Here is a 56,225-nt window from a genome sequence, read left to right as displayed (position 1 = left end):
CGAGGATGTGCGCGATTACCCTGGTTGTGGCGCGGCCGGTGGCATGGGCTTCGCTGCCCGGGCATTCATGGATGCGCAGTTCCGTCCAGGGGTGGAAGTCGTGGCTGAGCTGGCTGGCCTTGCCGCCCTGGTGCAGGGGGCAGATCTGGTGGTGACTGGCGAGGGGCGTTTCGATGCCCAGACATTGCGTGGCAAGACGCCTATGGGTGTGGCACGGGTTGCCAAGCGCCATGGCGTGCCGGTGGTGGTGCTGGCCGGTACCTTGGGGGAGGGGTATCAACAGTTGTATGCCCATGGGGTCGATGCTGCGTTTGCACTGGCCAGTGGGCCGATGACCCTGGAGCAGGCATGTGCAAATGCTGCCGAGCTGTTGCAGGCCAGGGCTTGTGATATTGGTCGGTTGTGGCGCTGCGCGAAGCGAGGCTGAACACCACTGTTCAAGTGGCCTTAGGGCTGCGTCTGGAACATGGCAATGAAGTTGGCCAGCGCTGGCGAAGCATTCTGGGCGCTCCATTTCATGTACAACCCAAGCCCTGGGGCAGGCTGGTCATCGATAGGCTGGATCGGGCAAAACTGCACGCGTTCGCGCGGGGTCGAGCGGACGAACGACTCCGGCACCAGGGCCACGCCAAAGCCGCAGGCCACCAGGCCAAGCAGGGTGTGGATCTGCGCCGCCTCCTGCACGATCCTGGGGTAGAACCCGGCCGATTCGCACAGCGCAACCAACTGCGCGTGGTAGCCCCCGCCCAGCGCTTGCGGGGTGAACACGAAGTCCTCATCGGCAAACTCGCGCAAGTCGACAACTTCGTGCCGTGCCTTGGGATGGCTGGCGGGCAACGCCATGACGATCTGCTCGTCAAGCAGCAAGCGTGCCTCCAGGGTGCCGACTGGTAGCGGAAGCCTGCGCATGAAGCCAATATCCGCCTCACCGGCCAGCAAGGCCTTGGCCTGAGCGGCGGATGGCATCTCGCGGATGGTCAGTTGCACGTTCGGATAGGTTTCCCGAAAGCGGCGCAAGCGGTTGAGCAGCGAGTCGTAATAGGCGATGGAAATGGCCGTGATGGTCAATTTGCCGCTGACCCCCGCAGAAACGTTGCGCGCGTACTCGATCCCTTGTTCCAGTTCGGCAAGCGTGCGGTAAGCGGTGTCGAGAAACGCTGCACCCGCTGCGGTCAGACGCACCTCGCGCTTGTTACGCAGAAACAGGCCAAAGCCGAGCTTTTCTTCAAGCCGGTTGATCGCCTGGCTCAGCGGTGGCTGCGCCATGTGCAGGCGCTGGGCGGCCTTGTGAAAGTGCAGCTCTTCGGCCACGGCGATGAATTGCCTGAGCAAACGTGTTTCGATCATCCAGCATTCCTGCAGCGTGGCGACACGGCGGTGATATCCATGGGATATCAAAGTTGCATGCTTTTAATATTAAGTCATTGATTTTTTTGTTGATATCGTAAAAAAGGAGAATTGAAGGTAGCCAGAAATGCCCGTTACTCACCTGGCCGGTGCGCTGTGCCATCACACTCATGACAGCGATGGCCAGTACACCGCCACGCGCTTCAACAAAGACAGCGGCGTCAGCTATCGTCTTGACCTCGGCCGTGTGCAGGCCAGCGACCTGGCACAGGTGGCCGAGCGTAGGAGACGCATCAAGGAATGCAACTACGTGCCAGTCAAAGTTGCCAACGCACGCGCGGACCTTGGTGAAAGCCTGGTCTGGGATGAAGGCAGTGGCGTGCTGTACTTTGTCGATATCTCTGGCGGGCGCATCAACTGCCTGGCACCTGATGGCGAAGTCGATTGCCTTTACGAGTCTGCCGCGCGCATTGGCGCCCTGGCGCTGACCGACCGAGGCAACCTGATTTTCACCGAGGATGCCAGCGTGGCCATCTTCGATGTGCCAACGCGCAAGGTGCGCCAGCATTCGGCATCGGTTCATCCGCGCTCGACTTTCCGCTTCAACGATGGCGCCTGCGACCCGCAGGGACGCTTCGTCACCGGCCTGATGGACGAGGCCCCCAGTGGCAATACCGGGGCGCTTTTTCGCTTTGACTGGCAATTGAGCGACCAGGTGATTCACGATGACATGGCCTTGCCCACCGGCCTTGCCTGGTCGCAGGACGGCCACACGGTGTATTTCGTCGATTCGGCGGCGCGTGCGATCTACCGCGCCGAGTACCTCATCGAAGGCCGGCTGGGCGCTGTTACGCTGTTTGCCGAAACTCCCGCCGAACTGGGCCGGCCGGATGGCCTGGCGCTGGACCGCGAAGGCGGGCTGTGGGTGTGCCAGTACCATGGCAGTTGCCTGCTGCGCTACGACCGCCACGGGCACCTGACCGACCAGGTGTTGATGCCAGTACCGTGCCCCACCAGCTGCTGCTTTGGCGGGCCCGGGATGAACACCTTGTACATCAGCACCGCGCGTTACGACATGATGCCAGAAGACCTGCACCATTATCCGGACGCTGGCGACCTGTATGCCATCCGCCCGGAAACGGGCGGCGTCGCCAGGCACAGCTTCAAGGAATAAGCGGTTGCACCTGACTGGCCGGTAGCACGGCCAGTTCGCCAAAGCGTTGCGCCGAGTCGATGTAGCGCAGCGCCGACTTGGCATCTTTCCAGCCCACATAGCTCATCAGCGATTTCAGTTCCCAACCATTGGCGGTTGCCCAGGTGGCGAAGCCACGCCGTAGCGAGTGGCCGGTATACAGCGCCGCCGGCACCCCGGCGCGTTCCAGCATGCGCCGCAGCAGGCCGACCAGGCTGTTGCTGTTGAGCGCGCTGTCGCCAAGGTTGCCCCAGCGGTCGAGTTTGCGGAACACCGGCCCGTGGGCAATACCCGCGACTTCAAGCCATTGCAGGTAGGCAGTGACAGGGCACAAGGCCTTGAGGGCTGGGGTGCGGTGCTGCACGCCCAAGGCTTCGCGGTCGCCCTTGCTGCGTGGCAGGAAAAGCGTAATGCCGACACCGGCTTCGGCCTGGATGTGTTCGATGCGCAGGCGTGCCAACTCATCGCCGCGAAAACCACGCCAGAAACCCAGCAACAGCAAGGCGCTGTCACGGCGAGCCCGGCGCAGGGCTGCCAAATCATGGTGCTCGCGGGCTTGTCGGGCTTCTTCTTCAAAACACGTCACAGCAGTTTGCAGGTGTTGCAGCAACAGCGGGGCGGCCTGTTTGGGTGGCGTCGGGTGCAGGGTGCGGATGCCGCGCAGCACCTGACGCACCAAGGGTGCCTTGGTCGGGTCGGGGAAACCTTGGGCGACGTGCCATTGGCTGAGCGCGGCCAGGCGTTGACGCAGGGTGCTGACGGCATGCTGGTCGGCATGATCGGCCAGGTAGCGGGCGATACTCTCGGCAGTGGCCGGGAGAAAACCGCCCCAGTGGCTTTCGAAATGTTCGATGGCGGCCTGGTAGCTGCGCCGGGTGTTGTCACGGGTGGCGGCGCGAAGGTAGCGCTCGATATCGGTCATGGTGCGGGTGTCGGTGTGTGATCGGTACACGATAAACCGAAATGCGTTGCCTGTCCTTGCCCAACGCCATCGGCAAGCCTGCCGTTGCGCTCAGTACACGCATGCCTTGTCCTCGATACCGTTGAAGGGCGGGTAAACCCACAGCTGCGGCAGCGACAGTGGCCGGCTGAAGTGGTAGCCCTGGGCGATATCGCAGCCGGCAAGCTTCAGATACACCACCTGTTCACGGGTTTCCACCCCCTCGGCCACCACTTCCAGGCCCAGGCGCTTGGCCAGGATGATGGTGGAGGACACGATAGGGCTGTCGTCATGGCTGTTGGACAGCGCCGCGATCAGCGAACGATCGATCTTCAGCTTGCTCAGGGGCAGTGAATGCAGGTGGGCAAAGCCGGCGTAGCCACGGCCAAAATCGTCCAGACTGATACCCAGACCTGCGCCGCGCAACGTATGCAGGTGCGCCACCGCCGTGCCTTCGGGGTCGAGAATGGTGGTTTCGGTAATTTCCAGCTCCAGCTGCTGGGGCGCGATGCCATGATGCTGCAACTTGCTCAGCAGCCGGTCAGCGAAGTCGGCTTGACGCAGTTGCAGGGCGGAGACATTGACGGCCAGCCGTGTCTTGCGGCCTTGGGCATTCCAGCTCGACAAGGCTTCACAGGCCAGCTGCAGTACTTCCCAACCCAGCTCGACAATGAAACCACTGCGCTCGGCCAGGCCGATGAAGCGGTCCGGGTACAGCAGGCCGAACTCGGGGTGGTCCCAGCGCACCAGCGCCTCGTAGCCCAGCACCTGGTGGGTGTCAAGGCGCATCTGCGGCTGGTAGTGCAGCACGAACTGGCGTTCGGCCAAGGCACTGCCGAACGCCTGTTCAAGGGTAAACGCCTGGATATCGGCCAGGTTCAGCGAGGGGTCGAAAAAGCGATACTGCGCGCGCCCTGCCTGCTTGGCCGAGTACATTGCCGCATCGGCGCTGCGTATCAGGCTGTCGATGTCCTGGCCATCACGCGGACAGATGCTCACCCCTACGCTGGGGCTGGTGTTGACCTCTTGGCCATCCAGGGCGTAGGTGGCCGACAGTTTCTGCACCAGTTCGTGGACCCAGGCGTTGATCTGCTCCTCGCTGCGCTCGCCGGCCAGCAGCACCACGAATTCGTCGCCGCCAAAGCGCGAAGCCTCGTCGCCGGGCTCCAGCAGGCGCTGGATACGCCCGGCCACGGCCTGTAGCAGCAGGTCACCAATCTTGTGTCCAAGCGAATCGTTGATCGACTTGAAACGGTCCATGTCGATGAACAGGATCGCCATCAGTCGGCGCTTGCCACGTTGCCGAGTCAGCACCTGGCTGGCCACTTCGACGAACTGGCGACGGTTGTGCAGGCCGCTGAGGTGGTCGGTGGCGGCGGCGTGGCTGCTGCGCCGGTGTTCGTCCTCCAGGCGCACGATCAGCTGCTGATTGACCTGCTGGGCATGTTCCAGCGCATCGAATGCCTCCTGGCGCTTGCGTAGCAGGCGCAAGGTCCATAGCAGGCTGGCCAGGATCATCAGGGTCATGCTCAGGTTCAACCAGAATTGCCGGGAATAGGCCAGCGTCGAGGGTGTGAGGATTTCTGCCTGGCGCTGGCTGACCACCACGCTGAAGCCTTGCTCGGGTACATGGCGGTACACGCTTTGGTAGGCATCACCCGCTACGTACTGGGTCAGCATGCCCGCTTCGGTGTTTAGCGCCGGCAGCGGGGGCTGCAATAGGTCGCCGGCAGTCACCGTGCCGCTGTTGTCGATGCGCAGCCGCTCCAGGCCGTCATCCTGCAGCAGACGCACCAGGCCACTGTTGCCCAGGTCGATAGGCTGGAACAGCACCGCCAGGTAGCCGACGTCCAGTTGCACCATCAAAATGTTGTCGATTTCCCGGCCGGTCGAATTGGTCAACGGCAGCAGGAAGGGCAGGCGCCAAGTGGGCAGGGTAGCGGTTTGGTTGACAGGCTGAATGCTTGGCAGGAAAGGTTTGAAACCGTAGCGGTCAATGTGCCGTTGCAGTTGGCGCAACCAGTCTGCCGGCAACTCGGCGGCCTCATCGGTATGGCTGGCCGACAGCAGCCGGCCTTGTCGGTCGTACAGGCTCAAGCGCTTGAAAACTGGGTCTGCTACCAGGCTGGGTGCCGGGCGGAAGTTGCCCTGACGCAGCGCTTTCATATCGTCCTGGGTAACACGACCCACCGCCTGGGCGCGGTCGACAAGCTGTCGCAGGCTTTCGCCCAAGATGTTGGCCAGGTTCAGGTGCTCGATGGCCTTGGCCGACAGTGCATCCTGTCGGGCGGCGGCTTTTTGCGTGACGTGCAGCCCCCAGAGAAAGGCCAGGGTCGCTGCACAGAGTATCAGGATCAGCAGTCGCAGAAGGCTGGATGAGGAAAGCGAACGGCGAATCACTGCTGATAGTTCCCGACCCTGGGTGATGCTCGAAAAATACGACAGCGAGATGACAGCCTGATGACTGATGGCTAATCGCCTTTAGGGGATTCCCTTATTTGCAACGGGTGTCTGCAGGCGTGCCGTTTCTTCTTCGAGGTAGCTTATCAATGCGCTGACTTCGGCATCGCCCAGGCGCATGTTGGGCATGGCCAGGCGGTTGTATTGTTCGAACAGCAGCATGGCCAAGGGGTCTTTTTCGGCCAGCATCTGGTCGGGCACCTTCAGCCAGCGGACCAGCCAGTTGGCGTCACGCTGGCGGGTCACGCCCAGCAGGTCGGGACCTATGCCTGGTTGGCCTGGCTCGGTGTTGCCCACGGTGTGGCAGGAAGAGCAACGGGTGCGGAAGATCTGCTCGCCGCTGCTGGGTGTGCGCATCTGCGGCGCTTGAGCGTAGTCATTGGTCATGGCGCTGGCCTGCTTCCAGTTGTGCAAGCTGTTGCCGAGGCGGTCGGCGAGGATGTACGGGCTTTCGAAAGGCGAGGCTTTCATCCAGCGGCCGGTGGCCTGGTTGCCGATGATGAGGCTCAGGTTGTGGTCTTTGGAGCGGCCGTTTTCCAGGCCATCGATCCACAGCCCCAGGCTGCGGCGTAGTTGCTCGATATCGTCAGGTTCGCCGGTCAGCAAGGTCCAGCCTGGGCCGATGCTGAACTTTTCGGCATAGCGCTTGAGGGTGGCGGGGGTGTCGTTATAGGGGTCGATGCTGATGGAGTAGAGGAAGATATCCTTGCCGACCCGGTCACCGAGGATTTTCTGTACCTGGCGCAGGCGTGCGGTTTCCACTGGGCAGGAATCGGAGCAGCCGGTAAAGATGAAGTTGATGGCAACCACCTTGTCCTTGATAAGGTCGTCGAAGAAATGCACTTCTTCGCCATCCTGGGTGAGCAGGGGGATGTTGGGGAAGTAGTTGGCCCCCCAGGGAGTGGCAGCTGCTTCGGCCACCGTTTGTTGCGGGTGCAGTGGCCAGAACGGAATGCTGGCGGCGAACAACGCAAGTACCAGCAGGAAACGCCATGAGCCGGGCATGATGCGGTCCTCGTGGGTTGGCTGAGCGGGGCCGCATAGGGGTCCCCGCTTTGCACTCACTTGTATTTGACTGGCGCTGTCACCGTCTGGCCCAGTGCCGATTTCACCGTGACCGTCGCTGGCGTGGCCGGGCCAAAGCCGGTGGTGGTCACCGCTACCCGCCAACGGGCCCCCGTAGTCGTGGCAGTCAGCGTCGCGTTCCCCAGGCTTACCGGACCACCGGTGGTTGCTGCAGTCACACTGATGCTGTTGCCCGTGGCCACCGTGGTAGTCCCCTGCACATCCCAGGTGAAACGGTTGCCGCTGCGTTCCTGCACCGTGGCACTGGTGACCTTGAGTTCGTCGGCCGCTGCTGCTGCGGTTACGGCGATGCTGACCGTGGCCGGGGCCACCGACTCGGCACCCTTGGTATCACGCGCCGTGTAATTGAAGCTGGCCGTGAATGGCGTGGCGACCGTAGCGGGCGGGCTGTACGTTACGGTGGTGCCGTCAGTGCTGACGGCACCCTGGCCGGAGTCCGGCTGGCTGAGGCCGGTTACCGTGAGCGGTACATTGCCGTCCGGGTCACTGTCGTTGGCCAGCACGTTCAGGGTGATCGGTGTGCCAGCCGTCGTTGCGGCACTGTCATTGGCCGCGACGGGTGGTTTGTTGGCCGGGTCGTCATTGTCGTCGTGGGTTTTGGTGCGGAACGTTGGCAGGCCCACCGAGGCCATGTAATGCACGCCATCCCATCCCGGCAGCGGGGTCGGCATCACCTGGAACTGCCCCGGGTGTTCAATGTCCCAGCGCAGCAGCATCGAAGAGTCCTCGTGCTGTGTGTTGTGGCAGTGCTCCATGTAGGTGCCGGCAAACTCGCGGAAGCGGATGGCCATTTCCACCTCGATGGACGAATCAGTATCCGGCCCGATTCGGTACACATCCTTGCGCGCCCATTTTTCCCATTCTGGCGGGGCCTTGCCGTCGCGGCTAAGAATCACGCCTTCCTCGAAGTGCACGTGTACCGGGTGGCTCCAGCCATTGCCGGCGTTGACGATATTCCACACTTCCAGGGTGCCGTCGCCGCTGAAACCAGCGTCGGTAGACTGGTTGGCCAGTTGCGGTGCGGCACTGATGCGGCGTGGGTCCATGCTGTAGCCAAAGCCGCCGTCGGTCTTGATGGTCCACGGGGTGGTGTCCGTACCGTCAGAGCGGCCAAAGATGAACTCGCGGTGGCGGGCATCCTTGAGTTTGGCCTGGTCGGCTGCGGCGTCGCGGTCAATTGGCAGGGGCAGCATTTTCAGGCCGGCAGCCTTGCCTGGCTTGGCCGGCTCATAGGCTACCGGGTCCATGCTCAGGTCCTGGCCGGTGTACGGTTGCACCCACAGTTGCAGAAACTTGCCGACTGCCGGATCGCCCTTGTCCCACTGCGGGCCTTTGCTGGTCTGCTTTATCACCGCCTTGTATTTTTCCGACAGCACGTCGGCCAACGGGATAGCTTGCTTCGGACCTTTGCCGGAGTCGTGCTCCATCAGGTTGACGAAGTACAGCTTGTCGCCTGCCTTGATGCCATTCCTGGCGAAGTTGATGATGTCGTAGCGCTCGGCAATGCCCTGCAGTGGCAGGATGCCGTTGTTGTCTTGCAGGTTGCCGTCACCATTGAGGTCCATCGTGCCGTCGAATGGCACCGCGTGTTCCATGATGTTGCCGTCGTTGGCGATCATGTGGAACGGCACCCGCGCATACGACACGTTGGAGCCGGACGGGCCTTTGAACTCGCCACTGTTACCGGCAATTTCCCGCACCACGGCGAACTTGAAGTAGCGTGAAACCGAACCGTTGAGGATACGGAAACGGTAACTGCGCGCACGCACCTTGAGCCTGGGCTGGTACTGCCAGTTGACCAGGATCTGGTCACCGAGGAAGCCGTCAGTGTTGAACGGGTTGAACCACAGCTGGCCGTTTGCATCCCAGGCCTTGTCGGCTATCACCAGGTTGACGTCATAGTCACGGTTACCCCAAGGCATGGCTGAGCCACTTGGGAAGCGCAGGTTGACACCGTCCTGCAGGGCCTCGTTGCCGCGGTCCAGGGCGCTGTAGTAGTTCATCATCACGGCGTTGCCTTTGTAGACGTTCTGCGCCGTGAAATCCATCATGTGGCCGTGGAACCAGTGGGTACTCATGGTTTCGCGCCAGTCACCACGAATCTTGATGCTGCCGTTCTCGCAGGTTTTCAGGCCCGGTGTGCCATCGTTGACGAACAAGGTTTCACCCGGCGAGCAGGGGAAAGCTGCTCGCGGGTCCTGGGCACGGGTGTTGATGGTGTCGTAGCCGGCCAGCTGCACCGGCCAGCGGTAGTCGTAGTACTGGCCGGGGAAGAAGTACGCGTTGGCAAAGCCGTCGCTTTCGGCCGGGGAGTGGCCGTTGTGCTCGTGGGTCGAGATGGTATGCAGGCCAAAGCCGCCGTTGGCCGACGGGTCAATCGGCAGGGCGTTGTAATGGCGCATCAGGATTGGCTGGCCGTAGCGCACCATCAGCAGCTTGGGCGGGAAAGTGCCGTCGAAGGTCCACAACGATTTGTGGTTTTGCAGCGGCATGTTTGGGTGGAAGCGTATGTCGATACCCTTGGTGGTGCCCAGCGTGGTCGGAATGTCCGACGTCTGGTAGTACAGGCCTCCTGGGGCAAATTCACCGACGGCATAGTTGTGCAGTTGCTTGCGGTCGCGCAGGCCGAGGTTGATGCGCGCACCGGCCTGGGCGGTCTTGAACGCTGCCTGCGGGTAGAACTCGTTCCAGCGCTGGTGCGACCAGCCTTTTCCTGGTGGCCGGCCTTCAGCGGGCGAGCCGACCGGCTGGCGGTTGAGGAACATCTCGATCTGCGCCTTCCATGGGTTGCGGTCCAGCACGTTGGCGTACTGGGTCGGGAACGGGTACAGGCCGGGTTGCTTGAGGAACGCTTCCAGTGCGCTGCCACTGGGTCCGCTGCGTGCCACCACGTTGGGGTCTTGCGCGGGGGCCGCGCCGAGGGTGGGGACCGGAAAGGTCAGATCGGGCGCCGGCGTGGTCGGGTCGAGCTTCTCTGGCCCGAACTCTTCGAACAGCAACAGTTGCTGGGTGAAAGGTTGCGCACCGAACAACGGGCTGGGTTTGCCGTTGGTAGGGTACTTGTCCGACGTTTGCAGGGCAGGCGGCAGCACGTTGTCGGTGCGTACCGTGCTGCGGTCGCCATATACGCCATCGGTCAGCTCCAGCGCGCCCTCGTTGGCCTCGGGCAAGGTTTTCAGCTCAAGCAAGGCAGCGGTCGGGTCGTCCGGCTGGTCAGTGTAGGCCGACGGGTCGGTCGGCGGTGGCGGGCTGTTGTCGTCGAGGGGGGCTGCCATGGCCGTGATCAACCCCAGGCTGATCATCAGCGCAGTGACGGAGGACAGATGGAACGCGCGCCTGGACGCGTGGCTCATGGCGGATGTTTTCATTGGCTTAAGCCTCTGTTGCGGCCTTACGGCCTTAAGCCATCAATGGCGTTTTGCCCGTTAAATGGCCATGAGCAACAGCTATGCCAACAGATATTTCAGTAATGCTTTGACATACAAAACCTTGCAGCGCCTGGCGTGCACTAAACGATGGCGCGTCAAGAATGGGGGCAGATACCCATTAGCGGGTCACCATTGCCCACAGTTCGGGGAGTTGGAGAGTAGTGACAGGCGCGGCGCCCTCGGGTATACCTGAACGCCACCAAGGGGAGCCCGGCAATGGGCTGAGAAACCGCTGAACGCTACAGCGCGGTGACCCTTCGAACCTGATCCGGATCATGCCGGCGAAGGGATGGGGCTTGTAACCTGCCTTTTTGCCGGCCTCACTGCGAGGCCAGTCCATGCCAACTTTCAAGGTCTCGCTGTCACCCTCATCAAGGACAGCAACATGACCGAACGTTTCAGCCAGTCCCTGCGCCGCCAGTGCGAGCCGACCTGGTCGGCGGCCGTTGGCCACCGTTTCGTGACCCAATTGTGCGACGGCAGCCTGCCTGACCCGATCATGGTCAGCTACCTGGTTCAGGACCACCGTTTTCTCGACAGCTTCCTGACCCTGCTGGGCGCGGCGATCGCCACCGCTGACACGTTTGAAGCCCGCCTGCGCTTCGGCCGCTTTGCCGGGATGATCTCCAGTGACGAGAACACCTATTTCCTGCGTGCCTTCGAGGCCCTGGGTGTCAGCCCGGCGCAACGCAGTGAACCGGCCGATACCGCGCCTACCGCAGGTTTCAAGGCGATCATGCGCGAAGCGGCAGCCACCCGTTCCTACGCAGCGGCACTGGCGGTGCTCAACGTCGCCGAAGGGCTGTATCTGGATTGGGCGCTCAAGGCGCCGAAACCGATGCCGGACAACTTCGTCCATGCCGAGTGGATCACCCTGCACGACAACCCGGCGTTCCAGGCATTCGTCGCTTTCCTGCAGGCCGAACTGGACCGCGTCGGCCCGCAGGAGGCCGCATTGGCCAGTGACTTCTACCAGCGCACCGTGGCGCTGGAGCTGGCTTTCTTCGATGCAGTGTACCCGGAGGGCAAATGAGCATGGATATCTTCGAGCGCCTCAAGGCCGCCGCCACGCCACAATGGAACAGCTACGTAGACCATGACTTCGTGCGTCAGATGGGCGAGGGCACGCTGAGCGAGGAAGCGTTCCGAACCTACCTTGTGCAGGATTACCTGTTCCTGATCCAGTTCGCCCGCGCCTGGGCGCTGGCCGCCTACAAGAGCCGTCGCCCGACCGACATTCGCGCGGCGCAGGCCGGGCTGGCGGCGATCCTGGATGAAACAGAGCTGCACTTGCGCCTGTGCGCGCGCTGGGGCTTGACCCAGGCAGACATCGAAGCCGCGCCAGAGCACCAGGCCACGGTGGCATACACCCGTTACGTGCTGGACTGCGGCGCTGCCGGCGACCTGCTGGAGCTGCATGTGGCACTGGCACCTTGCGTGATCGGCTATGCCGAAATCGGCCGGACCCTGGCCGAGCGCATTGGCGACTTGAGCAATCACCCCTACCGCGAGTTGATTGGCGAGTATGCCGGGGAGGGCTACCAAGGGGTGGCCGCAGCAGCGCGCAAGCACCTGGACGAACTGGCAGCGCGCAGCATGACCGAACAGCGGTTCGCCGAACTGGCAGGGATTTTTGGCCAGGCCTCCAGCCTGGAGGCTGATTTCTGGCAGATGGGGCTGGACGGGATCGTGTAAACCGCCGTGGGCTGGGTGATTACTACCCAGCCTGAGCCCGCTTTGGTGCATGAACGCCTCAAAATAAGTCGTCCCGCACACTTCAAATCGTCAGATCGCGGCTTTAATGTGCACAGTGCATATGGATTTCTGGGCGACCAGCCCGATTTTTCCGGGTGGCGGCGCAGTAAAAAAAGCGGCCCGCATATTGCTCTTTCTGCTCCCGACTACACACCCGGAGCCCCCGTGCAATGAGCTCACCCAACGAATTCCCCCTCAGCGAAGCCCCGCAGTCCGCCCGTAGGGGCCTGCTGCCGATCGCGATGGTCTTGTTCAGCTTCACCTTCTTTACCGGCACGATGTTCGCCGGCGGCAAGCTGGGCATGGCATTCAGTTTTGTCGACATGCTGTGGGTGGCTACCCTTGGCAACAGCCTACTGGCCTTGTATGCCGCAGTGCTGGCCTTCATCGCCTCGCGCAGCGGGCTGAACACCGTGCTGATGGGGCGCTTCTGTTTCGGTGAAGCGGGGAGCCGGCTCTCGGATTTTCTGCTGGGTTTTGCCGAACTGGGCTGGTATGCCTGGGGCACGGCTACGGTGGCCATCGTGCTGGTCAAGCTGCTGGGGCTGGCGGATGGCTTCGGCATGCCTTTGATGGTGCTGTTCGGGCTGGGTTTCAGCATTACGGCCATCATCGGTTTCAAGGGGCTGGATGTGTTGTCGCGGGTGTCGGTGCCATTGATGTTCGTGCTGCTGTTGGTGTCCATGTACATCGCCACCCGTGATGCCGGTGGCTTTGCCGGCCTGGCTGCAGTCGTCCCGCATGAAACCATGACCTTTTCGGCGGCAGTCACCATGGTTTTCGGCACCTTCGCCAGTGGCGCCACCCAGGCCACCAACTGGACACGGCTGGCACGCAGTGGCCGGGTAGCGGTGACCGCCAGCGTGGTGGCATTCCTCCTTGGCAACGGCCTGATGGTGGTGGCCGGCGCGTGGTGCGCGATGGTTTACCAGCAGGCCGATATCGTCGACGTGATGATGCTGCAGGGTCTGTCGTTCGCGGCGGTGGTGATGCTGTGCCTGAACCTGTGGACCATTCAGGGGCCGACCATCTACAACGTGTCGGCCGCCGCCTGCCATTTGTTGCGCAGTGAGCGCCGGCGCACGGCAACCCTGGTGGCGGCCGGAGTTGGGATTGTGCTGGCGATGGGTGGCATGTACGAAATGCTGATCCCGTTCCTGGTGCTGCTGGGGTCGATCATTCCGCCGGTGGGTGGGGTGATCATGGCTGACTTCTGGTATCGCCACCGCGGCAAATACCCGGCGCTGGGTGCGGCAAACCTGCCACGCTACAACCTCACCGGGCTGCTTGCCTATGCCGTGGGCGCTGTACTGGCCTATGCCTCACCGTGGGTCGCGCCGCTGGTGGGCATCGCCGCCTCGGCAGTGTGCTACATCGTCATTCTGGAGCTGGGCGCACGCCGCCGGGCGCCACGCCAGGCGGGTGTCGAGCCGTGAGCCTGGCGCTGGACGAGATCCTGCGTTTGCCCGGCCTGCACGAAATGCATGTGCGGGCCGGGGCGCGCAACCTGCAACGGCGGGTACGCTGGCCTTACGTGGCGGAGAACGAGGGTATCGCCGAATGGGTGATGGGCGGCGAACTGGTGTTCGTCACCGGCATCAACCACCCGCGCGGCGAAGCCAACCTGCTGAGCCTGGTGGAGGATGGCGACGCCGTGGGCATTGCCGGCATGGTGATTCTCACCGGCGGCAGTTTCATCCAGAGCATCCCGGCGCCCGTGATCGCGCGCGCCGAGCAACTGGGCTTGCCGCTGATCGAACAGCCCTACGCGCTGAAGATGGTGGTGGTCACCCACCTGATCGGCACTGCACTGGTGCAGATGAGCCAGGTGCGCCGCTCGCGCAACGACATCCTTGGCCAACTGCTGACGGGCGACTACCCGAGCCTGGCGATTGCCCGGCAGCGTGCAGCGCACCTGCAACTGGCGCTGGACAAGCCGCGGCGCCTGCTGGCGTTGCGCCTGACGGGCGTGGACGCCTTGTTCGAGCGCCAAGGGCTGGCCCACGGCGAGCGTACCTGGCAAGCCACCCGGCAGGCCCTGGAAGACCAGCTGGAAGCCTGGTGCCGCCAGCGGCCTGACAGTGTGACAGCGCAACTGCCGGGCGACCTGTTCGTAGTGCTGCTGGCCGATACGCACGACTTACCCGAGACGTTGGGTGCGCTGTACCGGCAGTTGCAAGCCGCGACAGGTGAACTGGGCCTTTACATGGGCCTGTCGAGCCTCGCTGACGATTGCGCGCATTACCGCCAGGCCCTCAACGAGGCACGCCAGGCGCTGGATGTAGCGCAGCATCTGCGCCCGGTCAACGGCTATTGCAACTTCAGCGAGCTTGGCGTCCTGCGCCTGCTGCAAGGTATTGTCGACCGCTCGCTGATCGACGATTTCGTCAGCCGCACCCTCGGCCCGCTGATCGCCCCCGGGCGCAAACACGCCAATGCCCTGGTGCATACCCTCGACGCCTTGCTAATGGAAAATGGCAACGGGCTCAAGGCCGCACAACGCCTGGGGCTGCACCGCAACACCATCAATCAGCGCATCCAGCGCATCGAACAACTGAGCGGGCAGTCGCTGGACGACCCGCTTTTTCGCATGAATGCTTCGGTCGCCATGCTGGTATGGCGCATGAGCGAAGCCCACGGCAAGGAGTAACAGCATGAACATTATCAACGCACGCCTGCGCGGCAAGCCTGGCCTGTTCCGCGTCGAACTGAACGGCGAGCGCATTGCCGCCATCGTGCCCCAGACCGACGCCGTGGCGCCCGCTACGGTCAATGACCTGGACGCCGGACAAAACCTGGTGGTCGCGCCCTTTGTCGAGCCGCACATTCATCTGGATGCCACGCTGACCGCTGGTGAGCCGAAGTGGAACATGAGCGGCACGTTGTTCGAAGGCATTGAGCGCTGGTCCGAGCGCAAGGAAATCACCACCCACGACGACATCAAGACCCGTGCGAAAAAAACCATCGGCATGCTGGTGGACCACGGTATCCAGCATGTGCGCACCCACGTCGATGTGACCGACCCGAAACTCACCGCGCTCAAGGCCATGGTCGAGGTGCGTGACGAAGTGCGTGAGCTGATCGACCTGCAGATTGTCGCCTTCCCGCAGGAGGGTATCGAGTCGTACGCCAACGGCCGGGCGCTGATGACTGAGGCCGTGGCAATTGGCGCCGACGTCGTCGGCGGCATTCCGCATTTCGAAAATACCCGCGACCAGGGGGTATCGTCGGTGAAGTTCCTGATGGACCTGGCCGAGCGTACCGGCTGCCTGGTGGACGTGCACTGCGACGAGACCGACGACCCGCAATCGCGCTTCCTCGAAGTGTTGGCCGAAGAAGCGCGGGTACGCGGCATGGGGGCCCGGGTCACGGCCAGCCACACCGTGGCCATGGGCTCGTATGACAATGCGTATTGCTACAAGCTGTTCCGCCTGCTCAAGCTGTCGGGCATCAACTTTGTGTCGTGCCCGACCGAGAGCATTCACCTGCAAGGGCGCTTCGACAACTACCCGAAACGTCGTGGCGTTACCCGCGTCGCCGAGATTGACCGCGCCGGCATGAACGTGTGCTTCGGCCAGGATTCCATCGTCGACCCGTGGTACCCGCTGGGCAATGGCAACATCCTGCGCATTCTCGAAGCAGGCCTGCACATCTGCCACATGCTCGGCTATGAAGACCTGCAGCGCTGCCTGGACCTGATTACCGAGAACAGCGCCCGCACCCTGAACCTGGGCGAGCGCTATGGCATCGAGGTGGGGCGGCCGGCGAACCTGTTGCTGCTGTCGGCGCCGGATGATTACGAGATGGTGCGCAGCCAGGGGCACGCTTTGGTATCGGTACGCAATGGCAAGGTACTGATGCAGCGCACGCCAGCGCAGGTGCAACGTTTGCGCTGACGCTGTTGTCGCCTCAGGTGCACAGGGCTGCCAGGGCGTAGCTTGCGACTTGCGCATCCTGCACTGCCACACCGGTCAGGTCCGCCAGGGTAATCTGGCTGTCGTGCTCACGCCCCTTGGCGCGGCCAGCCAGCAGCGTACCCAGCTCGATCAGCTGGTTAGCGTCGATCCGGCCGCTGCCGAGGGCATGGGCCACTTCGCCGTACTGGCTGCACTGGGCGATGGCGTCGACGATGATACGGTCTGCCCTGGCCACCAGTGCCGGATCCAGCTCCTGCTTGCCGGGCGCATCGGCACCGACGGCGGTGATATGCGTACCCGGCTGGACCCAATCGCTGTGCAACAGCGCCTGGCGAGAAGGCGTGGTGCAGACGATCAGGTTTGCAGCGCCCGCAACCTCGGCAGCATCCTGCGTGCTGTGCACTGCGAAGCCCAGCTCGCGGGCAAATGCCGTATAGGCCGCAAGCCCGCGTTCATGCCGGCCCCAGACAATCACCTGGCGGCAGTCGGTCACAGCGCGAAGCTGCTCAAGCTGCATCTGCGCCTGCATGCCGGTGCCGAGGATGCCAATGGCCTTGACCTGGGATGGCGCCAGCAGCCGGGCGGCGATACGCCCGGCCAACGCGGTGCGCATGGCAGTCAGCCAGCCTTGGTCCTGCAGCAGTGCCAGCGGCTGACCGGTGTGTGCAGACAACACAAGCATCAGGCCATCATTGCTCGGCAGGCCCTTGGACGGATTGTCGTAGAAGCCTGTCGAAAGCTTGACGGTGAAGGTCGGGCTGCCTTCGATGTAGGCCGACTTCACGCAACAGTCACCGTTCGCGCCCTTGAATGCGAAGCCCTGCACGGGCGGTACCTGCACCTTGCCTTCGGAGTAGGCGATGAAGCCTTCCTCCAGTTGGCTGACCGCGAGCTCCGGGTTGAAGCGGGCGATGATCTGCGCCTTGCTGAAGACCCTCATTGAACGGCCTCGAGGAACTTCTCCAGCAGGATGTTACGGCCACACAGGATCACCGCGACACGCTTGCCCTGATAGCGCTCGGCGAGCTTCTGCATGCCGGCGACCGCAACCGCTGCAGCGCCTTCGATGATCCAGCGCTCACTGCTGGCGATGTCGCGCATGGCGCAGCGGATTTCGTCCTCGCTGACCAGCACGGTATCGGTGAGCAGCGCCTGGCAAAGCGGGAAGGTGATGGAGCCTGGCTCGACGCCGCCAGCCGTGCCATCCGACAGCGTTTCGCAGGCATCCAATTCGATGATTTCACCGGCCTTGAGTGATTGCTGCAGCGTTGGGTCATTCGCCGGCCAGCAGCCGATGATCTCAGTGCCCGGCTTGAGTACGCGCAGGGCGGCGCCGATGCCGGAAATCATCCCGCCACCGCCCACGGCAACGAACACCGCGTCCAGGTCTGGCGCCTGCTCGAACAACTCCATGCCGATGGTGCCCTGGCCGGCAATGACTTGCAGGTCGTTGTAGGGGGACACGAAAGGTACGCCCTGGGCCTTGGCTTGCCTGGCTGCTTCCAGCTCTGCACTCAGCGGGTCGGTGGGCAGGCAGACCACTTCGGCGCCCAGCGCGCGCATTGCCTCTGTTTTGTATGCCGATGCGCCCGTGGTGGTGTAGACCTTCACTGGCACGCCAGCCATCTTGCCGGCCAGGGCCAGGGCCTGCCCATGGTTACCGGAAGAGGCGGCTATCACCCCCTGCTTGCGCGCCTCGGCCGGCAACAGGCGCACCTTGTTGCTGGCACCGCGAAACTTGAATGAACCGGTGTGCTGCAGGTGTTCGCATTTGAGCAGCACTTCACAGCCGGTCAGTGCCGACAAACGAGGGCTGTGCAAGAGCGGGGTAATGCTGACGGCCGGGCGGAGCGCCGCATGGGCCTCCTGAATGTTTTGGTGCAATGTATCAAGGAACTGGGCATCAACGGACGGGGTGGCTGGCATGACGGGTCCTTGCAGGCATATGGATAATTTGTCCACAATAGAATTATATTCCACCAATAGCAAGAGCGTGTGCCTACAGCCAGGCAATACCGCCTAGGCCCTGACTTCCTTCAGGTATTTGTACACGGTGGCCCGCCCCATGCTGAGGACGTTGGCAACGTAATCGGCGCCGCTGCGCCCCTCGAATGCACCCTCGGCATGCAAGGCCAGGACAAGGTTGCGTTTGTCCTTCATCTTCAAGGTCTGCAGCGACAGGTTATGCGCTTGCAGCCACGCTTGCAGGAAGGTGTTGATGCGCTCCTGCCAATCGTTGCGGAACAACGCATCCGGTTGCGGCTCCAGCCGACTCATCTGGAAGAACGCATCCAATGCCACACGCGCCTGCTCCAGCACCGACACGTTCAGATTGATGCACATCAGATACTCGGCTTCGCCTTGCGGATTGTGCAGCACAGCACTGATCGAGCGGACCTTCTGACCGTTCCAGTTGAGCTTCTCGTAAGGACCAAGGTTGGTACCCTTCAAAAGGTCCCCCAGTTCTGGACCGATTGCCGAATCATCGCCGAGCTTGCGATGTGAGAAATTATTGGCGATATGAACGATTGTCTGGCTGCGTATCTCATGAATGACGACTTCCGCGTGGGGGTACAGCAGCAGGGCAATGCTTTCAGCGATTGCCTGGTAATTTTCCAGTGTCATGCATTAGCCAATGATCTATTGAAGATCGCCTATGGTGGCCCTAGAGAATCCTGGGCACAAGACGGAGCTTTACCGGGTCAGGATCAAGTCCTGGCTGCGAGCCGTTCGCCTCGGCCATTGCTGCGTCAGCAGCATCCCAAGTCCTCCAGTGGGATCCGCAGCCGGCGAGCGACCTCGCCTTGGCCTGGCTCCGCCAATTGCTGGTGGAACAGGCCAAGGCGTTGGCTCAGGGCTGAAGATCGCCGCTGTCGCCGATCAGCCCAAGCGCTTCGATGGCCAGCAGCGCGCACCGCTCATCGTTGTCCGAGGTATCGCCACTGACGCCGATCGCGCCCAGTAGGCGGCCTTCTGCATCGCGCAGAAGAACGCCGCCTGCAACCGGAATCACCTCGCCACCGGTGAGGCTGTTGATGGCATCGAAGAACGCCGGCATGGTCTGGGCGCGGCGCGCCAGTTCGCGGCCGCCGAAGCCCAGGCCCAGGCAGCCGCGGGCCTTGCCGGTGGCGATCTGCGGCCGCAGGTAGCTGGCCTGCTCATCGCGCAGCACCGCCAACGGGTGGCCGGCGCTGTCGAGCACCGCTGCGGCCATAGGCTTCAGGTTCAAAGTGCGTGCCTGGTGCAGGGTCGCGACGGCCAGTTGCACTGCCAGCTCGAAGTTGAGCGTTGTCATGTTCACAGCCTCCATTTGCCGAGTTCGGACACGCGGTCGCGGGTGTAGAGGTCGGTCCATTTCAGCGAATTGAAGTCCGACACCTGCTTGGGGTTGTAGGCGGTGCGTTGCAGCCGTACCGGCTCGCCGGCCTTGTACACCGCTTGCAGGCGATCGCGGTCTTGAAGGATGCGGATGTCGTCCAGGGGCGAACCGTCGAGCACCAGCAGGTCGGCCTGTTTGCCCGGTTCCAGGGTGCCGAGCGTCTCGCCGCGCGGCATCAAGCGTGCGCCGACATGGGTTGCGGCGAATAACGCTTCGGCCGGGGTGAAGTCCAGGTGCCGTACCAGCAGCTCCAGTTCACGCGCGTGCCATTCGCCATAGGGCGTCACTGCAAAGCCGCTGTCGCTGCCGCAGGCGAAGGGTACGCCGGCGGCCTTGGCGCGCTTGAGTACCGGCGCGCCGAGCTCGAGGGTACGGGCGCAATAGGCGGCGTAGCCGGTGCTGACCGCGGGGTCATGGGGCTGGCAGAAGTCCACGGTGTTCTGCGGGAAGGTCATGGTCGGAGCGAGCACGCTGCCAGCCTCAAGCAGCGCTTCGATGCAGGCGTCATCCATGTAGAAGGCGTGGAACACCAGGTCGACGCCAGCCTTGGCCGCGTACATCACCGCTTCTCGGCCATAGGCGTGGGTAGCCACCCGGCAGCCGAGGCGATGAGCTTCGTAGACCATCTCACGGGTCTCGTCGGCGGTGAAAGCGGCGATGATTTCGCCGTTGGGGCGACGGTGAGTGCCGTCCATGGCGATCTTGATCAGGTCCACGCCGTCCTTGGCCTGCTTGCGGATCTGGGCAATGGCATCGTCACGGCTGGTGACCAGCGCGGCGGTGAAGTACTCAGGGGCGCCGACGCGGCTGGGGAACCAGTCGTTCAGGCTCTGTCGATTGGTGATGACTCGGCTGCTTGCAGCGATACGGGGGCCTTCGAACAGTCCGGCGTTGACCGTATTGCGCACGGCAATGCTGAGTTGGCCACTATCGCCAGGGCAGACCATGGACGTCACGCCGGCAGCCAGAACGTGCTGAGCGAAGAACAGCCCCCGCAGGGCGCGAAACTCGTCGCTGGTCCAGATGTCGATGTCTTCCTCGCTCTGGGAATTGCCAAACGCCAGGTGGGTGTGCACGTCCACCAGCCCGGGCATGACGAACTGGCCGTGGGCTTCACGGTCGCCGGGTTGCGGACGGGGTGCCTCGGCGGAAGGCCCGACATGGCGGATCACGCCGCCTTCGATGATCAATGTCTGACGTTGGCGGGTGTGCAGGCCAGTGCCGTCGAACAGGGTGGAGCAGTGCAGGTGCAGGGCACTCATTGGTGAGCTCTCTCATCTAGAGGGGTGGTGCAAGGCTAGGCCGTGGTGACTGCCCGGCACCAACAGATGCTATTGATGGCCAGGTATCGATGGCATCGATACCTAGCGCTCTCTGGCGCAGAAACAAGTACTGCGCCAATCGGCGCCGTCGAAGCCAGGGCCGGCAGCGCCGATCAGGCCGTGTGGCCGCCAAGGGTTTCGGCGATCCAGTCGGCGATGTAGTGCCCGGCATTGATGCTGTTGTCGAAGCTCGAGTGCTGCACGCCGCCTTCACGGCCAGTGAAAATCTTCAGTTCGCGTTTCGGACTGTTGACCAGTTGCTCGTAGGTGCGGTGTGCCCATTTAAGCGGGATCTGCGAGTCTTTCTCGCCGTGGGTGACCAGAAACGGTACGTGGATACGGTCGAGTACACCGTCGAGGTGTACGTTTTCGGCGATGCGCATGAAGTCGTCCAGGTCCTTCGCCCCCCAGACCCATTGCACATGCGCCCAGTAGTGTGGCACCGGGAAGTTGCCTTCCTTCTCCAGGCGACGTTTCTGCACGTCGCGCCAGTCGTGGTTGGCGCCCCACACCACGCCGCAAGCAAAGCGCGGTTCGAACGCCACTGCGCGCGGACAGTAGTAGCCGCCCAGGGAAACGCCTTCCAGGCCGATGCGCTTGGCATCGACATCAGCGCGGGTTTCCAGCCAGTCCACTATGCGGCTGGCCCAGTGTTCGCTGTCATGGCGCGCAGTCATGCCGTGGAGGCGAAGCGCTTCGCCGGTGCCGGGCTGGTCGACAACCAGCGAAGACACGCCTCGCCTGGCCAGCCAAGCAGGCAGGCCGACGCGGTATTTCATTTCCTTGGTCGAATCCAGCCCGTTGACTTGCACCAGCAGCGGTGCCGGGCCACTCACTCCCTCTGCGCGCACCAGCAGTCCCGAGAGGTGCTTGCCTTCATACGGGATCTCTACGCGCTCACAGTTCTCCTTGGCCAAATCGATGCCGCGGGCGAAGGTGTCGAGGAAGCGCTGATACAAGGCTGCACGACCCGGCGCGCCGTGGGCCTGCAAGCGTTCGCAGGTGAGGTAGTAGGTGGCCGCGCGGTTGTATTTTTCGCCGGCGGACAAGCGTCGGCCGGCGGTTTCGTCTTCTTCGGCCAAGCCGCACAGCTTGTCGGCCATGGTCGACCATATTTCCCGGAAGGCCTGGGTGCCGGCGGCGTCGGGCTGTTTGGCGGCTTCCTGCAGCGGTGCGCACATTTCCTCGATTTCACCCATGCGGGCACCCATTTCAATGGCCAGGTCCACCGAGAGGTTCCAGACGTAATTGGTGGGGAAGTAACGGAACATTCTTGTTGTCCTTCTGCGGTCGTGGAGTCCGGCGCCCACTTGAGCGACAGGCAGGGCGCGGTTTGAAGGCAAGGTACGCAGGCAGGGCAGGGTGGGGCCAATCGTGATCAGGGATGCGAGGTATTGCGAAACGCGATGCCCCAGCACCGTCGCGGTGTCTGGGGCGATGGTCACAGCTCAGGCGGTGGCGCGCAGAGCATCTGGCTGCGTGCTGGCGCACTGAATGACATCGCTGATGCGCTCGCGCAGCCATCTGTGCATGGGGTCGCCGTCCATGCTGCGGTGCCACAGCATGAATTCGCGCATAACCGGGATCTTCACTGGCGGTGGCAACAGGCGCAACGGCAGGTAGCCGGCATAGAGTTCGGCCAGTCGGCGGTGCATGGTGGCGATCCGCACGGTGCCCACCAACAACTGGGGCAGGGTGTTGAAGTCGTTGGTGATGACTTCCAGCCGCCGATTGAAGCCGTACTGGTTCATGAACCAGTCCTCGATGCTCAAGTGGCGGTTGCGGCCAAAGCCTACCGAGATGTGGCCCATCTGCATGTACTGCTCAAGTGTCAGATGCTCGCCCACCTCGGGGTTGTCGCGCCACACCACGCAGACATGATCTTCCTCGAACAGCAGCTGCGCCGGATGGCCCTCGATGAGATAGCGCTCGGGCACGATCATCATGTCGACCTCGCCTCGCATCAGCAATTCGGCGCTACTGTCGCCTGGGCCGATCATCTCGAAGGTAATGTGCGGCGCCTCCTGATGGATTTTCTGGATGACCTGAGCGAATACCACACTGATCAGGTAGTCCGAGGCCACCAGGCGGAAGTGTCGCTTGCTGGCGGCCGGATCGAACACCGGCTTGGCCGTTATCGAGGCGCGAATGGTCAGCAGCACCTCGCGTACCGGCTTGGCCAGTTCCAGAGCATAGGGGGTGGGCTGCATCTTGCGGCCGACCTGCACCAGCAACTCATCCTCGAAAAACGTTCGCAAACGCCCCAGCACCCCACTGGTGGCCGATTGAGTCATGTGCAGGCGCTCAGCGGCGCGTGTGATGTTTTGCTCCTCGAGCAGGATGTCCAGGGCAACCAGCAAGTTCAAGTCCAGGTGGTGAAAGCGCATGGTGATAGCTCTCGGTTCTTGTAGTTATTTTCGCGATACCTTCCCGCTGCATTGCCGCTACGTCAAGACCTTCAAGCCACGATACCTAGCCAACGCCACAGTACATGGGCTGTGGCCCAGGTATCGCGATTGCCGATGCCTCGCATTCTGACTCGCGATTGGTCACGCGACCCCGCCACCGAGCAACCTGCACGCCAGTCGTACGGCCGATGTGCCGCCGCGACCCACTACCGGTGACCTGCCTCGCCGAATAACAATTTCAATGGAGTGGTAGCCATGAATATTCTTGGTCTCGACGCGCTGGTGTTTGGCGTCGACGATATCCAGGCCTGTGCCGATTGCCTGCGTGACTATGGCCTCGATGCCGTTCAACTGGACGGCGACGGTGGCCGTTTCGAGGCGCTGGACGGCACCTCGATCATTATCCGTCGCGGCGACGACCCTGGCCTGCCGCCAGCGTTCGGGCCGACCCCATCGCTGCGCGAGACCGTTTACGGCGTCGCGTCGAGCACCGATCTGGCGGCCATCGCCGACGAGCTGGGCCGTGACCGCGAGGTGCGGCGCGACGCCAGCGGCGCGTTGCACACCTTCGACGACCTGGGCTTTGCCATTGCCTTCCAGGTGACCTGCCGTCGCCCCTTCGACGCGCCGGCCGACCTTACCAACGCCCCCGGTAGCGCACCGCAGCGCCCGATCAACCAGCTGGGCATTGCCCCGGACATGCCGGCGTTGCCGCGCACCTTGTCCCACGTGGTGTACTTCGTACCCGATGCGGCCAAGGGCGAAGCGTTCTACCGCGATCGCCTGGGCTTCGTCACCACTGACAGCTTCATAGGCGTCGGCCCGTTCATGCGCACCGCCGCCATGGACGATCACCACTGCCTGTTCATGATCCAGACCCCACCGCACATGCAGGGTTGCGAGCACTTCACCTTCCATATGGGCAGCGGCACCGAGGTCCTGCTGGCCGGTACGCGTTTCCAGCAGCAGGGCTGGACCAGCTTCTGGGGCCCGGGCCGACACCTGCTGGGTTCCAACTGGTTCTGGTACTTCAACAGCCCGCTGGGCTGCCACATCGAGTACGACGCCGACATGGACAAGCACGATGACGCGTGGGCGGCGCGTCAGGCGCCGATGTCGGCCGACAACTCGCAGCTGTTCCTGTTCGCCTCGCGGGAGAAATGGGCACCCAGCGGCCCACCTGCGAAGCAGGGTTGAAACATGGCGTGGGTGGAGCTGTGCCGGCTCGATGAGCTGGGCGAGGGTCACGCGCGCGGTTTCGACCCACAGGGCAGGGGCGCGGACAGCCTGTTCGCCCTGCGGTACCTGGGCCAGGTACGCGTCTACCGCAACCTCTGCCCGCATTTGATGGTGCCCCTGGAGTACCGCAAGAACCGCTTTTTGAGCGCCGATGGCCAGTGGATCGTCTGCTACGCCCACGGTGCGCGCTTCATGCCCGAAGACGGCACTTGCGTTCACGGCCCCTGCCGAGGCGAAGCCTTGGAGGCACTCGATCACAAGGAAGCGGACGGCTGGCTGCTATTGCCGCTGGAGCAGCTCGATCGCTGACCTATCGCGCCGCGCGATAGGTCGCATCCCGCGACGCGATTGGTCATGGACCGGCGCAGGCGGGAAGCTGTGCATAGGCACAGGAAACGGCCGCCCCGCATGACGGGGCGCACAACAAGAACAAAACGTGAGACATGCCATGAATACTGTGAACAACGTGTTGATCGTGGGCGGCGGAATTGGCGGGCTGTGTGCCGCCATCGCCTTGCGCCGCAAGGGCGTCGCCGTCGATCTGGTCGAGCTGAAAACCGAGTGGACCGTCTACGGCGTCGGCATCATTCAACAGAGCAATGTGGTGCGCGAGATGCACCGGCTGGGCCTGCTCGAAGCCTACCTTGATGCGGCCTACGCCTTCGAGGACGTGGCCATCTATACCACCGAAGGGCAGCAACTGGCGCGCATCCCTGGCCAGCGTCTGGCCGGTCCGCAGTATCCGGCCAATGTGGGTATCTCGCGTCGCGCCCTGCACAAGGTGTTGAGCGAAACTGCCATCGAACTGGGCACCCAGGTGCGCCTGGGCACCTCGGTGGAAAGTTTCGAGCAAGACGACAGCGCAGTGGACGTGCTGTTCACCGATGGCAGCCAGGGGCGCTACGGTCTCATGGTCGGCGCCGACGGGTTGTTCTCGAAAGTCCGCAGCCTGCTGTTCGGTGATCGTTATCAGCCGCGTTTCACCGGGCAGTCGGTGTGGCGCTACAACTTCCCGCGTGCGGCAGGTATCGATCACCTTGCCAACTACCAAGGGCCCTCTGGCAACGCGGGTCTGGTGCCGCTGGCCGATGACCTGATGTACCTCTTCACCACTTCCCACGAGCCGGGCAACCCCTGGATGGAACCGGCTGCTTTGGCTGATGGCCTTCGCCAGCGCCTGGCCGGTTTCGGCGGGCTGATCGGCGAATTGCGCGAGCAGATCGTCGACAACGCCGGGGTCGTTTACAAGCCGCTTGAAGCGGTGTTTGTCGACGAACCCTGGTACTGCGGTCGAGTGCTGCTGATCGGGGATGCCGCCCATGCCACCACGCCACACCTGGGGCAGGGTGCAGGCATGGCCATTGAGGACGCCGTGGTGCTCGCCGAGGAGCTCACCGCGGGTGGCAGCCTGGACGCGCAATTGCAGCGTTTCATGGACCGGCGTTTCGAGCGCTGCAAGTTCATCAGCGAAATGTCCCTGCTGGCAGGTGTGAAGGAGATCCAGCGCGATCCTTCCTTCGACCGCATCGGCCTGGTCAAGCGCATGCTGGAGGTCACCGCGCAGCCGATTTGACTCCCCGTACCCGGCACGCCCTGCCTTGTCGGCGCGCCGGCCCTATGCCAACACCGACGCACAATAAAAAGAAAGAGGAAACCCCGATGTTGACTCGCAAAGGTGCATTCACACGGCCGTTACCGGCGCTCAAGCCCCTCAGCCTGGCGCTTGTCGCGCTGGCCGCAAGCCAGGCGCAGGCCTTCGAATTCGATACCGGCAACCCCGACCTGCGGGTGCGCTGGGACAATACCCTGAAATACAGCGCCGCCTGGCGTACACAGGACGCGAGCAGCAAGCTCACCGAAGGGCAGACCGCGCTGAACCTGGACGACGGTGACCGCAACTTCGACAAGGGCCTGATCTCCAACCGCCTCGACCTGCTGTCGGAACTGGACATTACCTACGACAACGTCGGCGCACGGGTCAGCGGCGCGGCCTGGTACGACGATGTCTACAACCAAGGGACTGACAACAACGATCCTGGCCGTGCCAACAGTTATTCGGTCGACTACGACGCGTTCACCGACGACACGCGCAAGCTGCATGGACGCAAGGGCGAGCTGCTCGACGCCTTTATCTTCGGCAAGACCGAGATCGGCGACATGCCTCTGTCCGGCCGTTTGGGTCAATACGCCATGCAGTGGGGCGAGAGCCTGTTCTTTGGCATGAACGGCATTGCCGGCGGCATGGCTCCGGTGGACGTGGTCAAGGGGCTGTCGGTACCCAACACGCAGTTCAAGGAACTGATCCGTCCGGTACAGCAGATTTCCGGACAACTCCAACTGACGCCGGATGTGTCGGTGGGGGCCTATTACCAGTTCGAGTGGGAGGCCAACCGCCTGCCGGCAGCGGGCAGCTATTTCTCCACAGACGACTTCTTCGGTGATGGCGCCGAGCGCATGTTCGTCGGCGCGCCGGTGTTCCCCGGTGGCCAACCTCTGGCGTTCTTCCACGGCAACGACAAGCAAGCCAAGGACTCAGGGCAGGGCGGCGTGCAGGTGCGCTGGCGCACCGAGACTGTCGACTGGGGCCTATACGCCATCCGCTTCCACGACAAGTCGCCGCAACTCAACGTACGCCCGGACTTCGCCAACCTCGACCCGGTCAGCGGCAAGGCCGGCGAGTTCTACTGGGTGTATCCCGAGGGTATCGAGGCGTTCGGTGCGAGCTTCTCCACCACCGTTGGCAACTTCAACCTCGCCGGTGAGTTGTCAACGCGCTGGAACCAGCCGTTGGCCTCGACCAACCAGCATGCGTTGGCCGTGGGCGAGGCGATCGACAATGACGATAACCCGGTTTACGCCACCGGCCGCACGTTGCACGCCAACTTCTCCTGGCTTGCCAGCCTGGAGCCGAACTTCATCGCTGCCGAGTCGAGCTTCCTCGGCGAAATCGCCTGGAACCGGGTGATGAGCGTGAGCAAGAACGCCGATGCCGTTGACCCTAACGCCGACCGTGACGCCACCAGCCTGCGCCTGGTGTTCGAACCGATGTACCGGCAGATCTTACCGGGTCTCGACCTGTCGGTGCCGATCGGCGCGAGCTACACCAACGGCGCGTCCATGGCGCTGGGCACCGGTTTTGGTACCGATCATGGCGGTGACCTGAACATCGGCCTGAAAGGCAACTACCTCAACACCTGGAGTTTGGGTCTGACCTACACGCACTACTACGGCCCGGAGAACACCTTCCTCGACGCCGATAACCACTACACCTTCGAACAGTCGCTCAAAGACCGCGACTTCATCGCCTTCACTGTCAGCCGCACCTTCTGACCGAGGACCACCCGATGAAACACAATAATAAAGTCGTTTCCCTGCTCATTGCCCAGAGTGCCTCGCTGCTATTGGCCCACGGCGCCGTTGCCGCAGTGCCCGCCGAGCAGGCGGCCATGCTCAAGACCAGCCTGACCCCGCTCGGTGGCGAGCGGGCCGGCAATGCGGATGGCAGCATTCCTGCCTGGACCGGTGGCTACATCAAGGCCGACCCGGCCTATAAGGAAGGCGGCAGGCGTGGCGATCCGTTCGCCAACGACAAGCGGCTGTTGAGCATCACCGCGCAGAACATGGCGCAGTATGCCGACAAGCTGACGCCGGGCATCCAGGCCATGCTGAAGAAGTACCCGGACAGCTATCGTCTCGACGTCTACCCGACACGCCGCAGTGCTGCCGCTCCGCAGTCGGTGTACGACGCTACCCTCGCCAACGCCACCAGCGGCAAGCTGGTGGACGGCCCCGCCGGCCCCATGCCCGAAGGCGCATCCGGCGGCATCCCGTTCCCGATCCCGGCCAATGGCGTGGAAGCCATGTGGAACCACCTGCTGCGTTGGCGGGGTGCGTCCTGGCACGCCAGCTTCAATCAGTACCTGACCACCGCCAACGGCAAGCACGTGCTCACCAATGACTCGCGGGCCGATTTGCAGATGCCCTGGTACCTGCCCGGTGGCAGTGGCGACAAGGGTGTGTTCTGGTCCATCCGCATGACCAACGACGGCCCGCCCCTGCGTGCCGGGGAGGCCATTACCGGCCTTGAGAACCTCAACGCCGACAAAGCTGCGGTCTGGACCTACCTGCCTGGTCAGCGCCGTGTGCGTCGCCTGCCCAACGCCTGTTGCGACACGCCGACCCCGGCCACCGCCGGCGTCATGAGCTTCGATGAGCTGTACGTGTTCAACGGTCGTCTCGACCGCTTCGACTGGAAGCTGGTGGGCAAGAAGGAGATGTACATCCCCTACAACGCCAACAAGGTGTTCACCGCCAGCAACGCCGAGGCGCTGCTGGCCCCCCATCACCTGAACGCCGACGCCATCCGATGGGAGCTGCACCGTGTGTGGGTGGTGGAGGCGACGCTGAAGAATGGCCAGCGCCATGTGATGCCGCGTAGCACCTACTACCTCGACGAAGACACCTGGGCTGCCGTGCTGGGCGAGCGCTATGACGCCCGCAACCAGTTGGCCAAGGTGGTCTGGACCTCGCCGGTGGTGCTGCCTGACCTGCCGGGCGTGGTGACCTTGACCAACGGCTTCTACGACATGCTCTCCGGTGCCTGGTTCGCCGGTGACCTGTTCGCTGGCAAGAACGAACAGTACCGCATCGTGCCGCCCTACAAGGACTCGGTGTTCACCGCCGACGCCATGGCCGGCGAGGGTGTGCGCTGAGCAGGCGCGCTGCGCGGGTGCTGTACCGACTCTAAGAACAAAAGGTTGCGTGCGATGAACAAGATGCTCTACGGCTGGCTACTGGCAGCCTGTTGCGGGCTGCCGCCGGCGTTCGCCGGTGACAGCGTGGATGTGCCCGCGCTGCACGGCCCCCAGGCCCTGCGTGCGGTGTTGCAGGATGTGGCCCGGGCCGATGCACGCCTGGTCGCGGTGGGTGAACGTGGCGTGGTACTGCTGTCCGATGACAATGGTGCCACCTGGCGCCAGGCCACTGCCGTGCCGGTGGGTGTCAGCCTGACCGCCGTGCAGTTCATCGACGCCCGCAACGGCTGGGCGGTCGGACATGCCGGCGTGGTCTTGCACAGCCAGGACGGTGGTGAGCACTGGAGCGTGCAGCTCGACGGCAAGCGCGCCGCCGCCCTGGAGGTGCAGGCAGCCGAGGCTGCCTCAGACGAGCGTCGCCTGGCGGCGGCGCAACGGCTGCTGGCCGACGGCGCGGACAAGCCGTTGTTGGCCCTGAATTTCACCGATGCCCGCAACGGCCTGGTCGTGGGTGCCTACGGGGTGGCCATGCGCACCGCCGACGGCGGGCGCAGCTGGCAGTCGGAGATCGGCCGACTGCCGAACGGGCGTGGACTGCACCTGTATGCCCTGGCGCGCCAAGGCAACCAGGTGTACATCGCCGGCGAGCAGGGCCTGCTGCTTCGCTCGCGTGATGGCGGTGAGCATTACGAGGCGCTGCACGGGCCCTACGATGGCAGCTACCTCGCCGCCACCGTGTTGCCTGATGGCCGTCTGCTGCTCGGCGGCCTGCGCGGTTCGCTGTTCGCCTCTGACGACGGTGGCGATAGTTTCCAGGCGCTAGCCAACCCGATCCCGGCATCGATCAACGGCCTGCGCGTCGCCGGTGGCCAGTTGTTGCTCGCCAACCAGGCAGGGATGCTCCTGCGCAGCGGCCTCGGCGCCTTTGTCGCCCAGCCCGTGGCGGTCTCCAATGGCCTGCCACTGACCGCCGCCACCACCGCCGCCGATGGCTCCATCGTCGCCGTCGGCATGGCCGGTGCGCGCCGCCTGGAACCTTCCTCTCTTTCCACCACGACGGACTGAACCATGCACGTCATGAATTCATCTGCGCCTTCCAGCGGCCATCTCGACGACTTCGACAGCGCGTCCGGCTCGCTGCTGGAACGTGCGCTCTTCAACCACCGTGTGCTGGTGTTGCTGCTGTGCCTGGCGGCGACCTTGCTGCTCGGCTGGCAGGCCTCGCGCCTGACCCTCAATGCCAGCTTCGAGAAGATGATCCCGCGCGATCATCCGTTCATTCACAACTACCTGGAGCACCGCCAGGAACTCGACGGCCTGGGCAACGCGGTGCGCATCGCCGTGGCCAATCCGCGCGGTAGCATCTACGACAAGGACTACCTGCACAGCCTGCAGCAGCTCAACGACGCGGTATACCTGCTGCCTGGCGTCGACCGCGCGGCGATGAAGTCGCTGTGGACGCCGTCCACCCGCTGGACCGGAGTCACCGAGGAGGGCCTGGAAGGTGGCCCGGTGGTGCCCGACGGCTACGATGGCGCTGCCGCTAGCCTGGAAGCGCTCAAGCGCAACGTGGAACGCTCCAACGAGATTGGTCAACTGGTGGCTTTCGACCAGCGTTCGAGCATTGTCTACGTGCCGCTGCTGGAGAAGACCCCGGACGGCCAGGCCCTCGACTACACGGCCTTCGCCCATGAGCTGGAAACCCTGCGCGAGCGCTTCCAGGCGCAGGGGGTGGAGATCCACATCACCGGTTTCGCCAAGGTCGTCGGCGACCTCATGGACGGCCTGCGGCAGATCCTGCTGTTCTTTGCCGCCGCCATTGCCATCACCGCCGCCGTGCTGTACTGGTACACCCGCTGTGTGCGCAGCACCGCGCTGGTGGTGGTGTGTTCGCTGGTGGCAGTAATCTGGCAGCTCGGCCTGCTGCCACTGCTGGGTTACGAGCTCGACCCCTATTCGGTGCTGGTACCGTTCCTGGTGTTCGCCATTGGCATGAGCCATGGCGCCCAGAAGATGAACGGCATCATGCAGGACATCGGCCGCGGTATGCATCGCCTTGTGGCAGCGCGGTTCACCTTCCGCCGGTTATTTCTGGCCGGGCTCACCGCGCTGCTATGCGATGCGGTCGGTTTTGCCGTACTCATGATCATTCAGATACAGGTGATCCAGGACCTGGCCGTTATCGCCAGCCTGGGCGTGGCGGTGCTGATCTTCACCAACCTGATTCTGCTGCCGGTGCTGCTCTCCTACGTGGGCGTCAGTGCCCGTGCGGCGCGGCGCAGCCTGCGCGCTGAAGAGGCCGAGGCCCGCGGAGCGGGCAAGCATGCGGTGTGGCGCTTTCTCGACCTGTTCACCCGCCGGCGCTGGGCGGCGGCGTGCATCGCCGTCGCTGCGCTGATGGCTGCCGGGGGCTACGCCGTGAGTCTGCACCTGAAGGTCGGCGACCTCGACGCCGGCGCTCCCGAGCTGCGCGCCGATTCGCGCTACAACCGCGACAATGCCTTCGTCACCCGGCACTACGGCGCCAGCAGCGATGTGTTCGCGGTGATGGTGCGCACCGCCCCCGGTGGCTGTTCGGCCTACGGCACCTTGAAACACGTGGATGACCTCGACTGGCAACTGCGTGGCCTGCAGGGCGTGGACTCGACAAACTCGTTGGCGCTGCTCAACCGCCGGGTGCTGGTCGGCCTCTCCGAAGGCAGCCCGAAGTGGTATGACCTGGTCAACAACCAGGCGACCCTGAACATGGTCACCGCCGGTGCCCCGCGCGGGCTGTACAACGACGACTGCAGCCTGCTGACGCTCTATGCCTACCTGACCGATCACAAGGCCGACACCCTGGCGCGGGTGGTCGACAGCGTCCAGGCGTTTGCCCAGGCCAACGACAGCGAGCAGGCCAGCTTCCTCATGGCTGCCGGCAGTGCAGGCATCGAGGCTGCCACCAACCAGGTGGTCAAGCAGGCCAACCGCGACATGCTCTGGTGGGTCTACGGCGCGGTGATCGTGCTCTGCCTGGTGACCTTCCGCTCCTGGCGCGCGGTGCTCTGCGCGGTGCTGCCACTGGTACTCACCTCGATCCTCTGCGAAGCGCTGATGGTGGCGCTGGGTATTGGCGTGAAGGTGGCGACCCTGCCGGTGATCGCCCTTGGGGTCGGCATCGGCGTGGACTACGCGCTGTATGTGATGAGCATCGTGCTGGCCCAGCTGCGCCAAGGCGCGAGCCTGTCCCAGGCGTACTACCGCGCGCTGCTGTTCACCGGCAAGGTGGTCATGCTCACCGGTATCACCCTGGCCATCGGCGTTGGTACCTGGATCTTCTCGCCGATCAAGTTCCAGGCCGACATGGGCGTGCTGCTGGCATTCATGTTCGTCTGGAACATGGTCGGCGCATTGATCCTGCTGCCGGCGTTGGCCTACTTCCTGTTGCCGCACCGCAAGGCCTGTACCGAGCAGCTGGCATTGCCGGCGCATGAGCACACAAGGCGCGAGCACAGCAGCGGGATGCTGGAGCAGGGCGCCAGTTTTCGCCCACTGGAGGAGGTGAGCCATGGCCGCTGAACGCACCGCCGGAAACGCCCAGGCTGCCTTGTTGCTGTTCGGCAGTTGCCTGCCCGTCCTGGGGGCGGTGCTTATCGCACCGGTGCTACCCCGCATGCACGCGCATTTTGCCGAGACGCCGGGCGTGGCCGTGCTGGTGCCGGTGGCCCTGACGTTGCCGGCACTGATCATAGCCTTGTTGGCGCCGCTGGCCGGGGTAATGGCAGACCGAGTGGGGCGGCGAGCACTGCTGCTGGCGAGCATGTTGCTCTACAGCCTGTGCGGTTTGTTGCCGTTGTGGCTGGATTCGCTGGTGCTGATTGTCGCCAGCCGCGCCGGCATCGGCTTGGCCGAAGCCGGCATCATGACCTGTTGCACCACGCTGATGGGTGACTACTTCGACGGCCAGCGCCGGGCGCGGTTGTTCGCTTTGCAGATGGTGGTCACCTCATTGGCGGCGGCATTGTTCATGGGCGTGGGCGGTGCGCTGGGGGAAAGCGACTGGCGGACACCGTTCACCCTCTATGCGGTGGGTGCGCTGTGCCTGCCCTTGATGGCCCTGCTGTTGTGGGAGCCGCGTGCCTGCCAGACCGCCAGCGAAGCCACCGTCGATTCGCGTTTCCCATGGGCGGCCCTGACGCTGTTATACCTGCTCACCGTGCTGGCTGGCGTCAGCCTGTTCATCGTCCCGGTGCAGGCCGGTTACGTGCTGCAGTTACTGCACATAGATGCGCCCCGTCAGGTCGGCCTGGCCATGGGCGCCAACCAGCTCGGCGTGTTGGCCGGCGCACTGGCTTTTCGCTTACTGGCGCGCTTGCCGGCTGGGCGGTTGCTGGCCTTGGGCTTTGCCACGGCGGGGCTCGGTGGCGGCCTGATGGCGCTGGCGAGCAGCCACGCGCCAGTGGTGCTGGCGGTGCTGATCAACGGCCTGGGTGTTGGGCTGTTGCTGCCGACGCTGATCACTCTGGTGATGCAGCAGGTTGGCTTCGATCAGCGCGGCCGTGCTACGGGTGGGTTCACTTCGGCGATTTTCGCGGGTGAGTTCGTCAGTCCATTGATCGTCCTGGCATTGACCGCTGGTGTGGCTACGCAACTGCCGCATGCACTGCTGCTGGTCGCCATCGGACAACTGCTACTGGCGCCTGTGTGCCTGTCCTTGATGCGCCACCGGCGGCCGGTGATGGTGGCAGGTGCACGATGAACGAAATTTTCCTTGGCGGGCGAGCCAATGCCAGTCGCTCTCTGCGCAGCGCCATGTGGCTGACCAGCACGCAGCTACCGGCCATGGCTAAAGGCGCAGCGTTCATCAGCGAACAGAATCTTATTGTCGACGGTGGCTCGACCATCGGCGACGGCAATTGAAAGGAGACAGCATGCAATCGCTTCCTGCATTCAAACGTGTAGTCACCGGCCACGATGCCGAGGGCCAGGCGGTCGTCGCCAGTTGCGGCCCGACACCGAACAACTTCCCACTCAAGGCGGTGCCTGGCACCCTCTTCTACGAAGTCTGGAACAGTGTCGGCAGCCCGGCGACACTGGACAACGGCAATGATCCGACAGCGCAGCCGCTGCAATTGAGCCCTGGGCCGCTGGGCAGCGTGATTCGCGTGGTGGACATACCGCCCGACAGCGTGCAGAACCAGGTCAGTGCCGAAGATGCTGCCGCTGCCTTCGCCGAGATCGGCGAGGCGAGTGCCGGCACGGGCAAAGCCGATTCGAAGCACAAGCTGATGCACCGCACCGAAACCCTGGACTACGGCATCGTTACCGAGGGCGAGGTCTGGCTGGTGCTGGACGATGGCGAAGTCCACCTCAAACGGGGCGATATCGTGGTCCAGCGCGGTACCAACCACGCCTGGAGCAACCGCAGCGAACAGATGGCCCGGATGGTCTTCATCCTGCTCGATGGGCGGTATGCCGAGACGCTCAAGGAGCTGCTGCCATGAAGCTCGCCACGTTCGACGACGGCAGCCGCGATGGTCGCCTGCTGGTGGTGGCCCGTGACCTCGGGCATGCGGTCGATGCCAGCGACATCGCCACCAGCTTGCAGGTCGCGCTGGAAAACTGGCCCCAGGTCGAAGCCCGCTTGCAGGCGCTGTATCAGCAGCTCAACGACGATGCGGTTGCGGGTGCCTTCGCGCTCGACCTCGCTCGACTGGCTGCGCCCCTGCCGCGTGCCAGCCAATGGCTGGATGGCTCGTGCTTCCTCAGCCATGGCGCGTTGATGCAGAAGGCCTTCAACCTGGACCCGATCGAAGGCGTCGAGCACACACCACTGATTTACCAGGGTGCCAGCGACGACTTTCTCGGGCCACTCGCGGACGTTCCCTTGCCCAGCGAGGCCCACGGCATCGACTTCGAGGGCGAGTTCGCGGTGTTGCTCGACGACGTACCCATGGGATGCCCGGCGGAGCAGGCCTTGCAGCATGTTCGCCTGATCCTGCAACTCAACGATGTCAGCCTGCGGGCCCTGGCACCGCGGGAAATGAAGACCGGCTTCGGCTTTCTCCAGGCCAAGCCCGCCAGCAGTTTCGCGCCCGTCGCGGTCACCCCGGACGAACTCGGCGAGGCCTGGCGCGACGGCCGGGTGCACTTGCCGCTGCACGTGCACTGGAACGGCGAGTGGTTCGGCCATCCCCATGGCGGCGCCATGCACTTCGGTTTCCACCAGTTGATTGCCCATGCGGCGCTGACGCGACGCTTGAGTGCGGGCACGCTACTCGGCTCCGGCACCGTGTCCAACGCCGACCGCAGCGTGGGCTCGGCGTGCATCGCCGAGCGCCGCGCCATCGAAACCATCGCCTGCGGTGCGCCGCGCACGGCCTTCATGCGCTTTGGCGACCGGGTGCGCATGGAGGCTCGCGGGCCCGAGGGCGAGGTGCTGTTCGGGGCCATCGACCAGCGCGTGGTGCGGGGAGGCTGGCCATGCGAGTGATGGTCACCGGGGCCAATGGCTTCGTCGGGCGCCAGTTGGTGCAGCGCCTGCTGGACCTGGGCGAGCTGCGCGGGCGGCGAATCGAGGCACTGCTGGCGCTGGATCAGGCACTGGATGGCCTGCCCGAAGACGCGCGCCTGCGTCGTCATCACGGTAGCGTCACCGACGCGGCCTTGCTGCGTCGGGTGCTGGCTGATGGTGTCGACGTGGTCTTCCATCTCGTCAGCGTGCCTGGCGGCGCTGCCGAGGCGCAGTACGAACGGGGTTACCAGGTAAACCTGCAAGCAAGCCTGGAGTTGCTCGACCAACTGCGTAATCCCCTCTGTCCACCGGTGCTGGTGTACGCCAGCAGCGTCGCGGTGTACGGCGGCAAGTTGCCGACGCGCATGGACGAAGGCCAGCCAGCGTCGCCGCAGCTGTCCTATGCGGCGCACAAACGCATGGTGGAGATCGCGTTGCAGGACCTTGCCCGCCGTGGCGAGGTTGACGGTCGCGCCTTGCGCTTGCCCGGTATCGTTGCTCGCCCGCGCGAGCCGAATGGTCTGCGCTCGGCGTTCATGAGCGACCTGTTGCACGCCTATGTGGCCGGGGAGGCCTACACCTGCCCGGTGTCACCCGAAGCGAGCGCCTGGTGGATGTCGGTCCGTTGTTGCGTGGACAACCTGCTGCACGCCGCCGAGCTGGAAGACCCGGGCAGCCAGCGGGTTTGGCAACTGCCCGTGCTGCATTTGACCATCGCCCAGGTGCTGAACGGGCTGGCGGCTGTTGTTGGCGAGGCCAACCGTGAGCGCATCGCCTTCGCCCCCGATCCCCAGCTCGAAAGCCTGTTTGGCCGCTACCCACCGTTGCGTACCTCGTTTGCCCGCGAACTGGGCTTCTGCCACGACGGTTCAGTGGCCGGGCTGCTGCGTAATGCCCTCGACTTGCCGCCGCGCCACACCCGTCGCGCGGCCATCCGCAAAGGAATCCTCGTATGAGCTTGAACACACGTCGCTTACTGGACCTGTCTGTCACCCTGGACAACAACCCTTACACTGATCCGCCACCTTTGCTGCCGAAGATCGATTATATGGATCATCAGCAGGGTTGGCCGGAGATGGCCGCGATGTTTCCCGGGCTGCGCAAGGAGGACCTGCCGGGCGACGAGTCCTGGGCGGCGGAGCGCCTGCAGATCACCACTCACAGCGGTACTCACATGGACGCGCCCTGGCACTACGCATCCACCACCGACGGTGGCAAGCCGGCCTTCGGCATCGACGAACTGCCGCTGGAGTGGTGCCTGCAGCCGGGGGTGAAGCTGGATTTTCGTCATATGCCGGATGGCCACGTGGTCACTGCGGCGCAGGTCGAGGCGGAGCTTGCGCGTATTGGTCATGAGCTGCAGCCGCTGGAGATCGTGCTTGTCAACACCCGCGCGGGCAGCTTGTTCGGCCAGCCAGGCTATCTCGAAGCCGGAGTGGGGATGGGCCGCGAGGCGACCTTGTACCTGCTGGAGCGCGGGGTGAGGGTGGTCGGTACCGATGCCTGGAGTTGGGATGCGCCATTCAAGTTCACCCGCGAACGCTTCAGCGAAACGGGCGACGCCTCGATCATTTGGGAGGGCCATAAGGCCGGGCGTGATATCGGCTATGGGCAGATGGAGAAGCTGGCCAATCTGGAGCGGCTACCGGCGGATGGGTTTCTGGTAAGTTGCTTTCCTTACAAGATCCGGCATGCCTCAGCCGGCTTCGTCCGGGCGGTAGCGATCTTCGATTAGGGACAAAGCCATGGGCCGAAAGGAGCGGGCGTGCGCAGCTGCCGTCAGCCGTTGGCCCTCGGGCAGCTGCGGGCGATGGTCAAACGTCCAGCACCAACCGGGCGCTGTGGCAGCCCGATACGCAGGGCGTTATCCATTCTCCGCTGTTGCGCTGGGCATCGCTGAGGTACTCGTCGCGGTGATCAGGCGCCCCCTCGATGACCCGGCTGACACAGGCGCCGCAGATACCCATTCCACATGACACGGGTAGCTCCACGCCCGCCCGCGATGCCGCCTGTACCAAACTTTCGCCCGGTTGCACCTCGACCTGAAGACGACTGCGCTGTAGCACCAGCGTGCAGTGACGCTCGACGTGCAAGGTGGGCGCTGCAGCCTGGAAATGTTCGCGGTGAAGCGCCGTGGTTGGCCAGCCGCTTGCCAGCGCGACGTGTTCGACACACGCCATGAAACCGGCAGGGCCACAGCAATAGAGGCTTGCGCTGCCGTCCCAGGCCGGCAAGTGTTCTTCCAGGTACCCGGCGATCATCGGGGTGCGCAAGCCTGCATGAACCTCGGTATTCGCATCGAGGTACTGGACAAAAGGCACCTGTTTGGCATCGCGGGTGAAAAACAGCAAGCGCACCGACCGACCTTGAGCTTGGCATTGCCGGTACATGGCGAGCAGTGGCGTGATTCCTATGCCTGCGGCCACCAAGACGACCTGTCCTGTGCCAGGTTGCAGGCTAAAGAGGTTGCGCGGCACGCCCACCTCCACCCGGGCACCCAGCCGCAGGTGCTCGTGCAGCCATTGCGAGCCGCCGCGGGAGGCTTTTTCGCGCTTGATGCCCAGGTATACATGACCGTCCTCGGGCAGGCTGACCACTGAGTATTGGCGTACCACGCCATTGCCTAGGCGCAGGTCCACATGAGCACCGGGTGCCCAGTCGAAGGGCAGGGGAGCAGGACTCGGCGGGGCCAGTTCCACACCTAGCACGTCGTCGGCTTCAAGGCGCAGGGCCCGCACCTGCAGAGGCGTCCAGCTCATGCGCGTACCCCCGCGGCCTGTTGCAGACGAAGTACAGCTTGGCGTGCCTGGCTGCCCAGTTCGGCGAGGTCCAAGCCAGGAAGCGCATCGTTTTCCACGCTCAGGCGGCCGCCCACCAGCAATGCCCGCAGCGTCGGACGGCCACCGCCAACCACTGGCGCGATGCCCAGATCATGCAGACCGAAGTAGCGGGGTTGATCGAGGCGGTAGATCGCCAAGTCCGCCGCCATGCCGACCTGCAGCGTGCCGATGGCGTCCAGGCCCAGCACCTGGGCGCCACCTGCTGTGCCCCAGCGCACAACGTCCTCCACGCTGGCGACATGGGCACCGCCCTCCAGATCGCCGCCGGCATGGCGGGCCATGGCGCGTTCGCCGGCCTTGGCCCTTTGCATCAGCCAGGCGGCGTGGGTTTCGCTGATCATGTCGCAGGCTTCGTTGGAGGCAGCGCCATCCACGCCGATCGAAACCGACATGCCTGCAGCCTCCATGGCAACGATATCTGCGATACCACTGCCAAGCCGGCCATTGCTTTGTGGGCAGTGGGCGATGCCGGTGCCGGTGGCGCCCAGCAGCTGGATTTCTTCGGCGCTCAGCTTGACCAGGTGCGCGAACCACACGTCAGGCCCGAGCCATTCCTGCTCCGCGCAGAACACCACGGGCGAGAGGCCGTGGCGATCATGGACTTCGTTCTGGTACTCCACGGTTTCGCTCAAATGGCTGTGCAGGCGGATGCCCAGGCGGTGCGCGGCGCGGGCGGTCTCGCGCAGGTGCTCGGGCGGCATGGAGTAGGGCGGACTGGTCGGCGCCATTACCACACGGCGCCAGGCATCGTCGGCGGGATCATGGTAGACCTGTACCAAGCGCTGAACATCGTCCAGGTACTGCGTGAGGGTCTCAGGTCCGGCTGTCGCGGGGCCTTCCGCCTGACGTACCTGGGTTGCGCCGCCCCGGCAAAGGACGAAGCGCAGCCCCAGACGCTCGGCTTCTTCGAAGAGGATCTGTGCGCTGTCGAAGGCCATGCCTGGCAAGTACAGGTAATGATGGTCGGCCACCGTGCTGCAGCCGGAACGGGCCAGTTCCACCAGCCCGACCCGGGCGGCCAAGCGGAAACTGTGCTCATCGAACAGCCCGCGATAGCGATAGGGCACGACCCCCAACCAGGCACCGAGGCTCTGGTCGATGCCAGCGGGAATGCCCTTGAGCAAGGACTGGAACAGATGGTGATGGGTGTTCACCCAGCCTGGATACACCACGCAATCGGTGGCATCGAGCACTTGCTCACCTGGTAACGGTTGCAGCGAGCCCAGGGCGGCGATACGCCCCTGGGTGATACGGATGTCCGGCCCCACATGGCGCGCGGCGCCGCCGCGCAGGCCAGTGAGGATGGCGCTGGCGTTACGGATCAGCCAGCTGTTGGTGTGTTTCATGTTCGTCTCCATAGCCAGTACAGCGTTTCGCAGGGAAGTCAGCCCAGTTCGCTTTCGTGCCAGTGGCGCAGGCTCAACCGAGCCAGCAAAGCCATCAGGCTGAACAGCGCCACGCCGGTCAGGGCGATCAACACCAGGGCGGCGAATAGGCGGGGAATGTTGAGCTGGAATCCCGCTTGCAGGATCTGATACGCCAGGCCCGCGCCCGTGCCACCCGTACCGGCGACGAACTCGGCCACCACCGCGCCGATCAATGCCAAGCCGCTGGCGATGCGCAGGCCAGCGAAAAAGCACGGTAAGGCGCTGGGAATGCGCAGGCGCAACAGCACTTGCCAGCGGCTGGCGCGGTTCAGGTGGAACAGGTTGAGCAGGCCAGGGTTGACGCTGCGCAGGCCCAGGACGGTGTTGGCGATGATCGGGAAGATCGCCACCAGCGTGGCGCAGATCACCAACGCCAAGGTCGTGTCGCTGCACCAGATGATGATCAGCGGCGCGATGGCCACGACCGGCGTGACCTGCAGCAGAATCGCGTAGGGAAACAGACTGGCCTCCACGACGCGGCTCTGCACGAACACGAACGCCGCCAGCGTGCCGATGACCACGGCGAGGGCGAATGACAGGAAGGTGATCTTCAGGGTCATCCACAGTGCCCCCAGCAGCATCGGGCCATCGGCGATCAGGGTGCGGCCGATATCGGCCGGTGACGGTACCAGGTACACCGGGACTTTCCAGGCGATGCATGCCAGTTGCCAGACGCCGAGCAGCAAGGCGCCAACCAGTAGCGGTGAAGCGATGCGTAGTACAGAAGGGTGGCGTAGCCAGGGAGTAGAGGGTCGGCTCATGATGATGCTCTCAGGAAGGGTCGCCATTGGCCTGGGCCAGGAGTCGGGACAGGTGCGCGCATTGCTCGATGAAAGCCGGCGAAGTACGGTATGCCTCGTCGCGTTCCCGTGGGCCGTCGATTATTACATCAGCGATCACTCGACCGGGACGCGCGCCCATCACGACCACCCGCGAAGACAGGTACACCGCCTCGAAGATGCTGTGGGTCACGAATACCACCGTCAGGTCGCGCTGGAGCCAGAGCTGGCGCAGGTCGCTATCGAGCTTGTTGCGGGTGAACTCGTCCAGGGCGCCGAAGGGTTCGTCCATCAGCAGCAGATTGGGTTCGGTGGCTAATGCCCGGGCAATGGAGGCGCGCATCTGCATACCGCCGGAGAGCTCCCGCGGGTAAACGTCGCCGAACTTGCCCAACCCCACCAGTTCCAGGGCGGCTTGCACCTTGGGCTGGCTCTGGGCCTTGGGGGCGCCGGCCAAGTCCAGGGGCAAGCGCACGTTGTCGTGCACTTTGGCCCATGGCATCAGGGTGGCTTCCTGGAACACCATGGCCAGGCTGCGCCCCGGTGTGCCTGCGTGGTGGTCCGTACCCGGGGCATCCTTGCCCCACCAGCGCACATGGCCGGCGGAGGGCTGTTCGAGCCCGGCGAACATTTTCAGCAGGGTGCTTTTGCCACACCCCGACGGGCCCAAGAGCGAGACGAACTCGCCGCGTTCGATCGCCAGTTTCACGCGGCTCAAGGCATGGGTGCCATTGCTGTAGGTTTTTTCCACCTGATTGGCGAACAAAGGGGTGTCCACACCGATGGTGTTCGGCAGGGCCTGCGGCTGGACGTCGGCTTTGGATAGGGTCTGCATCAACATAGCGCTCTCCCCGTGGGTCATGAGCGGTGGTGAATGCCCCGGCGCACCGGGGCGTTGGGCAAGTGTCAGTGGCTGAGGAACACTTCGCTCTCGCCATGGGCTTCAAGCAGACCCAATAGTTGCCGACGGATAACCAACCCAGGCTTGTCCGATGGCATGTGCAGTTCCACCCTGCGGCGGGTGTCGACACAGGCGTCAGGATCGGTGGCCTCCAGGATGTCGCGGTCTTCGGCTGTGATCGCCGCGTCCCAGTCGATCAGTTCCTGGGTCGAGCATTGCTCTTCGCTGTCGTTGCGATACAACCACTGCACGAGCATCAGTCGGTTGTCGTCGATGGGCGTGGCGCAGTTGTAGATGATGTGATGGATGCCACTGTCCGGATACATGCAGCCAAAGCGCCGAGAGAAGGGCAGGTAATAGCGGTTGAGCAGGTGCCGCTGGGTGATTGGCTCGGTGGTACCGGTGATACGGAAGCTTGCCTCGGGGTTGCGGATCGGCACGCGGGTCTCGGCTTCGAAGCCATAATCGGTTTCGCGAAATTCGTAACTGGCCGGTTGCGGCTGGTCGAACAAGCCGAAATTGGCCTTGTGCACGAAGGAAAAGTGCGAGTTGTCGAAGGAGTTCTCCATGACCCGCAGCGGGCTGGTCTTCCACTCTTCGTAAAACTGGAAGATGCGTCGGTAACCGGGGGTGCCGTCTTCCGGGAACTCAGGGATCGGTTGTAGCGGGTCGTCCAGGCTGACCCAGGCATAGCCGTACTTCTCCTGGCAGTGATAAGCCTTCACCGCGGCACCCGGAGGAATAGCGCCGGTGGGATTCTGCGGGATCTTCACGCATGTGCCGGTGCAGTCGTATTCCCAGCCGTGGTACCCGCAGGCGATATTGCCCTCAGCACTGACGAAGCCTTTGGACAGTTTGGCGGTGCGGTGGCAGCAGCGGTCCTGCATTGCCACCGGGGTACCATCGGGACGCTTCCACAACACCAGCGCTTCACCCAGCAGGGTGAATGGCTTGGGGCCGTCTTCGAGGGCTGTCATAGGTAGCAGGGCATACCAGAAACGGCGCAATACAGGTTGTTTGGTAACCAACATAATCAGGATTCCTCACAGCGTTGAGCTTGTTATGGTGTTCAGCGGCTGCCGACCTGCTCGGCCTCAGGGAGTACCTTCAGGTCTTGCACAAAGCGCGTGGTGTAAGCGTTGCGCCAAGGTGCGTCGGGACCGAGCAGACCCGCCTCGACCATGAAGTCGCGGGTCGCTTGCCAGCGGCTGTCAGTCATGGTGCCGATCCCCTGGGTTGCGGCCTCTCCACCGGTGACCAGGCGGTACTGCTTGAGGGTCGAGACGCCCCAGGCCAGCAGTTCATCGGTCATGTTGGGGTTGTCGCGCTTGATCAGTGCATTGCCGGCGCTGGGGTCATCCAGATAGCGCTTCCAACCCTCCATGGAGGCGCGCACGAAACCTGCTACCCGCTCCGGGTGCTGAGCGATGATGTCTTGACGGGTGACCACGGTGGATCCGTAGGGTGGATAACCGGCATCTGCGAAGAGGAAAAAGTTAGGCGTCACGCCTGCCTTTATCGCCTGGAACAGTTCCGAGCTGGCATACGCCTGTTGTGTGGTTTGCGGGTCGGCTAGAAAGGGTTGCAGGTTGAAGGTGTAAGGCCGCGCCTGGTTGTCAGCCAATTGATATTTACCCTTCAGCCAAGGCCACCAGGTTTGCTGGCCCGAGGTGGACACCAGCACAGGCTTGCCGCCGAGAGCATCAAGTCCGCTGACGTCCGCGTGGGTCATCAACCCTTGCGGGTCTCCCTGGAAGGGCGCAGCCACTGCGACCACTGGCAGGCCTTGCTCGACACTTTTTAGAATCTGCAGGTCATAGTTGACGATGAAATCAGCTTGCTTGCTGACCAGCAGTTGCATGCCATTGACCTGTGGTCCACCCATTCGGATGGACACATCCAGGCCTTCCTTTTCGTACAACCCATCGGCCAGTGCCTGGTAGAAGCCGCCCTGTTCGGCCTGAGCATACCAAGAGGTCAGCAACACCACTTTGTCGCCAGCGATCGCCAGCGGAGCGATGGTCAGCGTGGTGGGGAGCAACGCTGCTGCCAACAGCGAGCGTAGCGGGCGAGCCAAGGCAAAACGCGTTTTCATCATGTGTTCTTCACCCCGATTCAAAAAACCGCCGTGCGCCGGATAGCGCGACAGCGAAGGAGCCGGGCGGAGAGAACGTGGGAAGAGAATGGCGTCGCGAAGCAAAAGGGCGTGAACTGGCGACTGACATTGCTCTCTTGCCCGGGGCTGCCATAGCCTCGTTCAAACATCCGCTCGGATGTACGCCCCGAAGGACGCAAGAGCAATGCCCCATGCCATGCCTGGCACTGACCGCTTCTACTCGCTGATACAAGAAGCCAGAAGCATGCCAATTTCATGAAGCCGCTGACTTTGCGGTGTAGCGACCCGCATCCGAGGGGGCCGGGACTGACGCGTGAGTTGAGAAGGTGCAGAACGTACCGATTGAGCACTAATAAAGTGCGCAATACTCTGCGCATATGGTGTTCATTGGTGATGAAGATTGCGCACAATAAGCAATCTACGTGTATCCGATTAGTTGGCACGACCCCTGCTTTACGCTAACTCGAGTAGAAGCGGTCAGTGCCAAAAGTTGGCATGGGACATTGCTCTGGCGGCCTCGCGCCGCTCCCCCCGGCAAGGGTGGCGCCTCGGCATGAGCCGGGGCCAGAGGAGAGGTCGTCCGCTGCTGCATACCCTTGCTGGCGAAAACCAACAATCACGACCCAAGGGATGCAAATGAAACCGAACGCTCTTTCCTGGCTGCTTCACAGCGTCGTCCCACTCTGCGCGCTGGCCACGGGCAGTGCCCAGGCGAACCCGCTGATGTGGAGCAACAACAGCCTCAGCTACCTCTACGGGCATGGTTATAAAGTCGATGGCACCGGCAACGATATCCAGCAAACCATCACCTTCGAGCACGCCAGTGGCTGGACGTGGGGCGACATGTTCTTGTTCGTCGATAACAAGTGGTCCAACGGCTTGTCCGGCAACGATGGCTACACCTATTACGGTGAGTTTTCACCGCGACTGTCGCTCGGCAAAATCAGTGGCCACCGTCTCAGCTATGGCATCGTCAAGGATGTGTTGATCGCTGCCACCTATGAGCGCGGAGAAGGGCGCAATCGAAAGTACCTGCTTGGGCCCGCTGTTGACCTGAACCTGCCTGGATTTGATCGTTTTTCACTGAACACTTACTACCGCAAGCCCGATGGGATCACCGGTAAAGCGTCTGGACAGTGGCAGATCAACCCGACCTGGGCGATGACGATACCGCTCGGGCGCTCCGACATTTTGTTCGACGGTTATCTGGAGTGGTACGTCAATGATGTGGGGACGAAGGGTACCTCGAACTATGTAGCCAAGAGTTTCCACTTCAACCCCCAGATCAAGTACGACGTCGGTAAGGCGATGGGGCAAGCGCCAGCGCGTTTCTATGCGGGGATCGAGTGGGACTATTGGTCCGACAAATATGGCATCGAAGACAGCCACGGTTTTCCGACCGATCAGAACGCGTTGAGTGCATTGATCAAGGTGCATTTCTAGGCTCTGTACGAATGCAGATGTCGCAAACACCGCATGGACAAGCCAGCGAGACAATTGCGGCATAGCTTTTCGTAAGCCTGTCGAAGGGTGTCACGACCCGGCGGTTCCCTTCAGTCAACCAGACATGCGCTCGATGATGTTGTGCTGTTGGTACTTGGGCCGATCAAACAGTCTGGGTAAACCACGCGTTGGATTGCACTTCATTGAGCGCATGCGGGTGGCCATGTTGGCTTGACTTAACGCTGAACTCGTCCAGCAGTGGCCGGGTATCGCTGATCGGTTACGCGAGAAGTATCCCAAGATCGCGATGCTCATGGACGGCTGCGAGGATGAAGTGCTGGCGCGTACGGCGTTTCCCAAGGCGCGCCGGCGGCAGTTGCGCGATACCAATCCGCTTGAGCGGCTCAACGCAGAAATCAAACGCCGGACCGATGCAGGCCTTCGAGGCGGTCACGACTGTGAAGCTCTCTGGGCCAGCCACTACCCCACGCGAGATGCCTGGCGGCTCAGTCTTACCAAAACGCCTGCTCGCCTGTATCACAGCCTTCAGTTCGCGATTTTCAACAGATTTAGTCATGAGCGCTGCTGCGTCAGCTGAATCCAAGCGATTTTTAGGCTCACATGCGATAAGCCGTGATTATTCTACCTAAGGAAATGTTTGCAGGGGTGGTTTGATATCGCCATAATTGGTACGTAATTACATGTTACATAACACAGTACAAAATCGTAGGAGCAAGCATGGCCCGTGGCGGTATCAACAAGGTGGTAGTGCAGCAGGCGCGTCAGGCGCTGATTGCCCGGGGCGAAAACCCCAGCATCGATGCCATACGTATCGAGTTGGGCAATACCGGCTCCAAAACCACGATTCACCGCTACCTGAAGGAATTGAACGGCCAGCAGCCGGTGGCTTCCGAAGGAGGGGTCGCGCTGAGCGATGTGCTGAGCCGCCTGGTTGGGCAACTGGCAACCCAGTTGCAGGACGAGGCCGACCTGAAGATCGAGCAGGCCGAGAGCACCTTCACACAACAGCGCGAGACGCTTGAGGCGCAGCTGGAAATTGCCCAGCAGGCACTGGCTGCAGCGCATCAGCAGCACAAGATCGATGCCGCGGCATTGGCGGCCGAGACAGAAAAACTGCTGTCCACACAAAGCACGCTGCAGGCCGAACAGCTGCGCAGTGCCAGCCTCAACCAGTCGCTGGGTGAGTTGCAGGTGCGCCTGGCTGACAAGGACGAGCAGGTCAAGTCCCTGGAAGACAAGCACCGCCATGCCCGCGACGCCCTGGAGCACTACCGCAATGCCAGCCGTGAACAGCGCGAACAGGAACAGCGCCGCCATGAAGCGCAGTTGCAGCAGATGCAGGTGGAGTTGCGCCAGTTGCAGCAGGGCATGATCGTCAAGCAGGACGAACTTACCCGTTTGCACCGCGACAATGAGCGTTTACTGGGAGAGCACCGTCAGGCGGCCAGTGAATGCCGGGCACAGGATGAGTTGCTGGAGCAGCGCGATGCGCAGATCCAGGGCCTGCGCACGATCCTGGCCCAGGCACAAGGTGCCAGCGAAGAGATGCGCCGCCAGCTGGATGTGCAAGCCCAAAGCCTGGAAGCCAGGCGCGACCTGTGCGCCGAGCAGGCGCGGCAGCTGCAGCGGCTTGAGGAGCAACTGCAGGCGCGTGATGAGGCGTTGGCACAGTGTCGGGCGCAGTTGGCCCCGGGCGCAGATTAATCAAACTTTTCCTGGCGGGTGGTTTCTTCCCTAGACACTCACCGGAGACAACGCCATGCCTGGATCTCAACCACCACGCAAAGAGGGGCCTCACTCGACCGAGCAGGCCGATAAAAAGACGGACCTTGGTTTCGACCCCGATTCCCCGGATGTCGAAGACCCTCAAGTCGACCCACAGGGGCCGGCCAAGCCGCCTGGAGACATTGAGAAAAAGGAGTGAGCCACGGCCTTGATGACTGGCCTCATCGCCGGCAAGCCATGCGCTATCCCTCGGGGCGGGCTTGCTGGCGACAAGACCAGACCAGACCAGACCAGGCAAGTGTCAGCCCTCGGCGCGCCTGGCGGCCTCTACGCCCGCCGCCGACAGCTTGATCGGATAGTGCACGCTGATCTGGTGATCACTGCTTACTGCCACGCTCCCGTCGTGAATCAAACCGGCTTCCTGCAGCGTCTTGAGCATGCCGGCCACCGCCTTTTCGCCGCGGTAGTTGTCCAGCACTTCCTTGCCCAGCCCTTCGGGGTGCGCATGCAACAGGCGGGTAAGTACTTCGGTCTTCAATGCATCGTTACTCATGTGCGGCCTCACTTGCCGTGCTTGGACTGAAGGGCTTTTGCCTGCTCCAGGTGCTGTTCGAGTTTGGGCAGCGTTTCGCTGGCAAAGGCCTTCAGCTCGGCCTTGTCGGACGATGCAGCCTCTTTCTTGAACAGCTCCACCGCTTTTTCGTGAGCGTCGACCTGGTTGTTGAGGTACGCCTTGTCGAAGGATTCGTCGCGCCATTCCAGGATCATTTTCTTGACCTTGTCGGTCATTGCGGCCTCATCCGGCACGGAAATGTCCAGTTTGCGGGCAATGTCGCCGAGTTTCTGGTTGGCCTGGGTGTGGTCGGTGACCATTTGCCGGGCGAAGGCCTTGATCTCGGCGTTCTGGCTTTTCTCCTGAGCCAGCTTGCCAGTCACCACTTCGGCAATACCGGCCTCGGTGGCCGCATCTACGAAATCATCGGAAGTCGCCGCCATTGCGTGCACCGATGCCAAGCCCAGCACCATGGAAAAACCAACGCGTCTGATGAAGAGACTATTCATGCTTCACTCCTTAAACCGTGGCGCGACCGCAGTGTCGCGTACGGTTGAGGGTGAAGCCGTGGCAAAGGTTTAATCTTTTTCGCTGCCGGTTTCGACCGCGCCACACTGAACTATAGGGTGAGAGGCGGCGAAACGCGCAGACGCATTACACAACGCCCGCTGAGGCCGTGAGCATGCTCGCTGGCCAGGATGCCCCGGAGCCGATCGCAAAGCCGGCTTTCCTCAAGCATCTCAAAACCGAAACGTGCATAGAACGGCGCATTCCAAGGCACATCCACGAAGGTGGTCAGCGTCAGCTCGCGTACACCGGCGCAGCGCCCTGCATCGACCACTTGCTGCAGCAACCGGCGCCCGACACCTTGCCCTTGGGCCTCCTGGCGCACCGATATTTCATGAAGGTGCAATGCCTGATCCGCCAGCCGGGCGCATGCAAAACCCACAATGCGCCCAGCCGCGTCCTGCGCCACCCAACTACCACCTGCCTCGACGAAAGCCCTGTGCGCCGCGCCATCCATGACTTCGCCTTGCGCCAGCCAGGCCAGTGCCGGCCAGTTGACAAAAGCCTGGGCTGCCGAACGCTCGACGTCCGGCAGCCATTCAATGTCCTGTTCAAGGGTAGGGCGGATAAGCATGAATCACTCCTGTCGTTCTAATCCGTCGCCAGCACCTGCGGCTGTAATTGCCAGCGCACCGAGCTTACACCTTTCTCCAGGCTGACCCTGCTGACCAGGCGCTCCAGCTGCGCCGGTGCCTGCGCGGTGCCCAACAGCTCGGCGCGCACTTCCAGGTGCGCAGGGTTGTCCAGATCCTGGCTCTGCAACGACTGCAGGCGCAGCTGTGGATCGCCCAGGCTGTGCAACATCAGGCTACGCACCTGGATCTCGTCCTCGCCGCGGCAGACGATACGGACTTCGAAGTGCTGTTCCACTTCGCTGGCCGGCACCACGTCCTGACGGTCCAGGCGCTGGGCGATATCACGCAACAGGATGTTGGCGCAGAGCACCACCAGGCTACCCAGTGCCGCCTCCATCATCAGCCCAAGGCTGCACAGCACGCCGACCGCAGCCGTGCACCACAAGGTGGCCGCGGTGTTCAGGCCACGTACATTGAAACCATCGCGCATGATGACGCCACCGCCGAGAAAGCCGATGCCCGACACCACATAGGCTGCGACGCGCGACGCATCTGCAGGCGCCATGCCTGGCACCGCCTGGGTCATCAATACGAACAGGCAGGCACCGGTACTGACCAGCGCATTGGTGCGCAGGCCGGTCAGGCGCTGGCGCAATTGCCGCTCGGCACCGATCAGCGCACCCAGCACCAAAGCAATGCTGACGCGCAGCAGAAATACTTTCCAATCCATAGCAAACCTCTTCCGCAGGCACACGCCTGCATGAACGCCATCAGTTGGCGCGGTTGAAAAACCAGAAAATTGCGCAGGACCACGAGGAGGGAAGGAGAAGCGGGGTTACAGGAAACCACCGTCTTGCCAGCGCGGCCAGACAGTGCAGAACATTGCCGGGCTAGCGCGCCACGCGGGCCTGTCGCAAGCGACTGGGGCTACTGTCCAAGGCAGGTCTCCTGTTGAGGAAGGCAAAATTGCGTCGCGGACCATACGCCGCAGGGCAGAGCAGGTCAAGGGCAAAATCATGACAATGGCTTCATCCGGGAACGGCCTGCTGCCGGTCACGCCCACATGGAAAAAACCCTGGGCAGCCGGTAACCTTGCGCCTTCCTTTGCCATCACCCGGACCGTTCCATGCTGTTCAATCTCGCCATATTGTTCGGCACCCTGGTGGCCATGGAGGGCGTTGGTACGCTGGCTCACAAGTACATCATGCATGGCTGGGGCTGGTGGCTGCACCGATCGCACCATGAGCCACACCTGGGCATGCTCGAAACCAACGACCTGTACCTGGTGGCCCTGGGGCTGATCGCCACGGCGCTGGTGGCGCTGGGCAAAAGTGGTTATGCGCCTTTGCAGTGGGTGGGCGGTGGTGTGGCAGGCTATGGGGCGCTGTATGTGCTGGCCCACGACGGCTTCTTTCACCGGCACTGGCCGCGCAAGCCGCGGCCGGTCAACCGCTACCTGAAACGCTTGCACCGCGCGCACCGCCTGCACCATGCGGTGAAGGGGCGCACGGGGAGCGTGTCGTTCGGGTTCTTCTATGCGCCGCCGCTTAAGGTGTTGAAGCAGCAATTGCGCAGCAGGCGCAGCCAATCGTGACGCATCCCTGACAGGCCCGGCACCTGCCGGGCATTGGGTGACGTCAGTTCACGGTTTCACCCTTGGGCTCTGCCGCCACATGCCCGCGGCTCACCCACCAGCCAAACCCGGCCGCGGTAAAGAACATGATCAAGCTGTACAACGCAGCCGGCACCGCCATGGTCGCGTTGTTCAGCAGCGAAGGGCTCAACGCCAGGGCAATCGCCAAGGTCCCGTTATGGATGCCAATCTCCATACCAATGGCAATCGCCTGGCGCTTGGGAATGTTCAACAGCCGCGGCACCCAATAGCCCACTGCCAGGCTCAGCAGGTTGAACAGCAGCGCCGCCAGCCCCACCACCGGTGCGTACTCGACCACCGTCTGCCAGTCCTTTGCCAATGCCAGGACGATAGTGAAGGCCAGGAACAGCGCAGCCACCAGCTTCATCGGTTTTTCCATGCGCGCAGCGAATGCCGGGGCGAAATGGCGAATCAGCATGCCCAGCGCCACCGGCAGCAAGACGATGGCGAAAACCTGCATGACCTTGGCGAACTGCAGTGGAATAGCCTGGTCCGAGGCCATGAACCAGCTCAGCGACAGGTTCACCAGCAACGGCATGGTCAGGATCGCGATCAGTGAGTTGACCGCTGTCAGGGTGATGTTCAACGCCACGTCACCGTGGGCCAGATGGCTGAACAGGTTGGCCGTGGTACCGCCCGGCGAAGCAGCCAGCAGCATCAGCCCCACTGCCAGGGCAGATTCCAGGCCAAAGCCATTGGCGATCAGAAAGCACACCAGCGGCAACAGCAGGATCTGGCAAACCAGGCCCACCACCACGGGCTTTGGGTACTTCACCACGCGAGCGAAGTCAGCCAGGGTCAGTGACAACCCAAGGCCAAGCATGATGATGCCCAGGGCAAGCGGCAGAAACGCAGTGAGCAGGGGCGAGGCAGTCATGAGGGCGTTCTCGGGCGAAGGATCTGAAGCAGTGTAGGTCGGCCCTGATTGATAGCTAATTGCAATGGGCCAGCTCTTGGTAACCGTTTGTTACCAAGCACAGCGGCTGGCGAGGCTGCATGCCGCATTGCAGCAGGCCTGCAGGCGAAGTAGCATTCCGCTTTTAACCTAGGATTAGCCTGATATGCCGTTCCAGCAAGGTCTGCTTGCCACCCCGGTGCCGGCCCACGCCCGTCACCTGTTCTTCACCCTGCAGTCGCCCGAGGCGTTGCCTGCCGCGCTGGATGCCTTGCTGCCGCAGGTCGATGGCGAACAGTTGCTGCTCGGCGTAGGCGCCCCGCTGGCCAAGGCCCTGGGCCGTGAAGTACCAGGCCTGCGCGCTTTTCCGCTGCTGGATGCTGCGGTGGAGAACCCCAGCACCCAACACGCCCTGTGGCTGTGGCTGCGTGGCGACGAACGTGGCGATCTGCTGCTGCGTGCCCAGGCCCTGGAGCAGGCGCTGGCACCCGCCCTGCAGTTGGCCGACAGCGTTGATGGCTTCCTGCACCGGGGTGGCCATGACCTTACCGGTTACGAAGACGGCACCGAAAACCCGGTGGACGAAGATGCCGTACAAGCGGCCATTGCCGGCGATGGCTCCAGCTTTGCCGCGTTCCAGCTGTGGAAGCACGACCTGGAATACTTCAAGTCGTTGCCTCAAGCTGACCAGGACAACATCATCGGCCGCCGCCTGAGCGACAACGAAGAGCTCGACGACGCCCCCGAGTCCGCGCACGTCAAGCGCACCGCCCAGGAAAGCTATGAGCCCGAGGCGTTCATGGTCCGTCGCTCGGTAGCCTGGGCGGACCAACGCGGCGCCGGCCTGGCCTTCGTCGCCCTGGGCAAAAGTTTCGAGGCATTCGAAGTGCAATTGCGGCGCATGAGTGGCCTGGAAGACGGCATCATCGACGGACTGTACCGCTTTAGTCGCCCGCTGACGGGTGGCTACTACTGGTGCCCGCCGATGGGCGAGACGGGTGTTGATCTGAGCCTGTTGCTGCGGGCCTGATCACTAAACATCCAGATACAGAAACACCCGCAGGCGAGGGACAGAGCGGCTAGCCTTGAAAGTTTCCGATTCATGACGGGAGATTTTCCATGTACGCACGTCGTGAAGTCCTGCGCGCAGGTGCAACATTGGGGTTGCTGGCCGCCGCCAGTCCTTGGCTGCACGCTACCGTGCCGGCGGGTTTGCTGGCCCGTAAAGTCCCGTCCACCGGTGAAGCGTTGCCAGTGATCGGTGCCGGTACTTCTGGCAGTTTCGAGGTAAAAAGTGGTTCACCCCAATACCTTCAGCTCAGAACCGTGCTGAAGGCGTTTTTCGAAGGCGGCGGCCGGGTGATCGATACCTCGCCCAACTACGGGGGAGCCGACAGCATTCTCGGCCAGTTGCTGGAAGAGGGCGGCTGGCACCGCCAGTGCTTCATTGCCACCAAGATCGCCGCCAATAGCCGGTCCGAAGCCCAGGCGCAGTGGGCCGGCAGCCTCAGGAGCCTGCGTACCGACAAGGTGGACTTGCTGCAGATTCACAACCTGCGTGACTGGCAGACCCAGCTGCCTTATGCCCGCGAGTTGAAGCAGCAGGGCGGGACACGTTATGTCGGCATCACCCATTACCTGAACAGTGGCCACGACGACGTCGCCCGTATCGTGCGCAGCGAGCCGCTGGACTTCATCCAGATCAACTACGCGGTCAACGCCCCCGACGCCGCCCGTGAACTGCTGCCACTGTGCCAGGACAAGGGTGTTGCGGTACTGATCAACCGGGCCTTCGACGATGGCCGGCTGTTCGCCCGGGTCAAGGGCCAGGCCTTGCCGGGCTGGGCCGCCGAAGCAGGCATCGGCAGCTGGGCACAGCTATTTCTCAAGTTCGCCATCAGCCACCCGGCAGTGACCACGGTCATACCTGCTACCAGTCGGCCTGACCGACAGCTCGATCAGCTCAAGGCCGGGCATGGGCCAATGCTCACCCAGGCGCAGCAACAGGCGCTGATCAAGCAGTTTGCCTGACACCATGCAAGCCTGGCGGCGGCGCCTGGACCAAGCGCTGAACATCCAGCCTGGTGAGGGGGCGGCGGTAGTCGCCGGCTTGTTGCTGTTCTACCTGTTGTTCACCGGTTACTTCATGCTGCGCCCGGTGCGCGAGACCATGGGCGTTGCCGGTGGCGTGGAAAACCTGCAGTGGTTGTTCACCGGCACCTTCATTGCCACGTTGGCGTGCCTGCCGCTGTTTGGCTGGCTAGCATCCAAGGTGCAGCGCAGGCACATCCTGCCTTGGACCTATGGCTTTTTCGTCAGCAACCTGTTGCTGTTCGCGGCACTGTTGGCCGGTAACCCTGACGATCTGTGGACCGCCCGGGCTTTCTACATCTGGCTGTCGGTGTTCAATTTGCTGACGATCTCGCTGGCCTGGAGCGTGCTCGCCGATCTGTTCTCCACCGCCCAAGGCAAGCGGCTGTTCGGCCTGCTGGCAGCCGGGGCCAGCCTGGGCGGGCTCAGTGGCCCCGTGCTTGGCACCTTGCTGGTGGCGCCGCTCGGACATGCCGGGTTGCTGGTGCTGGCGGCGGTATTTCTGCTGGGCAGTATCGGCGCGACACTGTTCCTGCAACGCTGGCGAGCACGCCAACCCATTGCGATGCAAACCAAACACCAGGACGCGCGGCCACTGGGTGGCAACCCGTTTACCGGCGCCACCGCCGTCCTGCGCTCGCCCTATCTGCTAGGCATCGCTTTGTTCGTGGTATTGCTGGCCAGCGTCAGCACATTCTTGTACTTTGAGCAGGCGCGTATTGTCAGCGAAACCTTCACTGACCGCACCCGGCAGACACAGGTATTCGGGCTGATCGACACGGTTGTGCAGGCCCTGGCCATCCTTACCCAGGTCTTTCTTACCGGGCGCCTGGCCCGTCGGCTGGGGGTCGGTGTGTTGCTGGTTGCAGTGCCGCTGGTAATGGCTGCCGGTTTCTTGTGGCTGGCACTGGCCCCGGTTTTCGCCCTGTTCGTGGTGGTAATGGTGGTACGTCGGGCGGGTGAATACGCATTGGTACGGCCGGGGCGGGAGATGCTGTTCACCGTGCTGCCCGCCGAGGACAAGTACAAAGCCAAGAACTTCATCGACACGGTGGTCTACCGCGGCGGCGATGCCCTGAGCGGCTGGGTCAAGCGTGCACTGGACGTGATGGGCGAGCACCCGCAATTGGCAATGCTCATCGGCGCGCTGCTTGCCGTGGGCTGGGCCGCGACGGGTGGCTGGCTGGGCCGGCGCCAGGCGCGCATGGAGAGCCCGCCGCACCACTGACAAGCGCACCCAATATGGCAATGTCGTTGAACGCCACCGGCCCGAACCTCTCGTAATAAAGCGAATCTGCCGATATCGCCGGAACTTGCATTTAGGCTGTGTTGGCCGACAATGGCCGCGCCCTTTGCAGCCACTCGGAAACACCTGCTCTATGATGCTGATCAAGCAATTCCCCGACATTTCTCTGGATGACACGCTGTTCGTCTTTGCCCTCGAGGCCGAGGCTGGCGATGTCTTTACCGAGGTGAACACCGTGTTCACCGGCATTGGCAAGGTCAATGCCGCGATTGCCCTGACCAAGGCGATCGCAACGCGCAGGCCCAGGCTCATCGTCAACCTGGGCTCGGCTGGCAGCCAGCGTCATGGCAAGGGCGAAGTCGTGTGCTGTAACCGCTTCGTACAACGCGACATGGATGTGACCGCGCTGGGCTTTGCCCGCTATGAAACGCCCTTGTCCGATACCCCGGTGGTACTCGAGCATGGGGCGGTAATTCCCGGCCTGGCTGTGGAAACCTGTGGCAGCGGTGACAGCTTCGAGATCAACCATGGCGACGCACCTTATGACGTGGTCGACATGGAAGCCTACGTACTGGCATTGATCGCGCGTGGCGAAGGTATTCCGTTCGTGTGCCTGAAATACATTTCCGATGACGCCGGCAGCGATGCCGCGGGGGATTGGGCAGTGCAAGTGCACCTGGCGGCCGAAGCGTTCAAACGGGTGCTGTTCAGCCAGGCGTGACGGTTGCCGCAGGGCAGGGCAGCTAAACCTTTGTCGCCCGGCGCAGTCACTTCTGGTATCAGCAGGCAACCCTGGGAGCACCCTCATGGCTCGGGCAATCTGGAAAGGCGCCATCAGTTTTGGCCTTGTGCACATCCCCGTGGCACTCAATACCGCCGTGCGCACCGAGCGTGTGGACTTCGACTGGCTGGACAAGCGCAGCATGGAGCCGGTCGGCTACAAGCGGGTGAACAAGGTGACCGGCAAGGAAATCGACAAGGACAATATCGTCAAGGGCGTAGAGTTCGAGAAGGGCCGCTATGTGGTGATCAGTGAGGAGGAGATCCGCAAGGCCCGGCCCGAAGCGACCCAGACGATCGATATCTTTTCATTTGTGGAAGCGGGCGATATTCCGCTGCAGCATTTCGATACGCCGTACTACCTGACCCCGGACCGCCGTGGCGGCAAGGTGTACGCCTTGCTGCGCGAGACGCTGGAAAAGACCGGCAAGGTGGCACTGGCCACTGTGGTACTGCATACCCGGCAGCACCTGGCGCTGCTGCGGCCGCTGGAGGATGCGCTGGTGATGATCACCTTGCGCTGGCCTGAAGAGGTGCGAGGGCTGGAAACGCTGGAGCTGGACTCCAGCGTCACCGACAGTAAGGTGGAGAAGCGCGAGCTGGAGATGGCCAAGCGCCTGGTAGAGGACATGAGCGGGCCCTGGAAGCCTGAGGATTATCATGACGCCTTCCGCCAGACGATCATGGACCTGGTGGAAGAGAAAGCCAGCAAGGGCAAGATCGAGGCGGTGGAGAAGGGCGACGCAGGTGGGGCCGAGAAAGGTGCGGACATCCTCGACCTGACCGAACTGCTCAAGCGCAGCCTGGGTGGCAAGAAACCGGTGAAGAAAACGCGCAAAGCTTCATGAACACTGCCGAAATCCCAGTGATTTCAGGACTGCGCCTGTAACCC

The 56,225-nt window shown here is 63.1% G+C and carries 53 protein-coding genes, 1 pseudogene and 1 riboswitch (2 of these 55 only partly in view); of the genes and pseudogenes, 30 read left to right on the top strand and 24 right to left on the bottom strand.

Annotation, left to right across the window (positions count from 1 at the left end):
- Positions 1-427: the 3' portion of a glycerate kinase gene (locus tag ACF8EF_RS06805; RefSeq protein WP_252461330.1), read on the top strand. The gene continues 713 nt to the left of window position 1, outside the view; only the last 427 of its 1,140 coding nucleotides appear in the window; its start codon lies off the left edge, out of view; its stop codon occupies positions 425-427.
- Positions 428-447: 20 nt separating this feature from the next.
- Here the strand turns inward: ACF8EF_RS06805 and ACF8EF_RS06800 are convergent, their stop codons facing one another.
- Positions 448-1,347 (bottom strand): LysR substrate-binding domain-containing protein, encoded by a 900-nt coding sequence (locus ACF8EF_RS06800; RefSeq protein WP_392461287.1) that lies wholly within the window; start codon positions 1,345-1,347, stop codon positions 448-450.
- A gap of 127 nt (positions 1,348-1,474) precedes the next feature.
- Here ACF8EF_RS06800 and ACF8EF_RS06795 point away from each other — a divergent pair, with 127 nt between their 5' ends.
- A complete protein-coding gene (locus ACF8EF_RS06795; protein WP_392461289.1) occupies positions 1,475-2,521 on the top strand; it encodes an SMP-30/gluconolactonase/LRE family protein in 1,047 nt (348 codons plus the stop codon).
- Here ACF8EF_RS06795 and ACF8EF_RS06790 read toward each other — a convergent pair.
- From ACF8EF_RS06790 to ACF8EF_RS06775, 4 genes are all read right to left on the bottom strand, one after another.
- On the bottom strand, positions 2,511-3,491 hold the full coding sequence (locus ACF8EF_RS06790; RefSeq protein ID WP_176686031.1) for a site-specific integrase: 981 nt from the start codon (positions 3,489-3,491) through the stop codon (positions 2,511-2,513). The genes ACF8EF_RS06795 and ACF8EF_RS06790 overlap by 11 nt on opposite strands.
- A gap of 60 nt (positions 3,492-3,551) precedes the next feature.
- A complete protein-coding gene (locus ACF8EF_RS06785; RefSeq protein ID WP_392461291.1) occupies positions 3,552-5,879 on the bottom strand; it encodes a putative bifunctional diguanylate cyclase/phosphodiesterase in 2,328 nt (775 codons plus the stop codon).
- Positions 5,880-5,960: 81 nt separating this feature from the next.
- Positions 5,961-6,944 (bottom strand): SCO family protein, encoded by a 984-nt coding sequence (locus ACF8EF_RS06780; RefSeq protein WP_392461293.1) that lies wholly within the window; start codon positions 6,942-6,944, stop codon positions 5,961-5,963.
- A gap of 56 nt (positions 6,945-7,000) precedes the next feature.
- Positions 7,001-10,393, bottom strand: a complete 3,393-nt coding sequence (locus ACF8EF_RS06775; RefSeq protein ID WP_392529033.1) for an Ig-like domain-containing protein — start codon at positions 10,391-10,393, stop codon at positions 7,001-7,003.
- A gap of 252 nt (positions 10,394-10,645) precedes the next feature.
- Positions 10,646-10,760: riboswitch (TPP riboswitch) on the top strand.
- 78 nt (positions 10,761-10,838) lie between these two features.
- Here ACF8EF_RS06775 and ACF8EF_RS06770 point away from each other — a divergent pair.
- From ACF8EF_RS06770 to codA, 5 genes are all read left to right on the top strand, one after another.
- A complete protein-coding gene (locus tag ACF8EF_RS06770; RefSeq protein ID WP_176684255.1) occupies positions 10,839-11,486 on the top strand; it encodes a TenA family protein in 648 nt (215 codons plus the stop codon).
- On the top strand, positions 11,483-12,148 hold the full coding sequence (locus ACF8EF_RS06765; protein WP_392529031.1) for a TenA family protein: 666 nt from the start codon (positions 11,483-11,485) through the stop codon (positions 12,146-12,148). The genes ACF8EF_RS06770 and ACF8EF_RS06765 overlap by 4 nt, the downstream gene beginning before the upstream one ends.
- 230 nt (positions 12,149-12,378) lie before the next feature.
- Positions 12,379-13,644 (top strand): cytosine permease, encoded by a 1,266-nt coding sequence (codB, locus tag ACF8EF_RS06760; protein ID WP_176684253.1) that lies wholly within the window; start codon positions 12,379-12,381, stop codon positions 13,642-13,644.
- Positions 13,641-14,858 carry a PucR family transcriptional regulator gene (locus ACF8EF_RS06755; protein ID WP_392461297.1) on the top strand — a complete coding sequence of 406 codons (1,218 nt, stop codon included), beginning with the start codon at positions 13,641-13,643 and terminating at the stop codon, positions 14,856-14,858. The genes codB and ACF8EF_RS06755 overlap by 4 nt, the downstream gene beginning before the upstream one ends.
- Positions 14,859-14,862: 4 nt before the next feature.
- Positions 14,863-16,104 (top strand): cytosine deaminase, encoded by a 1,242-nt coding sequence (gene codA / locus ACF8EF_RS06750; RefSeq protein ID WP_176684251.1) that lies wholly within the window; start codon positions 14,863-14,865, stop codon positions 16,102-16,104.
- A gap of 13 nt (positions 16,105-16,117) precedes the next feature.
- Here codA and ACF8EF_RS06745 read toward each other — a convergent pair whose 3' ends face one another.
- The 7 genes from ACF8EF_RS06745 to ACF8EF_RS06715 form a co-directional block, all read right to left on the bottom strand.
- The gene (locus ACF8EF_RS06745; protein ID WP_176684250.1) at positions 16,118-17,065 is read right to left on the bottom strand and encodes an ornithine cyclodeaminase family protein; all 948 of its coding nucleotides are present in this window, start codon (positions 17,063-17,065) and stop codon (positions 16,118-16,120) included.
- Entirely contained in the window at positions 17,062-18,051 is a 990-nt protein-coding gene (locus ACF8EF_RS06740) for a threonine/serine dehydratase (protein ID WP_392461299.1), read from the bottom strand. Before ACF8EF_RS06740 ends, ACF8EF_RS06745 begins: the two co-directional genes overlap by 4 nt.
- A gap of 93 nt (positions 18,052-18,144) precedes the next feature.
- Positions 18,145-18,750, bottom strand: a complete 606-nt coding sequence (locus ACF8EF_RS06735; RefSeq protein WP_392461300.1) for a transcriptional regulator — start codon at positions 18,748-18,750, stop codon at positions 18,145-18,147.
- Positions 18,751-18,976: 226 nt separating this feature from the next.
- Positions 18,977-19,420 (bottom strand): heme-binding protein, encoded by a 444-nt coding sequence (locus ACF8EF_RS06730; RefSeq protein ID WP_392461302.1) that lies wholly within the window; start codon positions 19,418-19,420, stop codon positions 18,977-18,979.
- Between the two features lie 2 nt (positions 19,421-19,422).
- Positions 19,423-20,766: an amidohydrolase family protein gene (locus ACF8EF_RS06725; protein ID WP_392461304.1), complete on the bottom strand. Its 1,344-nt coding sequence runs from the start codon at positions 20,764-20,766 to the stop codon at positions 19,423-19,425.
- A 173-nt stretch (positions 20,767-20,939) separates the two neighbouring features.
- Positions 20,940-22,097, bottom strand: a complete 1,158-nt coding sequence (locus ACF8EF_RS06720; RefSeq protein ID WP_392461306.1) for an alpha/beta hydrolase family protein — start codon at positions 22,095-22,097, stop codon at positions 20,940-20,942.
- A gap of 177 nt (positions 22,098-22,274) precedes the next feature.
- A complete protein-coding gene (locus ACF8EF_RS06715) occupies positions 22,275-23,213 on the bottom strand; it encodes a LysR family transcriptional regulator (RefSeq protein ID WP_020191687.1) in 939 nt (312 codons plus the stop codon).
- Positions 23,214-23,489: 276 nt separating this feature from the next.
- On the opposite strand from ACF8EF_RS06715, the gene ACF8EF_RS06710 reads away from it, so the two are divergent.
- The 13 genes from ACF8EF_RS06710 to ACF8EF_RS06650 all read left to right on the top strand — a co-directional run bounded on the left by ACF8EF_RS06710 (position 23,490) and on the right by ACF8EF_RS06650 (position 37,455).
- The gene (locus tag ACF8EF_RS06710) at positions 23,490-24,431 is read left to right on the top strand and encodes a VOC family protein (RefSeq protein WP_392461307.1); all 942 of its coding nucleotides are present in this window, start codon (positions 23,490-23,492) and stop codon (positions 24,429-24,431) included.
- Positions 24,432-24,434: 3 nt separating this feature from the next.
- The gene (locus tag ACF8EF_RS06705) at positions 24,435-24,782 is read left to right on the top strand and encodes a Rieske 2Fe-2S domain-containing protein (protein ID WP_128573762.1); all 348 of its coding nucleotides are present in this window, start codon (positions 24,435-24,437) and stop codon (positions 24,780-24,782) included.
- 139 nt (positions 24,783-24,921) lie between these two features.
- Positions 24,922-26,046, top strand: a complete 1,125-nt coding sequence (locus ACF8EF_RS06700; RefSeq protein WP_392461308.1) for an FAD-dependent oxidoreductase — start codon at positions 24,922-24,924, stop codon at positions 26,044-26,046.
- A gap of 86 nt (positions 26,047-26,132) precedes the next feature.
- Positions 26,133-27,803, top strand: a complete 1,671-nt coding sequence (locus tag ACF8EF_RS06695) for a DUF1302 domain-containing protein (protein WP_392461311.1) — start codon at positions 26,133-26,135, stop codon at positions 27,801-27,803.
- Positions 27,804-27,817: 14 nt separating this feature from the next.
- Complete coding sequence (locus tag ACF8EF_RS06690; protein WP_392461313.1) at positions 27,818-29,185, top strand: DUF1329 domain-containing protein; 1,368 nt, start codon at positions 27,818-27,820, stop codon at positions 29,183-29,185.
- 54 nt (positions 29,186-29,239) lie between these two features.
- Positions 29,240-30,292 (top strand): WD40/YVTN/BNR-like repeat-containing protein, encoded by a 1,053-nt coding sequence (locus tag ACF8EF_RS06685; protein ID WP_392461314.1) that lies wholly within the window; start codon positions 29,240-29,242, stop codon positions 30,290-30,292.
- A gap of 3 nt (positions 30,293-30,295) precedes the next feature.
- Positions 30,296-32,785: an RND family transporter gene (locus tag ACF8EF_RS06680; protein WP_392461316.1), complete on the top strand. Its 2,490-nt coding sequence runs from the start codon at positions 30,296-30,298 to the stop codon at positions 32,783-32,785.
- Positions 32,775-33,965 (top strand): MFS transporter, encoded by a 1,191-nt coding sequence (locus ACF8EF_RS06675; RefSeq protein WP_392461317.1) that lies wholly within the window; start codon positions 32,775-32,777, stop codon positions 33,963-33,965. The genes ACF8EF_RS06680 and ACF8EF_RS06675 overlap by 11 nt, the downstream gene beginning before the upstream one ends.
- Positions 33,962-34,126 (top strand): hypothetical protein, encoded by a 165-nt coding sequence (locus tag ACF8EF_RS06670; RefSeq protein ID WP_177429896.1) that lies wholly within the window; start codon positions 33,962-33,964, stop codon positions 34,124-34,126. Before ACF8EF_RS06675 ends, ACF8EF_RS06670 begins: the two co-directional genes overlap by 4 nt.
- 11 nt (positions 34,127-34,137) lie before the next feature.
- Complete coding sequence (locus ACF8EF_RS06665) at positions 34,138-34,710, top strand: cupin domain-containing protein (protein ID WP_014862035.1); 573 nt, start codon at positions 34,138-34,140, stop codon at positions 34,708-34,710.
- On the top strand, positions 34,707-35,699 hold the full coding sequence (locus tag ACF8EF_RS06660) for a fumarylacetoacetate hydrolase family protein (protein WP_392461319.1): 993 nt from the start codon (positions 34,707-34,709) through the stop codon (positions 35,697-35,699). Before ACF8EF_RS06665 ends, ACF8EF_RS06660 begins: the two co-directional genes overlap by 4 nt.
- Entirely contained in the window at positions 35,690-36,676 is a 987-nt protein-coding gene (locus ACF8EF_RS06655; RefSeq protein ID WP_392461321.1) for an NAD-dependent epimerase/dehydratase family protein, read from the top strand. The genes ACF8EF_RS06660 and ACF8EF_RS06655 overlap by 10 nt, the downstream gene beginning before the upstream one ends.
- On the top strand, positions 36,673-37,455 hold the full coding sequence (locus ACF8EF_RS06650) for a cyclase family protein (RefSeq protein WP_392461323.1): 783 nt from the start codon (positions 36,673-36,675) through the stop codon (positions 37,453-37,455). The genes ACF8EF_RS06655 and ACF8EF_RS06650 overlap by 4 nt, the downstream gene beginning before the upstream one ends.
- Positions 37,456-37,534: 79 nt before the next feature.
- Here the strand turns inward: ACF8EF_RS06650 and ACF8EF_RS06645 are convergent, their stop codons facing one another.
- The 6 genes from ACF8EF_RS06645 to ACF8EF_RS06620 form a co-directional block, all read right to left on the bottom strand.
- A complete protein-coding gene (locus ACF8EF_RS06645; RefSeq protein ID WP_392461325.1) occupies positions 37,535-38,479 on the bottom strand; it encodes a PDR/VanB family oxidoreductase in 945 nt (314 codons plus the stop codon).
- Positions 38,476-39,906: an amidohydrolase family protein gene (locus ACF8EF_RS06640; protein ID WP_392461327.1), complete on the bottom strand. Its 1,431-nt coding sequence runs from the start codon at positions 39,904-39,906 to the stop codon at positions 38,476-38,478. The genes ACF8EF_RS06645 and ACF8EF_RS06640 overlap by 4 nt, the downstream gene beginning before the upstream one ends.
- 38 nt (positions 39,907-39,944) lie before the next feature.
- Entirely contained in the window at positions 39,945-40,673 is a 729-nt protein-coding gene (locus ACF8EF_RS06635) for an ABC transporter permease (protein ID WP_392461349.1), read from the bottom strand.
- Between the two features lie 85 nt (positions 40,674-40,758).
- A complete protein-coding gene (locus ACF8EF_RS06630; protein ID WP_014862029.1) occupies positions 40,759-41,607 on the bottom strand; it encodes an ABC transporter ATP-binding protein in 849 nt (282 codons plus the stop codon).
- Positions 41,608-41,672: 65 nt separating this feature from the next.
- Positions 41,673-42,698 (bottom strand): aromatic ring-hydroxylating dioxygenase subunit alpha, encoded by a 1,026-nt coding sequence (locus tag ACF8EF_RS06625; RefSeq protein WP_070095452.1) that lies wholly within the window; start codon positions 42,696-42,698, stop codon positions 41,673-41,675.
- A 38-nt stretch (positions 42,699-42,736) separates the two neighbouring features.
- Positions 42,737-43,762: an ABC transporter substrate-binding protein gene (locus tag ACF8EF_RS06620; protein ID WP_144000104.1), complete on the bottom strand. Its 1,026-nt coding sequence runs from the start codon at positions 43,760-43,762 to the stop codon at positions 42,737-42,739.
- Positions 43,763-44,419: 657 nt separating this feature from the next.
- On the opposite strand from ACF8EF_RS06620, the gene ACF8EF_RS06615 reads away from it, so the two are divergent.
- From ACF8EF_RS06615 to ACF8EF_RS06600, 4 genes and pseudogenes are all read left to right on the top strand, one after another.
- Positions 44,420-45,226, top strand: a complete 807-nt coding sequence (locus ACF8EF_RS06615; protein ID WP_019751605.1) for a membrane protein — start codon at positions 44,420-44,422, stop codon at positions 45,224-45,226.
- 253 nt (positions 45,227-45,479) lie between these two features.
- Positions 45,480-45,659: pseudogene (locus ACF8EF_RS06610) on the top strand (transposase); the annotation flags it as partial.
- A gap of 305 nt (positions 45,660-45,964) precedes the next feature.
- Positions 45,965-46,951: a DNA-binding protein gene (locus ACF8EF_RS06605; RefSeq protein WP_339533442.1), complete on the top strand. Its 987-nt coding sequence runs from the start codon at positions 45,965-45,967 to the stop codon at positions 46,949-46,951.
- A gap of 55 nt (positions 46,952-47,006) precedes the next feature.
- A complete protein-coding gene (locus ACF8EF_RS06600) occupies positions 47,007-47,171 on the top strand; it encodes a DUF6021 family protein (protein WP_256122357.1) in 165 nt (54 codons plus the stop codon).
- A gap of 102 nt (positions 47,172-47,273) precedes the next feature.
- Here the strand turns inward: ACF8EF_RS06600 and ACF8EF_RS06595 are convergent, their stop codons facing one another.
- From ACF8EF_RS06595 to ACF8EF_RS06580, 4 genes are all read right to left on the bottom strand, one after another.
- Positions 47,274-47,525 (bottom strand): hypothetical protein, encoded by a 252-nt coding sequence (locus ACF8EF_RS06595; RefSeq protein ID WP_004374436.1) that lies wholly within the window; start codon positions 47,523-47,525, stop codon positions 47,274-47,276.
- An 8-nt stretch (positions 47,526-47,533) separates the two neighbouring features.
- Positions 47,534-48,034, bottom strand: coding sequence for a DUF4142 domain-containing protein (locus ACF8EF_RS06590; RefSeq protein WP_392461328.1), 501 nt, complete (start codon positions 48,032-48,034; stop codon positions 47,534-47,536).
- A gap of 110 nt (positions 48,035-48,144) precedes the next feature.
- On the bottom strand, positions 48,145-48,666 hold the full coding sequence (locus ACF8EF_RS06585; RefSeq protein ID WP_392461330.1) for a GNAT family N-acetyltransferase: 522 nt from the start codon (positions 48,664-48,666) through the stop codon (positions 48,145-48,147).
- Between the two features lie 17 nt (positions 48,667-48,683).
- Positions 48,684-49,397 carry an MgtC/SapB family protein gene (locus ACF8EF_RS06580; protein WP_209966146.1) on the bottom strand — a complete coding sequence of 238 codons (714 nt, stop codon included), beginning with the start codon at positions 49,395-49,397 and terminating at the stop codon, positions 48,684-48,686.
- 396 nt (positions 49,398-49,793) lie between these two features.
- On the opposite strand from ACF8EF_RS06580, the gene ACF8EF_RS06575 reads away from it, so the two are divergent.
- Positions 49,794-50,261: a sterol desaturase family protein gene (locus ACF8EF_RS06575; protein ID WP_004374446.1), complete on the top strand. Its 468-nt coding sequence runs from the start codon at positions 49,794-49,796 to the stop codon at positions 50,259-50,261.
- Between the two features lie 43 nt (positions 50,262-50,304).
- Here the strand turns inward: ACF8EF_RS06575 and ACF8EF_RS06570 are convergent, their stop codons facing one another.
- Positions 50,305-51,198: a bile acid:sodium symporter family protein gene (locus tag ACF8EF_RS06570; RefSeq protein ID WP_176684242.1), complete on the bottom strand. Its 894-nt coding sequence runs from the start codon at positions 51,196-51,198 to the stop codon at positions 50,305-50,307.
- Positions 51,199-51,382: 184 nt separating this feature from the next.
- On the opposite strand from ACF8EF_RS06570, the gene ACF8EF_RS06565 reads away from it, so the two are divergent.
- The 5 genes from ACF8EF_RS06565 (at position 51,383) to ACF8EF_RS06545 (ending at position 56,181) form a co-directional block, all read left to right on the top strand.
- Positions 51,383-52,246 (top strand): Dyp-type peroxidase, encoded by an 864-nt coding sequence (locus tag ACF8EF_RS06565; RefSeq protein ID WP_176684241.1) that lies wholly within the window; start codon positions 51,383-51,385, stop codon positions 52,244-52,246.
- Positions 52,247-52,335: 89 nt separating this feature from the next.
- Entirely contained in the window at positions 52,336-53,247 is a 912-nt protein-coding gene (locus ACF8EF_RS06560; protein ID WP_392461332.1) for an aldo/keto reductase, read from the top strand.
- A gap of 4 nt (positions 53,248-53,251) precedes the next feature.
- Positions 53,252-54,535 carry an NTP/NDP exchange transporter gene (locus tag ACF8EF_RS06555; RefSeq protein ID WP_392461334.1) on the top strand — a complete coding sequence of 428 codons (1,284 nt, stop codon included), beginning with the start codon at positions 53,252-53,254 and terminating at the stop codon, positions 54,533-54,535.
- 151 nt (positions 54,536-54,686) lie between these two features.
- A complete protein-coding gene (locus ACF8EF_RS06550; RefSeq protein WP_392461335.1) occupies positions 54,687-55,274 on the top strand; it encodes a nucleosidase in 588 nt (195 codons plus the stop codon).
- 85 nt (positions 55,275-55,359) lie between these two features.
- On the top strand, positions 55,360-56,181 hold the full coding sequence (locus ACF8EF_RS06545; protein WP_392461337.1) for a Ku protein: 822 nt from the start codon (positions 55,360-55,362) through the stop codon (positions 56,179-56,181).
- A 23-nt stretch (positions 56,182-56,204) separates the two neighbouring features.
- Here the strand turns inward: ACF8EF_RS06545 and ACF8EF_RS06540 are convergent, their stop codons facing one another.
- Positions 56,205-56,225 carry the 3' portion of a glycosyltransferase gene (locus ACF8EF_RS06540; RefSeq protein WP_392461338.1) on the bottom strand. It continues 639 nt past the right edge of the window, so only the last 21 of its 660 coding nucleotides appear in the window; its start codon lies off the right edge, out of view; the stop codon is at positions 56,205-56,207.

This window comes from Pseudomonas sp. zjy_15 (assembly GCF_043101865.1).
Classification (GTDB): domain Bacteria; phylum Pseudomonadota; class Gammaproteobacteria; order Pseudomonadales; family Pseudomonadaceae; genus Aquipseudomonas; species Aquipseudomonas putida_Y.
The sequence above is the reverse complement of the archived record's forward strand: the minus strand, read 5'-3'. Positions and strand labels throughout refer to the sequence as shown.

Coding starts and splice junctions, on each gene's coding strand:
- ACF8EF_RS06555 (WP_392461334.1), top strand. CDS start 53,252: ATGCAAGCCTGGCGGCGGCGCCTGGACCAAGCGCTGAACATCCAGCCT.
- ACF8EF_RS06800 (WP_392461287.1), bottom strand. CDS start 1,347: ATGATCGAAACACGTTTGCTCAGGCAATTCATCGCCGTGGCCGAAGAG.
- ACF8EF_RS06655 (WP_392461321.1), top strand. CDS start 35,690: ATGCGAGTGATGGTCACCGGGGCCAATGGCTTCGTCGGGCGCCAGTTG.
- ACF8EF_RS06700 (WP_392461308.1), top strand. CDS start 24,922: ATGAATACTGTGAACAACGTGTTGATCGTGGGCGGCGGAATTGGCGGG.
- ACF8EF_RS06630 (WP_014862029.1), bottom strand. CDS start 41,607: ATGTTGATGCAGACCCTATCCAAAGCCGACGTCCAGCCGCAGGCCCTG.
- ACF8EF_RS06545 (WP_392461337.1), top strand. CDS start 55,360: ATGGCTCGGGCAATCTGGAAAGGCGCCATCAGTTTTGGCCTTGTGCAC.
- ACF8EF_RS06605 (WP_339533442.1), top strand. CDS start 45,965: ATGGCCCGTGGCGGTATCAACAAGGTGGTAGTGCAGCAGGCGCGTCAG.
- codB (WP_176684253.1), top strand. CDS start 12,379: ATGAGCTCACCCAACGAATTCCCCCTCAGCGAAGCCCCGCAGTCCGCC.
- ACF8EF_RS06615 (WP_019751605.1), top strand. CDS start 44,420: ATGAAACCGAACGCTCTTTCCTGGCTGCTTCACAGCGTCGTCCCACTC.
- ACF8EF_RS06660 (WP_392461319.1), top strand. CDS start 34,707: ATGAAGCTCGCCACGTTCGACGACGGCAGCCGCGATGGTCGCCTGCTG.
- ACF8EF_RS06695 (WP_392461311.1), top strand. CDS start 26,133: ATGTTGACTCGCAAAGGTGCATTCACACGGCCGTTACCGGCGCTCAAG.
- ACF8EF_RS06680 (WP_392461316.1), top strand. CDS start 30,296: ATGCACGTCATGAATTCATCTGCGCCTTCCAGCGGCCATCTCGACGAC.
- ACF8EF_RS06570 (WP_176684242.1), bottom strand. CDS start 51,198: ATGACTGCCTCGCCCCTGCTCACTGCGTTTCTGCCGCTTGCCCTGGGC.
- ACF8EF_RS06780 (WP_392461293.1), bottom strand. CDS start 6,944: ATGCCCGGCTCATGGCGTTTCCTGCTGGTACTTGCGTTGTTCGCCGCC.
- ACF8EF_RS06675 (WP_392461317.1), top strand. CDS start 32,775: ATGGCCGCTGAACGCACCGCCGGAAACGCCCAGGCTGCCTTGTTGCTG.
- ACF8EF_RS06575 (WP_004374446.1), top strand. CDS start 49,794: ATGCTGTTCAATCTCGCCATATTGTTCGGCACCCTGGTGGCCATGGAG.
- ACF8EF_RS06620 (WP_144000104.1), bottom strand. CDS start 43,762: ATGAAAACGCGTTTTGCCTTGGCTCGCCCGCTACGCTCGCTGTTGGCA.
- ACF8EF_RS06705 (WP_128573762.1), top strand. CDS start 24,435: ATGGCGTGGGTGGAGCTGTGCCGGCTCGATGAGCTGGGCGAGGGTCAC.
- ACF8EF_RS06665 (WP_014862035.1), top strand. CDS start 34,138: ATGCAATCGCTTCCTGCATTCAAACGTGTAGTCACCGGCCACGATGCC.
- ACF8EF_RS06585 (WP_392461330.1), bottom strand. CDS start 48,666: ATGCTTATCCGCCCTACCCTTGAACAGGACATTGAATGGCTGCCGGAC.
- ACF8EF_RS06640 (WP_392461327.1), bottom strand. CDS start 39,906: ATGAAACACACCAACAGCTGGCTGATCCGTAACGCCAGCGCCATCCTC.
- ACF8EF_RS06795 (WP_392461289.1), top strand. CDS start 1,475: ATGCCCGTTACTCACCTGGCCGGTGCGCTGTGCCATCACACTCATGAC.
- ACF8EF_RS06565 (WP_176684241.1), top strand. CDS start 51,383: ATGCCGTTCCAGCAAGGTCTGCTTGCCACCCCGGTGCCGGCCCACGCC.
- ACF8EF_RS06590 (WP_392461328.1), bottom strand. CDS start 48,034: ATGAATAGTCTCTTCATCAGACGCGTTGGTTTTTCCATGGTGCTGGGC.
- ACF8EF_RS06770 (WP_176684255.1), top strand. CDS start 10,839: ATGACCGAACGTTTCAGCCAGTCCCTGCGCCGCCAGTGCGAGCCGACC.
- ACF8EF_RS06690 (WP_392461313.1), top strand. CDS start 27,818: ATGAAACACAATAATAAAGTCGTTTCCCTGCTCATTGCCCAGAGTGCC.
- ACF8EF_RS06560 (WP_392461332.1), top strand. CDS start 52,336: ATGTACGCACGTCGTGAAGTCCTGCGCGCAGGTGCAACATTGGGGTTG.
- codA (WP_176684251.1), top strand. CDS start 14,863: ATGAACATTATCAACGCACGCCTGCGCGGCAAGCCTGGCCTGTTCCGC.
- ACF8EF_RS06625 (WP_070095452.1), bottom strand. CDS start 42,698: ATGTTGGTTACCAAACAACCTGTATTGCGCCGTTTCTGGTATGCCCTG.
- ACF8EF_RS06725 (WP_392461304.1), bottom strand. CDS start 20,766: ATGAGTGCCCTGCACCTGCACTGCTCCACCCTGTTCGACGGCACTGGC.
- ACF8EF_RS06765 (WP_392529031.1), top strand. CDS start 11,483: ATGAGCATGGATATCTTCGAGCGCCTCAAGGCCGCCGCCACGCCACAA.
- ACF8EF_RS06775 (WP_392529033.1), bottom strand. CDS start 10,393: ATGAAAACATCCGCCATGAGCCACGCGTCCAGGCGCGCGTTCCATCTG.
- ACF8EF_RS06730 (WP_392461302.1), bottom strand. CDS start 19,420: ATGACAACGCTCAACTTCGAGCTGGCAGTGCAACTGGCCGTCGCGACC.
- ACF8EF_RS06740 (WP_392461299.1), bottom strand. CDS start 18,051: ATGCCAGCCACCCCGTCCGTTGATGCCCAGTTCCTTGATACATTGCAC.
- ACF8EF_RS06650 (WP_392461323.1), top strand. CDS start 36,673: ATGAGCTTGAACACACGTCGCTTACTGGACCTGTCTGTCACCCTGGAC.
- ACF8EF_RS06685 (WP_392461314.1), top strand. CDS start 29,240: ATGAACAAGATGCTCTACGGCTGGCTACTGGCAGCCTGTTGCGGGCTG.
- ACF8EF_RS06645 (WP_392461325.1), bottom strand. CDS start 38,479: ATGAGCTGGACGCCTCTGCAGGTGCGGGCCCTGCGCCTTGAAGCCGAC.
- ACF8EF_RS06670 (WP_177429896.1), top strand. CDS start 33,962: ATGAACGAAATTTTCCTTGGCGGGCGAGCCAATGCCAGTCGCTCTCTG.
- ACF8EF_RS06580 (WP_209966146.1), bottom strand. CDS start 49,397: ATGGATTGGAAAGTATTTCTGCTGCGCGTCAGCATTGCTTTGGTGCTG.
- ACF8EF_RS06595 (WP_004374436.1), bottom strand. CDS start 47,525: ATGAGTAACGATGCATTGAAGACCGAAGTACTTACCCGCCTGTTGCAT.
- ACF8EF_RS06600 (WP_256122357.1), top strand. CDS start 47,007: ATGCCTGGATCTCAACCACCACGCAAAGAGGGGCCTCACTCGACCGAG.
- ACF8EF_RS06735 (WP_392461300.1), bottom strand. CDS start 18,750: ATGACACTGGAAAATTACCAGGCAATCGCTGAAAGCATTGCCCTGCTG.
- ACF8EF_RS06720 (WP_392461306.1), bottom strand. CDS start 22,097: ATGTTCCGTTACTTCCCCACCAATTACGTCTGGAACCTCTCGGTGGAC.
- ACF8EF_RS06745 (WP_176684250.1), bottom strand. CDS start 17,065: ATGAGGGTCTTCAGCAAGGCGCAGATCATCGCCCGCTTCAACCCGGAG.
- ACF8EF_RS06715 (WP_020191687.1), bottom strand. CDS start 23,213: ATGCGCTTTCACCACCTGGACTTGAACTTGCTGGTTGCCCTGGACATC.
- ACF8EF_RS06550 (WP_392461335.1), top strand. CDS start 54,687: ATGATGCTGATCAAGCAATTCCCCGACATTTCTCTGGATGACACGCTG.
- ACF8EF_RS06710 (WP_392461307.1), top strand. CDS start 23,490: ATGAATATTCTTGGTCTCGACGCGCTGGTGTTTGGCGTCGACGATATC.